This window comes from Vibrio sp. 03-59-1 (assembly GCF_013114135.1).
Lineage (GTDB): Bacteria > Pseudomonadota > Gammaproteobacteria > Enterobacterales > Vibrionaceae > Vibrio > Vibrio cortegadensis.
The window spans coordinates 1-57,671 of the sequence record NZ_VTYA01000003.1; the positions used below are offsets into that span (position 1 = coordinate 1).

Sequence of the window (57,671 nt, forward strand, 5' to 3'; positions counted from 1 at the left end):
CATTGTGTAACACCGATTTAGTGCGCGCGTAGCTCAGCTGGATAGAGTACCTGGCTACGAACCAGGCGGTCGGAGGTTCGAATCCTCCCGCGCGCACCATTATTTCTCTTTTAGAGATTAAAAAAGCCTCGCAATGCGAGGCTTTTTTGTATTTAACATTTCTATTACTTCTTGTTAACTTGAATAATACAACCAATTGTTTTTATTAGTTAATCTCAGAAATTTTAACCTCATCTCACTATTGACCCCATTTCTTCAGTAATCTGGCAATATTCACTAGTTTTTTAGTCTAAAAAAGGCCATAAGATCAGATTTATGTGATTTGAGTGTACAAATATTCATCTGATTTGTGCTTTATATAGAACTCTTCCTTAAACAAAATTGACAAAGTTTTACCAATCGAGATAATCCTTTTGTCGGGATTTATAATCGTGGAGTCCTGCACATGTCAGGATGACGAAGAAAGGAAGCAACATGACACATATTGGAAGCCTGCTAGTAGATGCTGCAACCCTGATGGTTACGGGGATGTCGGTCGTCTTTATTTTCCTCACCATTCTAGTTTACGTAGTTCGGTTGATGTCCAAACTGGTACCAGAAGAAGTACCAGCACCGATCACACCTACCACTCAAAATAAAAAAGTTACATCAGAATCCTCTGCTATCAGCCCAAGTGTAGTAGCCGCGATTTCGGCTGCGGTACATCAATACCGTACCTCTACAGCTAAATAGCATTTGTAAGTATTAAAAGGAGTTAATGAGCATGTCTAAACCACTAGCGATCACAGATGTGGTACTTCGTGATGCCCACCAGTCACTATTTGCTACGCGTATGCGTATTGAAGATATGCTGCCTATTGCGGCAGAGCTGGATAAAGTTGGTTATTGGTCTCTTGAAACATGGGGTGGAGCGACGTTTGATTCGTGTATTCGATTTTTAGGGGAAGATCCTTGGGAACGTTTACGTGAATTAAAGAAAGCAATGCCAAATACACCAATGCAAATGCTATTGCGAGGACAGAATTTACTCGGATATCGCCATTACGCAGATGATGTTGTTGAGAAATTTGTTGAGCGTGCGCATACCAATGGTATGGACGTATTTCGTATCTTCGATGCGATGAATGATGTGCGTAACTTTGAAACGGCTGTTAAGGCCACAATTAAAGTGGGTGGCCATGCGCAAGGTACACTCTCTTACACAACCAGCCCGGTTCATAATTCAGATACTTGGGTTGATCTGGCTAAGCGTTTAGAAGATCTTGGTTGCCACTCTCTATGCATTAAAGATATGTCAGGCTTACTGAAACCTTATGAAGCCGAAGAGTTGATAACACGTATTAAAGCGTCATGTGATGTTCCTTTGGCTCTTCATAGCCATGCTACGACAGGTTTATCAACGGCGACGGCTGTTAAAGCGGTAGAAGCGGGCATTGATATTTTAGATACGGCTATTTCATCAATGAGCTGTACTTATGGGCATACACCAACTGAAACCGTTGTTGCGATGCTTGAAGGTACAGAGCGTGATACAAATCTTAAACTTGAACAAATAGAGCCAATTGCGACATATTTTCGTGATGTTCGTAAAAAGTATGCGAAGTGGGAAGGGCAGATGAAAGGGGTGGACTCTCGCATCCTGATCGCTCAAGTACCTGGTGGCATGCTAACCAATATGGAAGGGCAGCTAAAAGAGCAAGGTGCAGCGGATCGTCTTGATGAAGTTCTGGAAGAGATCCCACGTGTACGTAAAGATTTAGGCTACATTCCTTTGGTGACACCGACGTCGCAAATTGTAGGGACTCAATCAGTAATTAACGTACTGACAGGTGAAAGATATAAGAGTATTACCAAAGAGACAGCTGGTGTTCTTAAAGGTGAATATGGAACGGCTCCAGCGCCCGTGAATGCCGAGTTACAAGCGAAAGTTCTCAATGGCGCAGAAGCGATCACTTGCCGACCTGCTGACTTGTTGGTTGACGAACTCGATACTTTAACAACAGACCTACTCAGCAAAGCTAAATCAGAAGGCATATCTTTAGCCGAAGATACCGTTGATGATGTCCTGACTTATGCGTTATTCCCTCAAGTTGGACTTAAATTCCTTAAAAACCGCCGTAACCCTGAAGCGTTTGAACCTGCTCCAACATTAGAATCAGCACAGGCTGCGACGGCTCCTGTTGCCGCGCCTGCATCTGTTGGTTCAGTGGAAACTTATAGCGTTAAAGTTGATGGTCAAGTTTACGATGTCGAAGTGGGTCCTCAAGGGCAATTGTCATCAGTCACTCCAGCAAAATCAGCAGCCCCTGCGGCTCCTGCTCCAGCAAGTGATAGTGAAGTTGTTCCAGCGCCTTTAGCGGGAAATATCTTCAAAGTGAATGTGCAAGCGGGTGCAGAAGTTGCTGAAGGCGACGTACTGCTATTGCTTGAAGCGATGAAGATGGAGACTGAAGTTAGAGCAGCTCGTGGTGGCATTGTTCAAGACTTACACGTTAAAGAGGGCGATGCTGTAGCTGTCGGTTCTCCACTACTAAGCTTGGCATAAGGGAGTACCATGGACGGATTAAAGATCTTATGGTCGGAAACAGGGATCGCAAACTTCGAATTTGGCCAGATTTGCATGATGCTTGTTGGCTGTATTCTGCTCTTTTTAGCTATCAAGAAAGGATTTGAGCCTTTACTACTATTGCCTATTGGTTTTGGTGCAGTATTAGCCAATATACCTAATGCCGGTTTTACTGATCCGGGTGGGTTACTTTACTACGTTTACCATGTTGGAATTGAAACGGGTGTCTTCCCGCTACTGATCTTCATGGGCGTAGGAGCTATGACGGATTTTGGTGCGTTGATCGCCAACCCTAAAACCCTATGGCTTGGAGCCGCAGCACAGTTTGGTATCTTCTCGACCTTATTTGGTGCGATATTACTTAACTATGTACCAGGCATGGAATTTTCGATGGCAGATGCATCATCGATTGCCATCATTGGTGGCGCAGATGGCCCAACCGCAATCTTTTTAGCAAGTAAGCTATCACCTGATTTGCTCGGAGCTATTGCGGTGGCAGCATACAGCTACATGGCGTTAGTACCGATTATTCAGCCTCCAATTATGAAAGCGTTAACCACGCCTGAAGAGCGTAAGATTAAAATGGCTCAACTGCGTCATGTTGGGAAAATGGAGAAAACTATATTCCCACTCGCCGTTTTGATTATGACGATCTTATTCTTACCTTCAGCAACGCCATTAGTTGGTATGTTCTGTTTGGGTAACTTAATGCGAGAAGCCGGTGTGGTGGATCGTCTATCCAAGACCGCCCAAAATGAGCTAATCAATATTGTGACAATATTTTTAGGCCTAGGTGTTGGTTCTAAACTGCAAGCTGATAAGTTCTTAAACTTTGAAACTTTAGGTATTTTAGCATTAGGGGCGGTTGCCTTTAGTATTGGTACGGCTGCAGGTGTACTGATGGCTAAATTACTCAATAAATACTCGAAAGAGGACATTAATCCATTGATTGGTGCGGCGGGTGTTTCTGCGGTACCAATGGCGGCAAGGGTAGTAAATAAGGTTGGTTTAGAAGCTAACCCACAAAACTTCCTATTAATGCATGCTATGGGGCCAAATGTCGCAGGTGTGTTAGGCTCTGCGGTAGCGGCTGGTATTTTGCTTGCACTAGCGGGTTAAAATAGACGCTAATGCTTAACCTATAAGTATGAAATGGTTTATAGTCAAAGGGATGCAATTGCATCCCTTTTTATTACCTATTTTTTTCGGTGTGTGCACAACTTGCTGTTAAGTGCGATAAACACCCATCAAAGTACAATAGCAGTATGTACTCAATCCAAGATTAGGGACTTTCTATGGAAAATAAGCAAATCGTAATCACTGAATTTGGCTCCGCGGAGACCTTAGCAGTGGCAACCTCACCGGTCCCAGTACCAAAAGCTGATGAAGTGTTAATTAAGGTTGCTTTTTCTGGTGTGAACCCTATCGATGTCAAAACTCGAGCCGGTCTTGGTTGGGCTGCTGCACAAAATAAAGATAACCTTCCGTGGGTTCCTGGGTATGACATTTCAGGGAAAGTCGTCGCCTGTGGAGCAACGTCTACTCGATTTTCTATCAATGATAATGTTGCCGGCTTTATTGGCTTTCCTCTTCAAGGGGGAGGCTATAGCCAATATATCTGTGTGGCCGAAACGGATTTGTGTGCAGTGCCGGATGCGATCACCTTAGAAGCTGCCGCAGCACTGCCTTTAGCGGGACAAACTGCTGCGCAGGCCATCAATAATGCGGAAGTTAAAGAGGGCGATAGAGTACTTATTTTAGCTGGTGCTGGCGGGGTCGGGCATCTTGCGGTGCAAATTGCGGTTGCAGCCAAAGCTGAGGTATACACCACTTGCAGTGAAGCGAATTTAGATTACCTTGCGAATCTAGGGGCCCACGCGGTTAATTACCAATTTGCACCAGCTTCAGAGCGTGTATCTGATGTCGATGTTCTGATTGACTTAGTCGGAGGCGATATCGCTTTAGATGCACTTAAATGTTTAAAAGATGGCGCGCGAGTTGTGACGGTTCCAACCCTGTCAGCAGAGCTTATTTGTGAGAAAGCAAAGCTTCTAGGTTTTACGGCCAATGGCATGTTGGTTAAACCTGATATTGAACAACTTGATGCGTTGATGTACATGGTCAGCGTCGGGTTATTAAAAACTGAAATCCATAAAATTTATCCATTGGAACAAGCCCAAGACGCTCACCTCCAAATTGAAACTGGTCATACTCGCGGTAAGGTGCTGTTGGGTATGCAGTGCTAGAACTTTTTAACGCGCTGTTTGAAGGTATTGCATTATGGTTTTCAGATTCAGCATTATGGGTGCTTTTTTTTAGTGGCTTTTTGAGTGCAACCTTGTTGCCTGGTGGTTCAGAAGCAAGCGTGATTGCCACACTTAGCCTGAATCAATTTCCAGTTTTAAGCATCATATTGATAGCGACCACAGGCAATACGCTTGGGGGGTTAACCAATTATTGGATCGGTATTTGGCTTCCTAATCGAACTGAGCAGGATAAACATGGTCATAAAGCATTAGCTTGGTTAAAAAAATATGGCTATTGGACGATGCTTTTAAGTTGGCTTCCCATTATAGGCGATCCGTTATGCCTTGCTGCTGGTTGGTTAAGGATGAAGTTTTGGCCATGCATGATTTTAGTTTTTATCGGTAAAGCATTGCGTTACGGTGTTTTATCGGCTGTTTTTTTAGAGCTTTTTTAATGTATTTATCATCGTATATCGTTATTTGATTTATAGATTTTTTCTGTTGCTCTCAGTATTTCACCGATGATATTTTTGCTATCAATTTTTAAGGAGAACTAATGAAAAAAGTTTGTCTTGGTGCTTTATCCCTCATCGCCCTCTATGGCTGCTCATCTCAAGTACCAGTATCGGTTCCTTTCTTCTCATCATTGCCTAAAGGCGTCACTCTTGTTGAAGAGGTCGACTCTAGCGCTGATAAGGTCATGATCCCATATTCAAAATATCTATTAGATAATGGGTTAACCGTTATCTTATCGCCTGATGATTCTGATCCTCTTGTTCATGTCGATGTGACTTATCATGTTGGTTCCGCTCGTGAAGAGATTGGTAAATCTGGCTTTGCGCATTTTTTTGAGCATATGATGTTTCAAGGATCTGAGCATGTGGGTGATCAGCAACACTTTAAGATCATTACTGAAGCTGGTGGAACACTTAATGGCACCACCAATCGTGATCGAACAAACTACTTCGAAACCGTGCCTTCGAACCAGCTAGAAAAAATGTTGTGGCTTGAATCGGATCGGATGGGTTTTCTATTAAATGCGGTTTCTCAGAAGAAGTTTGAGATACAAAGAGATACCGTAAAAAATGAACGTGCGCAGAGTTACGATAACCGTCCATATGGTTTGATGTGGGAGAAAATGGGAGAAGCGCTTTATCCCGAAGGTCACCCATATTCCTGGCAGACTATCGGCTATATTGAAGACTTAGATCGAGTTGATGTTAATGATCTTAAAGCATTCTTCTTGCGTTGGTATGGTCCCAATAATGCGGTAATTACCATTGGTGGTGATATCGATGTTGATCAAACGTTAGAGTGGGTGAATCAATATTTTGGGTCGATTCCATCAGGACCTGATGTTGAAAATGCACCGAAAGCGCCCGCAGTATTGAACGAAGATCGATACATCACATTAGAAGACCGAATTCGTCAGCCGATGGTTCTTATCGGTTGGCCTACCACTTATCGCGGAGACTCCAGCGAATCTTCAGTGAATGCACTGGCAAACGTGTTAGGTAGCGGCACCAATAGCTACTTATATCAAAACCTAATAAAGACGCAAAAAGCGGTAGATGCAGGTGCATTTCAAGATTGTGCAGAATTAGCCTGTACCCTTTACGTCTATGCCATGGGTGACTCTGGAGATAAAGGCGATCTTACCCATTTATATTCAGAAGTGATGGCTACACTTGAGCAGTTTGAAGCGCAAGGTGTCGAGCAAGAAAGACTTGATCAAATAACAGGTAGTGCAGAAGCGAATGCCGTTTTTGCATTGCAGAGTGTACGTGGGAAAGTGTCACAATTAGCGTCAAACCAAACATTTTATGGTCAGCCAGATCGATTAGAGTCTAAACTAAATCAGATTCGATCTGTCTCTCCTGAGTCGGTAGAAAAAGCCTACGATGATTTCATCAAAGGTAAAGCGAAAGTAACGTTAAGCGTTATTCCTAAGGGAGAACAAAAGCTAGCTGTCAGAAAAGCAACCTTTACCACTCCTGATCGAACACTTCCTGAATATAAGAAAGTGACCGATGATCAACTTGTTTACCGTCGTGCAGTCGATGAGTTTGATCGCTCACAAATCCCCGAAGTAGCTCAAGCGGTAAAAGCTGAAATGCCGAGCCTATATAAGCTCCATTACACCAATGGTACTGAGTTACTTGGAACCGTGAGCAATGAAACGCCAACCGTACAATTGCAAATCCAACTTCCAGCAGGAGAGCGATATGTTCCACGAGGAAAAGAGGGGTTAGCAAATTTCACTGCCGCTATGATGGAAGAGGGGACTCAAGCTCACTCCATTGAAGCCCTTCAAGCACAATTGGATAGATTAGGTAGTACGATTAATATTAGTGCTGGCGCTTATACAACCAAGATCACCGTTTCATCTCTGAAGCAAAATTTATCGGAAACATTAGCGATTGTGGAAGAGCAACTCTTTACGCCTGCCTTTGAGCTAGACGATTTTGAGCGGCTAAAAATGCAGATGTTAGAAGGTGTGGTTTATCAACACCAACAACCGAGCTGGATGGCTTCACAAGCGACGAGACAAGTGCTCTTCGGTGACTCTATCTTTGCACGCTCAAGTGATGGTACTGAGCAATCGATCAAATCAATCACGCTACAAGATATTAAAAACTTCTACCGAGATAACTACACGCCACAAGGTGCTCATATTATTGTTGTGGGAGATGTATCCAAACGTGAGATCAAAAAAGAGCTCTCTTTTATCGAAAGTTGGGAAGCTGAGGCAGCTCCGTTGCTGAGGCCACAAATTGTCAAGCCACTAACAGAGCAGAAACTTTATCTTGTTGATAAGCCGGGCGCTCCTCAAAGCATCGTTCGTATGGTGAGAAAAGGGCTGCCATTTGATGCCACTGGTGAGTTGTACTTAAGTCAATTGGCAAACTTTAACTTAGGCGGTAATTTCAATAGTCGCATAAATCAAAATTTACGTGAAGATAAAGGTTATACCTATGGTGCTGGTAGCTACTTTGCAAGTAATAGGGAGACCGGGGCCATCGTCTTTAATGCTCAAGTTCGTGCGGATGTGACGGTAGCATCTATTATTGAACTGCAAAATGAGTTACAAGAAATCAGTATTAGTGGACTGACCCAAGATGAAGTTGATTTTATGCGCTTGGCGGTAGGACAGCAGGACGCTTTGAAGTACGAAACGCCAGCTCAAAAAGCAATGTTGTTGAGTAACATCTTAGCATTTAGCTTAGACGAAGATTACTTACAGCAGCGCAACGACATTGTAGAAATGGTGGATAAAGAGACGTTGAACAATTTAGCCCGCAAATGGTTTGATCCAAACGACTACCAATTTATAGTGGTAGGAGATGCCAAAACCCTCAAACCTGAGCTAGAAAAATTGGATATTCCTGTCGTAGAGCTTGAAATTATCCATTAGAGCACACATTAAATAGGGAGAGGCCATATGTCTCTCTCGAAGCCTCTTTTACATGGGCCAACGAATTATAATGGTTCGAATAAGAACGATATAAGATAAGTGAACTGAATTTTGACTGATTTTGCTGCGCGACTTAAAAAAGTTGCAGATAATCCCGTTGTGTTTTCACAATTTGGCCGTGGTGTAGAGCGTGAAACATTACGTTATGGAAAAGATGGTCGTTTAGCATTAACGCCTCATCCGAAAAGCTTAGGTTCAGCGTTAACAAACGAATGGATTACCACTGACTTTTCTGAATCTTTACTGGAATTTATAACGCCAGTATCGAATGACGTGAACACACTATTGGCACAGCTTAAAGATGTGCATCACTTTACCCAAACCAAATTAGATAATGAGAAGTTGTGGCCTCTTTCCATGCCTTGCTATGTAGGCGACGAAGAGGATATTCAATTAGCTCAATATGGCTCATCAAATACAGGCAAAATGAAAACCTTATATCGTGAAGGTTTGAAACGCCGTTATGGCAGCCTGATGCAAATCATATCTGGTGTGCATTTTAACTTCTCATTCCCTGAATCATTTTGGGATGCATTATATGGTGAGCAGGTACAAAGCGATCGCGAAGCATCGAAGTCAGACGCTTACTTTGGATTAATTCGTAATTATTACCGCTTTGGTTGGTTGATCCCTTACTTCTTTGGCGCTTCACCTGCTTTGTGCTCTTCGTTTATTCAAGGGCGAGAAAGTAACTTGCCGTTTGAAAACATAGGCAAAACACTTTACTTACCGCAAGCAACATCATTGCGTTTAAGTGATTTGGGCTACACCAATAATGCACAAAGCTCATTGAAAATTGGCTTTAATGGTTTAGACCAATACTTGGAAGGGTTGAATCAAGCGATTCATACTCCTTCTGATGAATTTGCAGAAATCGGCATCAAAGTCGAAGGCGAACATCGCCAGTTGAACAGTAATGTTCTGCAAATTGAGAATGAATTGTATGCACCTATTCGTCCTAAGCGTGTTGCTAAGAGCGGTGAAAAACCGTCAGAAGCACTAGCCAGAGCTGGCGTTGAATACATTGAGGTTCGGTCTTTAGATGTGAACCCATTCAGCTCCATCGGCATCACAGACGATCAAGTGAGGTTTTTGGACCTGTTTTTAACTTGGAGCGTACTGTCAGACTCCGAAGAGATGAACAACTGCGAGTTAGAGTGCTGGCGTGACAATTGGAATAAAGTCATTTTAGAAGGTCGTAAGCCTGGTTTAGAGCTTCAAATTGGCTGTCATGGCGAAAAACTCACGCTACAGCAGTGGGCTAAGCGCGTGTTTGTTGATTTAATGGATATCGCAAAGCTGATGGATTCTGAGTTAGGTGGAACAGATTATCAAGATGTTTGCCATAAGCTATCAGGCTGGATTGATGAACCAGAACTTACCATTTCAGGTCAACTTTTAGAGAAGACGAAAGAGATGGGGGGGCTAGGTAATCTTGGTTGCGAGCTAGGAAAAGCGTTCCGTGACGAGCACCTTCAGCATCAGTTTAAACATTATTCTGCGGAGTTAATGGAGCAAGAAGTGCAGCGTTCGATTGTTGCTCAAAAAGAGATTGAACAGTCGGATACCGCGAGTTTTGATGCATTTTTAAGTGATTATTTCTCATACCTGAATAGTGATGACAAATAATCGATAATAGCCAAGGATGTCATGTGTTTCGTTCAATTTTGATCGCAGTATTTGTTTTTACATTAGCGGGTTGTGCAACACCACCACCGAAAAAACAAAGTAACCTTTGTGAAATTTTTCGTGAAAACCCAAGCTGGTATGATGATGCTTTAGAGATGGAAGATGAGTGGGGTACTCCGATTAACGTCGCCATGGCATTCGTTAAACAAGAGAGTAGTTTTCGCCATGATGCGAGGCCTCCGAAAGACTACATTTTAGGTTTCATCCCGTGGGGTCGAGTGAGCAGTGCTTATGGCTATGCGCAAGCTCAGGACCCGGCGTGGGAAGACTTTCAGAAGGCAACGAATCATGGTGGTTCGAGAACGAATTTTGATGACTCATTAATGTTTGTTGGTTGGTATACAAGCGAGACTCAGCGTCAGCTAGGGATATCAAAGTGGGACCCTTATAATCAATATTTGGCTTACCATGAAGGCCGTGGTGGCTTCAAACGTAAAAGTTATCAAGGTAAACCTACACTGAAAAAAATCGCTCGAAAAGTCGAGCAGCAAGCAAAGAATTATGGTGGGCAGCTAAAACAGTGCCGACAAGAGCTAGAAGACAATCGCAGCTGGTTTTTTTAACTGGCTTGTTAGAGTAAATTGCAAGGAGATGAGCAATGCCGTTACTGGATAGTTTTACTGTCGATCATACCCGTATGAATGCGCCAGCGGTACGAGTAGCCAAGAAGATGCAAACCCCAAAAGGCGATACTATTACGGTGTTTGATTTGCGTTTTACGGCTCCAAATAAGGATATTTTGTCTGAACGAGGTATTCATACCTTAGAGCATTTATATGCTGGGTTCATGCGTGCACATTTAAACGATGAGTCGATCGAGATTATTGATATTTCACCGATGGGCTGTCGTACCGGTTTTTACATGAGCTTAATTGGTACACCTTCTGAAGAGCAAGTCGCAACTGCTTGGCTTGCCGCAATGAAAGATGTACTCAAAGTCGAGAGCCAAAATAAAATCCCAGAGCTAAATGAGTACCAGTGTGGAACGGCAAGCATGCACTCGCTGGAACAGGCTCAAGATATCGCTCAAGCCATCATTGATGCTGGAATTGAGGTGAATAAAAATGATGAATTGGCTCTACCTGAGTCTATGTTACAAGAGCTTAAAATAGATTGATTTTTTATCTCGAATAGACAGAGCATTAAAAAAGGGGTGATACATTCGTATCACCCCTTTTTTGTGGACTCATATAAATATGGCTCTGCTAAGCAGATTCTTCAAGTGAAGGAAAAACACGGACCAATTTAATGCGATTCTCTTCGAGTTCAACGATTTCCATTGGGTGGTTAGAGACCTGCACACTTAAGTGGCTTTCAGGAATATCTTCTAAATGTTCCAATATCAACCCGTTTAATGTTCTTGGTCCATCGGTAGGTAATGTCCATTTTAACCCTTTGTTGATATCTCGAATATTGGCACTGCCTTCAATTAAGAAACTGCCATCATTCTGTGGCGTGATCTCTTCCGATAAACTAGGCGCAATGGATGTTGTAAACTCACCGACAATCTCTTCTAAAATATCTTCTAAAGTGATTAAGCCATTAATGTCACCATACTCGTCGACAATCAGACCAATTCGCTCTTTATTGCGTTGGAATTTTAGAATTTGGACATTCAGTGGTGTCGCTTCCGGAATGTAATACACCTCATCGGCTGCTCGTAATAACGTTTCTTTGTTGAATTCATTTTTTTCAAGCATCAGACGGTACGCTTCACGTAGGCGAAGCATACCCACCACTTCATCTATTTGGTCTCGGTATAGCACTATGCGACCATGAGGTGAGTGAGTGAGTTGCCTAACGATCGATTTCCAGTCATCGTTAATATCGATACCAGTAATCTCATTACGCGGCACCATAATGTCATTCACCGTGACATGCTCTAAATCTAAGATAGACACCAACATATCTTGGTGACGGCGTGGAATAAGATTCCCCGCTTCATTCACGACGGTTCTTAATTCTTCAGAGCTTAGGTGATCTTTCGCGCCATGTTTAACTTTTATCCCAAGCACTCGGATAAAGCCGTTAGTAATAAAGTTGACTAAAATGACGAGGGGCGACAGAAGTTTCATTAAGATGCCAAGCAGGATACTACTCGCATATGACACTTTTTCTGGATAAAGTGCTGCTAACGTTTTTGGTGTCACCTCAGCAAAAACGAGTACGACCATAGTCAACGCACCAGTCGCAATGGCAACCCCAAGATCCCCATACAGCCTCATGCCAATGATCGTGGCAATCGCTGAGGCTAAAATATTGACAAGGTTGTTACCGATTAAGATTAGGCCAATAAGACGATCAGGTCGGCTCAATAGCTTTTCTACACGTTTCGCCCCTTTATGACCAGTACTGGCTAAATGCTTTAGGCGGTAACGATTCAGAGACATCATCCCAGTTTCTGAACCTGAAAAATAACCTGAAATAACAATGAGACACGCGAGTAGCGCAAATAAGATACCCGTAGATATGTCGTCCAAAACTATTTTATTCCTTTTTATATAGCGGCTTAATTAATGACCGAAGATGGTCGTGATGTCAATTTTTTATGAATGTCGATTTTTTGATAAAACAAAGGTGCAATCAATGCACCTTCATTCAATGATATTAGGCACCGTAATGCACTAGTTTAAAATGATTTCTCGCACGAATCGGCTACCAAAATAGGCAAGAGTTAGCAAAGTGGCACCAGCAACGGCAAACCAAGTGACTTTCCTTCCGCGCCATCCTTTATGGTAGTGACCCCATAAAAGTACAGAGTAAATAATCCAAGCAATAAAAGAGAGAATACCTTTATGCGCTTTCCCTTGAGCAAACATATCTTGTACGAACACAAAACCAGTGATTAAGGTTCCGGTTAATAATGCTGTTCCAATTAAAATGATCTTGAAAAGTTGTCTTTCAACCATCATTAAAGGCGGAAGGTTTGGATTAATAGACAGTGCTTTCTTATTTTTCAGTTTGTAATCTAACCAGGCTAATTGAAGTGCATATAAAGCACCAATGGTTAGAGTTGAATAAGAAAATAGAGCAAAAGAGATATGAATCAGTAGTTTTGGATCATTTTCAAGGTGGGTAACAAAGGTGCTTGGTAAAAATGTGGCGGCACTTAAATTGATAGCAGCAAAACTATAAACCACAGGTAATAAGAACCACAGGCGGGTTTTTAGCATGGCAGCACTCATGACCACTGAGATAATAAAGCTTATCAAAGAGGCAACGTTGAGAATACTTAAGTTCTGCCCTGAGCCATTCAGAATCAGATCGCTGAGTAACCAAGCATGAAAAAGCAACGCCAAAGAAGCGCTAACTAATACTGTTTTTGCTCGGATCCCGGTTTGATGTGCAAGGCCCGGTACGATCATCGCGATTGCCATCACGTAGAGAATCGCTGCAACTATAGCAATTAAGCTGTCCATGTTTCCTACAAAAATGATTGTCTAATGAAGGAATTATACCCTGCATCCGTCTATGGGGCTATGGGCTAAACCAATAGAATTGATTCTGAGCAAGTTCTCAGTTCCTAACACTACTTAAAAAGAAGCCTTCAGCAACGGGTATGACTCTTTTCATGGCTAAGGTATACTAAACGTAATACATCGCATTAATGAGCGAAGAGATAGATATGTTTGAGAATTTAACTGATCGATTATCCAAGACGCTGAAGAACATCAGCGGTAAAGGTCGACTGACCGAAGATAATATTAAAGAAACACTACGTGAAGTCCGCATGGCGCTTCTTGAGGCAGACGTTGCCCTTCCTGTTATTCGTGATTTCGTAAAGCGCGTAAAAGAAGGCGCGGTTGGAGTAGAGGTTTCTAAATCGCTCACTCCGGGTCAAGAGTTCATAAAAATAGTTCAGTCAGAGCTTGAAGCTGTGATGGGCGAATCTAATGAAGCGTTAGATTTAGCCGCTCAGCCACCAGCCGTCATTTTAATGGCAGGCTTACAAGGTGCAGGTAAAACCACCAGTGTGGCTAAGCTGTCGAAGTTACTGACAGAAAGAGATAAGAAGAAAGTGCTTGTGGTTTCTGCCGATGTATATCGTCCGGCAGCGATCAAACAACTTGAAACACTTGCGGGTGAAGTAGGTGTTGATTTCTTCCCATCATCGGCAGATCAAAAACCATTGGTTATTGCTAATGCTGCTATTGATCATGCGAAGAAGAAATTCTATGACGTACTAATTGTCGATACCGCAGGTCGCCTTGCTATCGATGAAGATATGATGTCAGAGATTCAAGATCTGCATACAGCCATCACTCCGGTAGAAACTCTATTTGTTGTTGATGCAATGACCGGTCAAGATGCGGCAAACACCGCGAAAGCCTTTGGTGATGCACTTCCTCTTACTGGTGTGATTCTGACTAAAGTCGATGGTGATGCGCGTGGTGGTGCTGCTTTATCGGTGCGTCATATCACAGGTAAACCGATTAAATTCTTAGGTGTAGGTGAAAAAACTGATGCTTTAGAACCATTCCACCCTGAGCGTGTTGCATCACGTATCCTTGGAATGGGTGACGTATTGTCACTGATCGAAGACTTACAGCGTAATGTCGATACAGAAAAAGCTGAAAAGTTAGCGAAGAAGTTTAAAGAAAAGAAAGGCTTTGATTTAGAAGATTTCCGTGAACAGCTTGGTCAGATGCAAAATATGGGCGGCATGATGGGGATGATGGATAAGCTCCCTGGAATGAGTAACCTGCCAGATAACATCAAAGATAAAGTTGATGACAAAATGTTTAAGCAGATGGAAGCGATCATTAGCTCTATGACAATGAAAGAGCGCCTGCACCCTGAATTGATCAAAGGATCGCGTAAAAAACGTATTGCGGCAGGTTCTGGTACTCAAGTGCAAGATGTTAACCGTCTACTTAAACAGTTCACCCAAATGCAGAAAATGATGAAAAAAATGCAGAAGGGTGGAATGAAAGGAATGATGCGCAACATGCAAGGCATGATGGGCGGCATGGGAGGAATGGGTGGCTTCGGAAGATAATTCTGTCGCCTAATTTATCAATCTGTTAGCTCTGTCACAGAAAGTTTACGAACTCGATAGTGGCGAAAAAATAACTAAAGCCCTTGCATTGACTCTGAATAAGAGTAAAATTCCGGGGCTTTAATTTGGCACGAGACCCCAAGCTATTTCGTTAAGAAAATGGTTATTGGGGTTAATTTTATTTTTAAGAAAGCAAAGAGGACGATATGGTTACCATTCGTTTGGCACGTCACGGCGCGAAGAAGCGTCCATTTTATCAAATCGTAGTAGCGGACAGCCGTAATTCTGTAACTGGCCGTTTCATCGAGAAAGTAGGTTTCTTTAACCCTACTGCAACTGGCCAAGAAGAAGGCCTACGTTTAGATCTAGATCGCGTTAACCACTGGGTTGGTCAAGGTGCATCTCTATCTGACCGTGTTGCTAAGCTAGTTAAAGACGCTCAAAAAGCGGCTTAATTCTTTATTTATAGAGAAATAGCTTATGTCGATGAAGGATAAAGAATCAATGAGTGAGCAAAACGAAAGAATTGTGGTGGGTAAACTTGGGTCTACTTACGGCATTCGTGGCTGGCTTAAAGTATTCTCCTACACAGACAATGCTGAAAGTATTTTTGATTATGCTCCTTGGTATTTAAACCAAAAGGGCAAATGGGTTGAGTACAAAGTAGAAAGCTGGAAACGTCATGGTCAAGGCTATGTATGTAAACTAGCAGGGTTAGAAGTTCGTGAAGAAGCGCAACTGATGACTAATTTCGAAATTGCTATTGACCCAGCCTCATTACCAGAGTTGTCAGAAGAAGAATTCTACTGGCGTGAATTGTTTGGTATGCAAGTCGTAACCACTAAGGGATATTCTCTTGGTGAGGTCACTGACCTATTAGAGACGGGCTCCAACGATGTTCTTGTAGTGAAAGCTAATCTTAAAGATGCTTTTGGCCAAAAGGAACGGTTAATCCCGTACCTTGAAGAGCAAGTGATCAAAAATGTTGATCGCGAAGCTCGCCGGATCGAAGTTGACTGGGATCCTGGTTTCTAACTCCTTATAACGTATAGAGCGAGAGAACACATGTGGGTTGGCATTATTAGCCTATTTCCTGAAATGTTCCGTTCAGTTACCGACTTCGGAGTAACAGGTCAAGCGGTAAAAAAAGGTCTTTTGTCTATTGAGACTTGGAATCCTCGTGATTTCACTCATGACAAACATCGCACTGTTGATGACAGACCTTACGGTGGTGGTCCTGGCATGTTAATGATGGTTCAGCCTTTGCGCGATGCTATCCAAACAGCTAAGAAATCATCTCCGGGAAAGACGAAAGTGATTTACCTTTCTCCTCAAGGTCGAAAACTCGACCAACAGGGAGTTGAAGAATTGGCAACAAGTGAGAACTTGCTTCTTATTTGTGGTCGATACGAAGGGGTAGATGAGCGCATTATTCAATCCGAAGTTGACGAAGAATGGTCAATTGGTGATTTTGTAATGACAGGGGGCGAACTGCCTGCCATGACGTTAATTGACTCTGTATCTCGGTTTATTCCAGGGGTATTAGGGGATTTTGCTTCAGCAGAAGAGGATTCTTTTGCAAATGGCTTGTTAGATTGTCCACATTACACGCGTCCTGAAGTGTTGGATGGAGCAGAAGTACCAGTGGTACTGAAATCCGGAAATCACCAAGACATTCGTCGCTGGCGATTGAAACAATCGTTAGGCCGTACTTGGCTTAGAAGACCAGAGCTTCTGGAAAACCTAGCTCTGACTGACGAACAGGAACAATTACTGGCTGAATTCGTAAAAGAGCAACGTCTCTCAACGAAAAGCAAGCAGTAACCTATTAAATTTAGTATCAGTTTATTCTAGGGTATTTACAAATGAGTAATATCATCAACGCTCTTGAGCAAGAGCAAATGAAATCAGACCTTCCTAAATTCGCACCAGGTGATACTGTTGTAGTTAAGGTTAAGGTAAAAGAAGGTGACCGTGAGCGTCTACAAGCGTTCGAAGGTGTTGTGATCGCTATTCGTAACCGTGGTCTACACTCTGCATTTACAGTTCGTAAAATCTCGAACGGTGAAGGCGTAGAGCGTACATTCCAAACTCACTCACCAATTGTTGACGGCATCGAAGTTAAACGCCGTGGTGCAGTACGTCGTGCCAAGTTGTACTACCTACGTGAGCGTTCTGGTAAGTCTGCTCGTATTAGAGAGAAACTTGCTAAGAAGTAATTCTTTTTGCATTCTCATAATAAAAGCGGAGCCTCATGGCTCCGCTTTTTTGTTTCTGAATCATGGCATTTATTGGGTGATGCTAGCTAAATCGATAAGTTGCCATCCAGTGGATTAATAAGGATCTTCAGACCAGCCATCAGAATCGGACATATCTGGTGCGCCTGGAATTGAATTTTCTTCGTCCGCCCACTCTCCAAAATCAATCATTTGACACTGCTTGCTACAGAAAGGACGATGAGGGCTTTGCTCTCCCCATTCTACGTCAGCTTCACATTGGGGGCATTTTACGATGGTTGGTTTGTTCGACATCTTTCTTCCTGATCTGAGAGTTTAGTATTTAACTCTAACTACAAATTGCTAACTCAAATTCTACGTCTTGAGTGCCTGCTTGACCAGTTTCAAATGACATAAACTTAATCGCGAAACGGTTCTTGTGGCCAGAAATCATTGGATAGACACCATAATCGAGCGGAATAGACAGGCGCAGGATATTGGCTTCTTCAGCATCACTTTGGAAAAAACCACTACGAGCAATTTGCGGTTTAAAATGACCAGTCTCACGGGTTAGCTTTAACCACAAGCTGAGTGCGTCGGAAAGAGGTCGCAATGTACTCGTCCAAAGCTTTGCGTCTCTGGTTTTTTTATCTAAAGGAAGGTGAAGCCAGTAATGCAGTGCCGGAAGATCAAAACAGCACGAACCACCCGGAAGGTTAAAGCGTTGGCGAATTGCACTTAGGAAGCGTTCTTCTTTTAGAGATTGTCCAAAGCGTTCAGCGGCCATCAAGTTGCGATGGATACTATCCACCTCTTTTAAAACGCTGAGTAACATTTCTTGATCAACACCATCGACGTTTAACCAGCTTTTGTAAGTTTGACGCTGCTTCTCAATATCTTTTGCAAGCTCACTTTTCAGTTGGATTTGCTCAAATATTTCAAGCAGATCGAAAAGAGAACGGAAAAACAATTGGTACTGTTGACCATCCTCAAATGTAGAAGACAGGTGCAGTTGCCTGAGGAGAGATTCTACTCTCAGGTAAATACGAGTCTTTTCATTTAATGGGTGTTCAAATCTGTGGGTGGTCATCTAACTAAGCCTTAGGTCTGTTCCGTTCTATTTTGACTGATTTTCTCTACAAATAGCCAGATACTTTTGGTGTAATTCTGTGACTTGAGACAAAATTCCCCCGTTTTTCGTATCATTTTTAACCACGTCATCAGCAAACTGCAATCGTTGCTGCCTGGTCGCTTGTGATTTCAAGATAGATTCAGCTTGCTGGAGTGACACATTGTCTCTTGAAATGGTTCGCTCTAGCTGGGTCTGTTCACTTACATCGACCACTAGGATACGATCTACCATTGACTGAAGCTTGTTTTCGATGAGCAGTGGAGCAACAAGTAATGCATAAGGGGAGGTGACTTGATTTAAATCCGCTAGCATCTTTTCGCGAATCATGGGATGCAGCAATTCATTCAACCAAGCTTTATCATTGGGATCGGAAAAAATCCGTTCTCTTAATCTCGCTCGGTTTAATTCGCCATTATCGAAGAGAACGTCGTAACCAAAATGTTGAGCGATCTTTTCAATACCAACAGTCCCGGGCTCAACAACTTGACGAGCGACGATATCCGCATCGACAACATCAATATTAAATTGAGAATGAAAAAGATTGGATACCGTTGTTTTACCGCTGGCGATCCCACCGGTTAAACCAATAATTAGAGCCAAATTAACCCCCTAAGATGGATGTGAGATACCAATCCATGATGTTACTGCCCCATAGCAAGCTGATCCAACCTGCGATGGCTAAATAAGGGCCAAACGGAAAAGCTTTGTCGATACCTTGCTTCTGCAGTCGAAGTTGGATTAGACCGAAAAATAGCCCGACTAGGGATGAGAGTAAAATAATGAGAGGAAGGTGCTGCCAGCCTAACCAAGCGCCAAGGGCTGCGAGAAGCTTAAAGTCACCATAACCCATCCCTTCCTTGCCTGTGAGCAGCTTAAACCCCCAGTAAACTGACCATAAGCAGAGGTAACCTGCCATCGCGCCTATGATAGCGTCTTGCAGCGATACAGGGCTGATTTGAAAAACGGATAGAGCGATACCCGCCCACATGAGTGGCAGGGTTAGTTGGTCTGGAAGCAGCATAGTATCAAGATCAATAAACGTGGCTGCAATTAATACAAAAGTGAAAAACAGTAAAGCGACCGTAAAATAACTGAAACCAAAGTGACTAGCCACAGCAAAACTCATTAACGCAGTAAGAGTTTCAACCACAGGGTAACGAGCGCTAATTGGATTTTCACAGTGGTGGCATTTCCCTTTTAGGAATAACCAACTTATGACAGGTATGTTGTCGATCAAACGTAATTGAGTTTTGCATTTAGGGCATGTCGAACGTGGAACACTTAAGTTAAATACGCCTTCAGGTTTCGGAAGATTATATTCAGGGAAAGATTCGGCACACTCTTGTTTCCATTCGCGCTCCATCATGAGAGGCAAGCGATGAATGACAACATTTAGAAAGCTACCAATGATTAAGCCAAAAATAGTTGCGAGAATAGGAAAAACCCACGGGTAGTACTCAAAAATTTCCATTTAGGATCTCAAATAGGGTGTTGTATAGGGTAAGCGTGTGGATGGGGCTAACGTATATTCTTTTGTTCACGATTATTCATCCAAGTTGGTATATCTTATCCTATAACACTCATTAAGTTAAAGATTGGTAGGTACATTGCGACCACGAGACCTCCAATTAATGTCCCTAAGAAAACGATGATCAATGGTTCTAATATTTTTCCGAGATTATCAACCGTATTGTCGACTTCAAATTCATAAATGGTCGCCACTTTGTTTAGCATATCGTCGAGTTTTCCAGATTCCTCTCCAATCATCACCATTTGCAGTACCATTTCAGGAAATGCATTGGTATTACGCATCGCAATGTACATTGGAACCCCTGACGACGTTTCTTGATGGACTTGATGAATAGCGGTTTCAAAATGAACATTACCTGCGGTTTTCGCGGTAGTTTGCAAACTTGATAGGATAGGGATTCCGGCACTGAAACTAGTCGATAGCGTTCGACTGAATTTGGCGAGAGAGGCTTTCATTACCACGCTGCCTATGATCGGAAATTTGAGCCCCCAGCGAGAGGTCATTAAGCGAAACGAAAATAGACGTTTACGCATACTTTTTATGATAATAACAGCGCCGAAAGTGAATACTACGATATATAGGCTATAAGCTTGCATCCAATGGGAAAGTCGCATCACTTGTTGGGTAAACCATGGAAGATCGGCCCCAAAACCAGAGAACATGGTTTCAAATTCAGGGATCACCATTGTTAACATCAAATACGATACGCTTAACGCGACGAACATGACCATTGTCGGGTAGATAAGCGCTTTAATCACTTTGGAACGCAGTTGTTCGCTTTTTTCTCTATAAGTGGCTAAACGTTCAAAGACTTCCGCCAAGTTTCCCGCTTGCTCACCCGTTGCAACAAGGTCTGTATAGAGTCTATCGAAGTGGTGACTGCTGGTTCTCATTACTTTTGATATTGGCGTTCCAGCTTCAACGCCTTTACTTATCTGTAGGAGAATCGATTTCATCTCTGCTTTTCGGTGATTGTCTGCTACGAGTTTGAGCGCTTGGACAATCGGCACTCCTGTGGTGAGCATGGTGGCAAGTTGGCGAGTAAGAAGAGTAATATCTCTTGGCTTGACTCGATGAGTTAATCGCGTGAGTAGAGAAACACTGCCGCGCTTTAGCTTTTTTACCTGAATATGTTGCTCTTTGAGTTTATCTCTTACTTCAAGCTCACTGAGGGCTAGCATCTGTCCTGATGTTTTTTTGCCTAAGCTATTGATGCCTTTCCAACGAAAATTTTTGAGTGGTATTGGTTTATTGTGTTTCATGGCTATTCCAATTTTCAGTGGTCTCGTATTTAGCGATTGATGGGGCGCTGGTCTCTATACCATGACCGCTCAATACAGAAGTTATGGTCGTGATAGAAAACCGGTTGAGCCTTCTTTTTCAGCGGTGCTCGTTTAATCAAAAGTAGAGCACTCGTTGTAATTCACGATAGCTAGTGATGCCTTGTTTTAATTTTTCTATCCCTGAGTTGTGTAAATTCTGCATTCCGTTCTTCTGCGCTAATTGCTCAATTTGATTAATGCTGGCTCCTTTAATCAGAGCTTCAGAAAGATCTGAGTTAAACTCCATCACTTCATAAATACCCACTCGACCAGAGTAACCGCCAGTGCATTCGCTACAACCTTTAGGATTTGCTCGATAGATACGATCTTCAGCACTTATTTCAAGGTGTAGCGGCGTATTGGTATCCGGTTGACGGCAATGCTCGCACAGCCTTCGGGCTAGACGCTGAGCAATGATCAAACTTAAAGATGAGGCGAGATTGAATGCTTCAATGCCCATATTAGTAAGCCGTATTACGGTCTCGGCTGCTGAATTGGTGTGAAGTGTGGAAAGTACCAAGTGGCCAGTTTGCGCTGCTTTCACCGCTATTTCGGCGGTTTCTAAATCACGGATCTCCCCAACCATCACCACATCAGGATCTTGACGGAGAAAAGATCGCAGAGCTTCTGCAAAGCCAAAACCAATTTTAGGTTTAACTTGAACTTGGTTGATTCCCGATAAATTGATCTCTACAGGATCTTCCGCCGTCGAAATGTTCACTTCACTGGTATTTAGAATTCTGAGTCCAGTATAGAGCGATACTGTTTTTCCACTTCCTGTTGGGCCGGTCATTAAAATCATGCCTTGCGGCTTTTTTAGGGCGTTAAGGTAGAGTTGTTTTTGTTCTGAATTATAGCCAAGCGTGTCGATATCGAGATTGGCCGCACTGCTATCGAGCAGCCGTAATACGATCTTTTCACCCCATAAGGTTGGCAAGCTAGAGACGCGGAGATCGAGGGCGTTATCTTGATTCAACCTGAGCTTGATCCGCCCATCTTGAGGCAAGCGTCGTTCTGAAATATCGAGTTTGGCGAGAATTTTTAATCGTGCTGAAAGCCTCCGGCTTAAATGACTGGCGGGTTGTTGAGTTTCAACCAAAATGCCATCGCAACGCAGACGAATGCGATAGTTGTCTTCGTAAGGTTCAAAGTGAATATCGGAGGCTTTCTTACGGACGGCATCTAATAACACTTGATTGATAAAACGGCTAACAGGGGAGTCATCTTGACTAAGGTCTTCAATATTTTCGATCTCATCTTCACTGACCTCAATTAAGTTAGCTAACTCCTCTTGGCTGATCTCTTTCTGTGTTTGTTGAGCGCCCTGGATGGAATGCCCATACAAGCGTCGAATCGCCCCTTGCAGTGTTTTAAAGTTCGCGAGCACTAACTCAACTTGGTGACCAGTCGCAAAACGAAAATCATCTTCGATTAATAAGTGAGTAGGGTCAGAAACGGCAATGGTGAGCACATGGTCATGACTAGAAATAGGCAGCGCTTGATGGCGGGTAATCAGTTCACGCAACCCCAGTTTTTGGCACAGGTCATGGTAGTCATAATGGTCAAGGTTGGTTTCAGGTAAACCAAAGATAGCGCTTAGGTGATCGGTTAGGGTATTGGCCGAAAAAAGACCGAGATCGAATAATGCCTCCGGCACCGAAAGGCCAGAAGCATTCATATGTTCAACCAGTGCTTGTTCTTGCGTCAGGCTAAGCAGGTTAGCCTGACGTAGAATAGCGGGGAGGTTGGTGAACATTTACTGTTATGCACCTGTACAAGTTTTAGGCAGCAAACGTTCAGTGGCTGCAATGCTTGATGTACAGGCCCAAGCCCCAGTGGCAGTTGTTCTCGTTAATGTTACAGTTTTTCCTGCAACTAAAGCACTAGCATCATTACCTGCAGTATCAAATGTAAATGTAATAGTGCCAGCATCGGTTTTTCCGGTAGCTTTTAAAGCTACCGTACCTAAAGGCATTGCGGGAATTCCCAAAGCTGACTCTTGTCCCGCCGCTGGAAATTGCCCTGTTTCAACGGTTGCAGCTTCTACATTAGTTTTTGCCCCAGTTAGAGTTGCAAGAACAGAAGCCACTTCACTCTTTGCTACATATTTTTGATATTGAGGTAAAGCAATTGCTGATAGAACCCCAATGACAGCTACTACAATCATCAATTCAATTAGGGTAAAACCTTTCTGTATTTTTTTCTTACTGTGTTTCATCTTGTTCTCCAAATCTCAGTCCATATTGTGGAAATCACGAATATTTGATGAGCCAGAGAATAGAATCTTGCTGGAGAGTTGAATATGCGGTGAGAGAGGGGGCGCGAGTGAGATAATGAAATTCACTCAATGATTTCATTAAAGATACAAAATTGTGAGAGTGAGTTAATAGAAAGGCATATTGTTTACTATGTTATCAATACAAAAAAGGCCGAATTAACGACCTTTTTTGTTTTATATCATCATGTTAACTTATTTATGATTGGAAGCGCATGGATAGATCCATCGCTTTTAAATGCTTGGTTAATGCCCCTACAGAAATATAATCCACACCGGTTTTTGCAAACTCACGGATGGTTTCAAGTGTTACATTGCCTGAGTTTTCTAAAGCAGCACGGCCAGCGTTGAGTTTTACCGCTTCGCGCATCATATCGGTAGTGAAATTATCCAACATGATAATATCAGCGCCCGCTTCAATGGCGTGTTTCAATTCTTCAAGGCTTTCTGTTTCGATCTCAACAGGTTTGCCAGGGTTTAGTTGTTTCGCTGTCGCTACCGCTTTTTCAATGCCACCACAGGCGATAATGTGATTCTCTTTGATCAGGTAAGCGTCAAACACCCCAATACGGTGATTAAAACCGCCACCACAAGCCACCGCATATTTTAGTGCACTACGAAGGCCAGGAATCGTCTTGCGTGTATCGAGTAGGCGGCAACCCGTCCCTTCAATCTGTTTCGCATATTCAGCCACCGTTGTTGCACAGCCAGATAACGTTTGAATAAAGTTCATTGCATTACGTTCGCCAGTTAATAACGCACGTGACGGGCCTGATAATGTGCAGAGTGTTTGGTTTGGTTCAACTTTATCGCCATCTTGAACGTGCCACTCAATCGTGACTTGACCACCAAGTTGCTTAAACACTTCATCAGCCCAAGCTTTACCACAGAATACACCGTGCTCACGAGTAATAATGGTCGCTACGTTTTGTGCATTTTCAGGGATTAAACTTGCGGTAATATCAGCGGCTGGATCTAAGGTTCCACCAAGGTCCTCTCTGATGGTATCGACGACAGAGCGAGTGATTTCTAGAGGAAGTTGCTGCTTTAAGTAGTCAAGTCGTTCTTGGCTGTTATGTGTGTTTTTCATCGCAAATCTAATATGGGAGTCGAATAGGAATGAGAATGATACTCTTGCTGAGGATGAAATTCAGCCATTAATCTCGCTTTTCATTGTCTGAAATGTAAAATCTAAGCGATCCCAGAAAAGTAGCCAAGGAATAACAGTGATGATTGATGAAAATGGTTGGTATCAATCGGCTCGTCATGTGCCATCTCCTTTTTATAATGAACGCCCTGATCCGTCAGATATTTCTCTGCTGGTGGTTCACAATATCAGTTTACCACCAGGGGAGTTTGGTGGGCCTTATATCGAACAGTTTTTTATGGGTAAACTTGATGCAAACGAACATCCTTTCTTCGCTGTGATTCATAACATGCAGGTGTCTGCTCATTGTCTCATTCGCAGAGACGGTGAAATCGTGCAATTTGTGCCCTTTACTGCTCGAGCATGGCACGCTGGACAATCCAGCTTTTCAGGACGGACAGGATGCAATGATTATTCGATTGGCATTGAGCTTGAAGGTACTGATTACGATGCTTATACCGATGAGCAATACCAATCGCTGCAACTATTGTCTGAGGCGTTGATGAATGCCTACCCAAGGATTACTCTTCCCCGAATTACCGGACATCAATACATTGCGCCCTTAAGGAAAACGGATCCCGGTTTATGTTTTGATTGGCGACGGTTTCGAAAAAGCCTACCAGCAGTTTAAAAATATGTAAGATAAATGTTGGAATTTATCTTTTCTCTTTAGATTGTGAACTTGCGCTAATTTCGCTGTTTTTTGAGAAGCCGCGCACTTTTTCTAGATTTTCATTTTATTTAAAACTTTCGAGGTGTTTTTACCTCTTTGTGAGTATTTGTTAATTGATAAAAAACTCATAATTGTACCAATGAGGAAAATCCCCCCTCCTTTTTATTCATATTTCATCACAAATGAATCTAATAAGACGAATACCACCTAGCACGTCACCTCCCCACTCGTATCTTTTCTGTAAATGGTAAGACCAATTCCTTTATTGTTTTAAAGTTAATTTGTTAAATTGCGGTTAATCCGTGCTGTGTTCTATGATTTAGGTCAATTTTCAACTGGACAGTGTCGTTTTAATTATGTTAATTTCTTGCCCAACTTGAAATTGGTATTACCAATTGACTGCATAGAGTAGAAGAACAATAAATATGGCTTATCAAAGGATTCGTCAGCCTAAACTTTCTGATGTTATTGAGCAGGAACTAGAAAGGCTGATAGTGGAAGGAACACTGGCTCCAGGGCAGCAACTGCCACCAGAGCGCGAGCTGGCTAAACAGTTCGACGTGTCTCGTCCTTCGATCCGTGAAGCGATACAGCGCTTAGAAGCCAAACGACTGTTAACACGCCGTCAAGGTGGTGGAACATTTGTTAGTGAAGGTATCTGGAAAAGCTTTTCTGATCCTTTACTTGATTTATTGTCGAATCATTCTGAAACTCAACTTGATGTGTTGGAATCACGTCATGCGATGGAAGGAATATCCGCTTATTTTGCAGCCTTACGTGGTACTGATGAAGATTTTGCTCGCATTCAAGCGTGCCAGGAACAAATACATGCAGCGCAAGATAAAGCTGATGTAGAACAAGAATCTGCTGCGGTAATGGCATTTTTAGTAGCGCTTACAGAAGCGGCCCATAATGTGGTTTTGCTGCATATTGTTCGAAGCCTTGCACCTTTGCTTGAGCAAAACGTTTTACAAAATTTAAAGCTATTACATCGCCGCAAAGACGTGGTGGATAGAGTGAGTATACACAGGGCTAATATTGTTGATGCGATCGTTTCTGGACAGCCTGAGAAGGCGCGAGAAATGTCACACTCCCATTTAGCTTACATTGAAGAAACATTGTTGGATTTGACAAAAGAGGAGTCGCGACGCGAACGATCTTTACGTCGAATTCAACAGGGTGGTGATTCGTAATTAAGCGAGTTACTGCGTGTTTAGTAGAATCCAACTAACAAAAAGGATAGACCGCCATGTCTGACATGAAGCATGACGTTGATGCACTGGAAACTCAAGATTGGCTAGAAGCGCTTGAGTCAGTAGTACGCGAAGAAGGCGTAGAACGTGCACAATATTTACTAGAGCAAGTTCTAGATAAAGCACGTTTAGATGGTGTTGATATGCCAACAGGTATTAACACTAACTACATCAACACCATTCCAGCAACACAAGAGCCAGCTTACCCAGGTGATGTGACTCTTGAGCGTCGTATTCGTTCGATCATTCGTTGGAATGCCATCATGATCGTATTGCGTGCTTCGAAAAAAGATTTGGACTTGGGCGGCCACATGGCGTCTTACCAATCTGCTGCGGCGTTCTATGAAGTTTGTTTTAACCACTTCTTCCGCGCTCCAAACGAGACAGATGGCGGCGATCTAGTTTATTACCAAGGTCACATCTCTCCAGGTATCTACTCTCGTGCATTCGTTGAAGGTCGTCTGACTGAAGAGCAGTTAGATAACTTCCGTCAAGAAGTGGATGGTAAAGGTATCCCTTCTTACCCGCACCCTAAACTAATGCCTGAATTCTGGCAGTTCCCAACGGTATCTATGGGTCTTGGCCCTATTTCTGCTATCTATCAAGCTCGCTTCCTTAAGTATCTTGAAGGTCGTGGCATGAAAGAGACTGGCGCTCAACGTGTTTACGCTTTCCTAGGTGATGGCGAAATGGATGAGCCAGAATCACGTGGTGCGATCTCTTTCGCTGCTCGTGAAAAACTGGATAACCTATGTTTCCTAATCAACTGTAACCTACAGCGTTTAGATGGCCCTGTAATGGGTAACGGTAGCATCATCCAAGAACTTGAAGGCCTATTTAAAGGCGCAGGTTGGAACGTTGTTAAAGTAATCTGGGGCAGCAACTGGGATTCTCTACTAGCTAAAGACACATCTGGTAAGCTTCTTCAGTTAATGAATGAAACTATCGACGGTGACTACCAAACATTTAAATCTAAAGATGGCGCTTATGTACGTGAGCACTTCTTTGGTAAGTACCCAGAAACAGCTGCACTCGTTGCAGACATGACTGATGATGAAATCTTCGCGCTTAAGCGTGGTGGTCATGATTCTTCTAAACTGTTCGCTGCATTCAACAATGCAAAAGAAACAGGTGGTAAGCCAACTGTAATCCTAGCTAAGACAGTTAAAGGTTACGGCATGGGTGATGCAGCTGAAGGCAAAAACATTGCACACGGTGTTAAGAAAATGGACATGACTCATGTTCAACACCTACGTGATCGTTTAGGTCTAGAAGACATTCTTTCTGATGAGAAAATCAAAGAGCTTCCTTACCTGAAACTGGAAGAAGGTTCTGCTGAATATGAGTACATGCATGCGCGTCGTAATGCACTGCACGGTTACACGCCTAAGCGTCTACCTAAGTTTACTCAAGAATTTAAAGTGCCTGAGCTTGATGCATTTGCCCCTCTACTTGGTGAGCAAAAGCGTGATATCTCAACCACAATGGCTTATGTACGTACGCTAAACATCCTTCTTAAAGATAAGAACATTGGTAAGAACATCGTTCCTATCATCTGTGATGAAGCTCGTACCTTTGGTATGGAAGGTCTATTCCGTCAGGTTGGTATCTACAACCCGCACGGTCAAGACTACACGCCTGAAGATAAAGGCATCGTTTCTTACTACAAAGAAGCAACGTCTGGTCAAGTTCTTCAAGAAGGTATCAATGAGCTAGGTTCTATGGCTTCATGGGTTGCTGCGGCAACGTCATACAGCACGAACGATCTACCAATGATCCCGTTCTACATCTACTACTCAATGTTCGGTTTCCAACGTATTGGTGACATGGCATGGCTAGCTGGTGACCAACAAGCTCGTGGCTTCCTACTAGGTGCTACAGCGGGTCGTACAACGCTAAACGGTGAAGGTCTACAGCACGAAGATGGTCACTCGCACATCATGGCGAACACAGTACCGAACTGTATCTCTTACGACCCAACGTTCGCTTACGAGCTAGCAGTAATCATGCAAGATGGTATTCGTCGCATGTACGGCCCTGAGCAAGAGAACGTTTACTACTACCTAACCGTAATGAACGAGAACTACGCAATGCCAGCAATGCCAGAAGGCGCTGAAGAAGGCATTCGTAAAGGTATTTACAAGCTTGAATCTCACGCTGGTGCTAAAGGTAAAGTTCAATTAATGAGCTCTGGCACCATCATGAATGAAGTACGTAAAGCAGCACAAATCCTAAGTGAAGACTATGGCGTAGCGTCTGATATCTTCTCTGTAACATCGTTCAACGAACTTACTCGTGACGGTCAAGATGCAGAGCGTTACAACATGCTACACCCAGAAGCGGAAGCGAAAGTACCATACATCACAACGGTTCTTGGCAATGAGCCAGCAATCGCTGCGACGGATTACATGAAGAACTACGCTGAGCAAGTACGTGCATTTATGCCTACAGAGTCTTACAAAGTTCTTGGTACTGATGGCTTTGGTCGTTCAGACAGCCGTGAGAACCTACGTCGTCACTTTGAAGTTAATGCTGGCTACGTAGTCGTTGCTGCTCTAACTGAACTTGTGAAACGTGGTGATGTTGAAAAATCAGTAGTGGTAGACGCTATTGCTAAGTTCGGCATCGACGCAGACAAAATTAACCCACAATACGCTTAATACAGCGCTTAATAGAAGGTAAATAAGCAATGGCAATCGAAATTAATGTACCTGACATTGGTGCGGATGAGGTTGAAGTTACTGAGATTCTTGTAAGCGTTGGCGACAAGGTTGAAGAAGAGCAGTCTCTGATCACGGTTGAAGGCGATAAAGCTTCTATGGAAGTTCCAGCGTCTCAAGCAGGTATTGTTAAAGAGATCAAAGTTGCAGAAGGCGATTCTGTTTCTACTGGTTCTCTAATTATGCTGTTCGTTGAAGAAAGTGGCGAAGCGGAAGGTGCAGCAGTACCGGCTGCTCCTGCAGTTGAAGCGGCTCCTGTAGCTGCGCCTGCATCAGTTGCTGAGCTTAAAGAAGTTCACGTTCCTGACATTGGCGGTGATGAAGTTGAAGTCACTGAAATCATGGTTGCAGTTGGCGACGCAGTTGAAGAAGAGCAATCTCTCCTTACTGTTGAAGGTGATAAGGCTTCAATGGAAGTTCCTGCACCATTCGCTGGTATCGTTAAAGAAATCAAAACCGCTTCTGGTGATTCAGTGTCTACTGGTTCTCTAGTCATGATCTTTGAAGTTACAGGCTCTGCGCCAGCAACTCCAGCAGTTGAAGCGGCGGCACCAGTGGCAGCGGCTCCTGCGGCATCTGCTGAGAAAGAAGTGAACGTTCCTGATATCGGTGGTGACGAAGTAGAAGTTACTGAGGTTATGGTTAAAGTTGGCGATACAGTAGAAGAAGAGCAATCTCTAATCACTGTAGAAGGCGACAAAGCTTCTATGGAAGTGCCTGCACCATTCGCTGGTACAGTTAAAGAGATCAAGATTGCTGAAGGCGATTCAGTAACCACTGGTTCTCTAATCATGACGTTTGTTGTTGAAGGGGCAGCGCCTGTTGCTTCTCAAGCGGCGGCTCCAGTAGCTCAAGCGCCATCAGCACCTGCGGCTCCTGCTGCTAAAGTTGAAGCACCAGCTGCTGGTGATTTCCAAGAGAATAATGACTACGCACATGCTTCACCAGTTGTTCGTCGTTTAGCGCGTGAATTTGGTGTTAACCTGACTAAAGTTAAAGGTACAGGCCGTAAGAGCCGTATCTTGAAAGAAGATGTACAGAGCTTCGTTAAGGAAGCGCTTAAGCGTCTTGAGTCTGGTGCTGCGGCTTCTGCGAAAGGCGGTGACGGCTCTGCACTTGGTCTTCTGCCTTGGCCAAAAGTGGATTTCAGCAAGTTCGGTGAAACTGAAGTTCAGAAGCTTTCTAAGATTAAGAAGATCTCAGGTGCTAACCTACATCGTAACTGGGTAATGATCCCTCACGTTACACAGTGGGATAACGCTGATATCACTGAGCTTGAAGCGTTCCGTAAAGAACAGAATGCAATCGAAGCGAAGAAAGACACAGGCATGAAGATCACGCCACTTGTGTTCATCATGAAAGCGGTAGCTAAAGCATTAGAAGCGTTCCCAGCGTTTAACTCTTCTATTTCTGAAGATGGTGAAAGCATCATCCTTAAGAAATACGTAAACGTAGGTATTGCGGTTGATACGCCTAATGGCCTAGTTGTTCCAGTCTTTAAAGATGTGAACAAAAAAGGTATTTACGAGCTATCTGAAGAGCTAATGGCTATTTCGAAGAAAGCACGTGCAGGTAAGCTTACTGCTGCTGATATGCAAGGCGGTTGTTTCACAATCTCAAGCCTTGGCGGTATTGGTGGCACAGCATTTACACCAATCGTAAATGCGCCAGAAGTGGGTATCCTTGGTGTATCTAAATCTGAAATCAAACCAGTATGGAATGGTAAAGATTTTGAACCTCGCTTACAGCTTCCTCTTTCTCTGTCGTACGATCACCGAGTGATCGATGGCGCAGAAGGTGCGCGATTCATTACTTTCTTAAATAGTGCATTGTCAGACATTCGTCGCCTAGTACTTTAGAAAGCAATTATTAAGGTGACTTTCGGGTCACCTTAATTTTTAACACACAGAATTAGTAGACAATATTCATCATCGTTTTTCTATAAATCAGAATTTCATGAGATGAATTGTTGTCTAGCTCACAGGCTAACCTAATCTTGCTTTCACACTGTTAACATCTCTGTAAAATATGTACCGTTTGAAAGCGACATTCTATTTTAGGTTTACCCATTCAGCCTGTTAGGGATAATGACTACAAGAGGTCACAATGAGCAAAGAAATTAAAGCCCAAGTTGTTGTACTTGGTTCAGGTCCTGCTGGTTATTCAGCGGCATTCCGTTGTGCAGATTTAGGTCTAGAAACGGTATTAGTTGAACGCTACAACACGCTTGGTGGTGTATGTTTGAATGTGGGTTGTATCCCATCAAAAGCATTGCTTCATGTATCTAAAGTTATCGAAGAAGCAAAAGCGATGGCTGATCACGGTGTTGTATTTGGTGAGCCTCAAACTGATATTAACAAGATCCGTATTTGGAAAGATAAAGTTGTCACTCAACTGACTGGCGGTCTTGGCGGTATGGCTAAGATGCGTGATGTTACAGTTGTTAATGGTTTCGGTAAATTCACAGGTCCTAACAGCATTCTTGTTGAAGGCGAAGGCGAGCCAACAACGGTTAACTTTGACAACGCTATCATTGCAGCGGGTTCTCGCCCAATCAAGCTACCGTTTATTCCTCATGAAGACCCACGCATTTGGGACTCTACGGATGCACTTGAACTGAAAGAAGTACCTGAAAAGCTACTTATCATGGGCGGTGGTATCATCGGTCTTGAAATGGGTACGGTATATCACTCTCTAGGTTCTAAAGTTGAAGTTGTAGAGATGTTCGATCAAGTTATCCCTGCTGCGGATAAAGACATCGTTAAAGTTTACACTAAGCGTATTAAGAACAAATTTAAGCTGATGTTACAAACTAAAGTAACAGCAGTTGAAGCGAAAGAAGATGGTATTTACGTTTCGATGGAAGGCAAAAAAGCACCAGCAGAAGCTGAGCGTTACGATGCCGTTCTTGTTGCTATCGGCCGTGTACCAAATGGCAAACTTATCGATGCTGAAAAAGCGGGTATCGAAGTTGATGAACGTGGTTTCATTAACGTAGATAAGCAAATGCGTACAAACGTAGATCACATCCATGCTATCGGTGATGTGGTTGGCCAACCAATGCTTGCTCATAAAGGTGTGCATGAAGGCCACGTTGCCGCTGAAGTTATTTCTGGTAAGAAGCACTACTTCGACCCTAAAGTTATCCCATCAATTGCGTATACTGAGCCAGAAGTCGCTTGGGTAGGTAAGACAGAGAAAGAAGCGAAAGAAGAAGGTCTTAACTATGAAGTTGCCTCTTTCCCTTGGGCTGCGTCAGGCCGTGCGATTGCATCTGACTGTGCTGATGGTATGACTAAGCTTATCTTTGATAAAGAGACTCACCGTGTCATCGGTGGTGCTATCGTTGGTACTAACGGTGGTGAACTTCTTGGTGAAATCGGTCTTGCTATCGAGATGGGTTGTGATGCAGAAGACATCGCACTTACTATCCACGCTCACCCAACTCTACATGAGTCGGTGGGTCTAGCTGCGGAAGTATTTGAAGGTTCAATCACTGACCTACCAAACAAAAAAGCAGTTAAGAAGAAGTAAGTTGTACATTAGCATTATTCGCTAAATCACTTCGAGATAAGAGCTTTTAAAAGAATAAAAACCGCTGATAAGTCAGCGGTTTTTTTATGTTTAGTATTTATCAGCGTGATATTTGTCGTAATGAAGCTATGAAGCTATGAAGCTATGAAGCTATGAAGCTATGAAGCTATGAAGTACAAAGTACAAAGTACAAAAGACCACGGATTAAAAAAGGCCGATATAAATATCAGCCTTTATACTTGTTTATTCTGCTGGATCACATAGCGGTTTTATCCGCTGGTAACGCGAATAAATTAGTGATTTTCACGCTTGTAAATACATAGCATGTCTAGATAGCTCGTAAGCAAGGCTTGCATGCTCTCTAGGTCTGGGTTTCGATTCGCTTGCACAAAAAGTGAGTAGCATACGCCGTGGAACAAATTAGCCAAATGCTCTGGCTCATGTTGGTCACAGACTTCGCCACGCTCTATCGCCTTAGCAAACATATTTTGAACGAGCAGTTGGCTGGTTCTATTCGTTGTAACAAACAGAGGCCATACTTCGTCGCGTGTTGATGCGCTCCATTCAAACCACACTTTCAGCCAGTAGCAATCATTGATCACTAAACTCACCATTTCAGAGGTGATGTTATGCAAGTTTTCTTTTGCGTGCAGATCGAGATCGATGGTGTCAGATAGGAAGTTCGAGAATTGACGAACCACATGGTTTAACACTTCATCGACTAAATCTTCTCTAGTCGGGAAGTAGTTAAATACAGTGGCAACAGAGACTTGGGCGATTTCTGCAATATCTGCATGACCACCACGTCCGATGCCACGACGAGCGAATACTTCTAACGCAATTTCCATCAGCTGATGTTTGCGTCGTTGAGGAGAAAGCCTTGTTCTTGGTCTCTTAGCTATTGAGTCCATTTTATTTTCCTTGCCGTGAGTTGTTTCTAATTGATTATTATATTTATTGCTTTAAGCGATATGAGTGTAATGGTGCATATGAAATAGGTCAATAACTAATGGCGAAATAGTAGACAATTATATCAGTAATGAGAAAAGCAATGGATTGCGTATGAAATTTATTCTAATCATCGCAGCAAGGTTAAACATTTAACTATGGGGCGCAGCAGTGTTAAGATAAGCCCGAGTTTATGGAGCTACATGATTTTTGCTATAAAACCGATGTAGTTAACACCCCACAAATCGAGATTGGTATGAAACATACAGTTGAAGTTATGATTCCAGAACAAGAAGTTCAGGAGCGAGTACGTGTATTAGGTCAGCAAATTACGGAACACTATCAAGGCAGCGAAGATTTAGTCATGGTAGGTCTGCTACGTGGTTCATTTGTCTTCATGGCTGATTTAGCTCGTGCCATTGACATAACACACCAAGTGGATTTCATGACCGCATCTAGCTACGGCAATACAATGTCGAGTTCGCGTGATGTGCGTATCTTGAAAGATCTAGATGATGATATTAAAGGCAAAGATGTTTTGCTGGTGGAAGACATCATCGATACGGGTAACACTTTAAACAAAGTGTGTGAAATTTTATCACTACGTGAACCTAAGTCGATTCAGATCTGTACTTTGTTAGATAAACCATCGCGCCGTGAAATTGATGTGGATGTTAAGTGGATTGGCTTTGAAATCCCAGATGAATTTGTTGTTGGTGTAGGGATAGATTACGCACAGAAATATCGTCACCTACCTTACATTGGTAAAGTTGTACCTCAAGAGTAAGTATCGATTAAATTGATGCAATAAAATGCCCGCTTAAGTTAGCGGGCATTTTTAATTTTATGGGTTTAACTCATCAATACTGGTTAATAGCTCTTTTGAGCTGAGTATTTTCTTAATCGCAGCATGGTACGAGGTTTCTAGGCTTTCCCTACTGGAGCAGCGCATACCAATATCTTCTAACTTGCCATCTCCGATACCATAGACTACGCCATGGACTTGAATATCTTGACCCTGCTCCCATGCATTTTGAAGTACAGTCGAGTTACCCAAGTTATACACTTGCTCTGCAACATTAATTTCGCATAGCTTATCTGCCCAACGTTCTCGAGGCATTTCAGCAAGAAAACTACGGTGCTTTAAATACAGGTCTCGGATATGAAGCAACCAGTTGTTGATTAAACCAAGCTGAGGATTATCAATGGCCGCATTTACCCCGCCACAACCATAGTGACCGCACACAATGATGTGATTCACTTTAAGAACATCAACCGCATACTGCACGACAGAAAGACAATTCAAATCGGTATGAATTACTTGGTTCGCTACGTTTCGGTGGACAAAAAGTTCCCCAGAATGAAGCCCTGTTAAACGTTCTGCTGGAACTCGACTATCTGAGCAACCTATCCAAAGAAATCCTGGATTTTGGCCGTCCTCTAGTTTTGCAAAATACTCTGGCTGGTTGGATCTGATCGACTCTGACCATTTTGAGTTATTTTCAAAAAGTTGTTTAATTTCTGGCATCTTACTTCCCTTAATGATCTTTCATCACTATACACAATGTTACAAATTCGGTCGTGTAAAAAATCAGTTAAAACGTACTCATCTGACGTGTTCTAGAGGCAAAAATCATTAACTTAGCGCTGATCCTAACTTTCAGTTATAACTCATGATGACGGAGATAATGAGAGTGCTCAATTATCGATGTGAGATTTGTTAAGCTTATATTCATCCCCGTTTTCAATTGGCAGGAGCCATATTTTGTTTGGAAGTCGTTTTAAAGATATGAACTTTAAGGGAGACATGTTCGGTGGTGTCACGACTGCCATCATTTCACTTCCTTTGGCATTAGCGTTTGGTGTTGCTTCTGGGGCAGGAGCCGAGGCCGGGTTGTGGGGCGCGATTATGGTGGGCTTATTCGCTGCGCTTTTTGGTGGCTCATCAAGCTTAATCTCTGAACCAACAGGCCCAATGACGGTGATCATGACGGCGGTAATGACCAGTATGATGGCTCGCTATCCTGAAACCGGTATGGCGATGACATTTACCGTGGTGATGATGGCTGGCGCTTTTCAGATATTAATCGGTACTTTAAAGTTAGGAAAATATATAACTTTGATGCCATATAGTGTCATTTCCGGCTTTATGTCGGGAATTGGTGTAATACTGATCATCCTCCAACTCTCCCCACTGTTAGGGCACCCAGCCCCATCCGGTGGCGTAATGGGAACATTGAATGCCTTGCCTGAAACACTCTCCAACATTCAGTTTGGAGAGTTATTCTTGGGCATTTTGACTCTGCTTATTCTGTTCTTATTGCCGGATAAATATCGTAAATATATGCCCGCTCAGCTTGTGGCGCTGATTGTGGTTACTTTACTGTCGGTCATCATTTTTGATACTGACAGTATTCGTCGAATCGGTGAAATTCCAGCGGGTTTACCATCTCTTGTTATTCCAACGGTAAACGCTGAAATGTTCACTGCGATGGTTATTGATGCGTTGGTATTGGGGACTCTAGGTTGTATTGATACGCTGCTAACGGCTGTTATTGGAGACTCTCTAACTCGTAAGGATCATGATTCAGATAAGGAACTGAGAGGCCAAGGTTTAGCCAATATGTTGTCTGGTTTGTTTGGTGCATTACCGGGCGCAGGGGCTACGATGGGAACGGTGACCAATATCCAAGTGGGTGCGCGTTCGCCTCTTTCTGGGGTGATCCGAGCTTTAGTCTTAGCCTTAGTTGTATTAGTGGCAGGCTCACTCACTGAACCGATTCCAATGGCAGTTTTGGCGGGAATTGCAGTATACGTTGGCTTCAATATATTGGATTGGAGTTTCATCCAGCGCGCTCATAAAGTCAGCCTACAAGGCATGGCGATTATGTATGGGGTAATGCTTCTGACGGTATTTGTCGATTTAATCGCGGCGGTTGGTTTGGGCGTTTTCATTTCTAACATCATCATTATTGAGCGATTAAGCCGTGAACAGGCGAGAAAAGTAAAGGCCATCAGTGATGCTGATGACAATGATGTCCCGTTAACTGACAGCGAAAGATCCTTGCTTGATCAAGCGAATGGAAAGGTGTTGTTCTTTTACCTCTCTGGCCCAATGATTTTCAGCGTTTCGAAAGCGATTTCACGCCAACACAATAGTATTGATGACTATGACGCGATGATTTTAGATTTAAGCGATGTGCCAATGATCGACGTAACGGTGGGTCTTGCGTTAGAAAATGCCATAAAAGATGCGTTGGATACGAACTGTGAGGTCTATTTACTTTGCCCTAATGAAAGCACGTTAGAGCAATTAGAGAAGTTTCATGTTTTGGATTTAGTGCCAGAACATAATAGTTTCAAGTTCAGGTATGAAGCGTTGAATGCAGCACTCGAATATGTCGGTGTTGATGAGAACTGATTATTAGAGATTCGACAGAGTGTAGTAGGGGTTGTAAGCCGTTGAAGAGGTAAAATTCAACGGCTTTTTTGTGGTGAATTGATCATGGCATCAATTGATAAGTTTCATTAATTAATAAGAGTCGGTGAGGTTTTATTGCTTTAATCGTCATTCGACGATAGACTGTCAGCCATAATCAATTACCTGCTTAGCTTGAAGGGTAAAAGCAATGTACGCATTAGAAATAGAACAGTTACGCAAGACTTACGCTGGCGGCTTCGAAGCTTTAAAAGGCGTCAGCTTAAGTGTTAAAAAAGGTGATTTTTACGCCTTGTTAGGCCCCAATGGTGCGGGTAAATCGACGACTATTGGCATTATCTCGTCTCTTGTTAACAAGACATCAGGTAAGGTTAAGGTATTCGGATACAACATTGATACTGATCTTGAGTTGGCAAAACAGAACTTAGGGTTGGTGCCACAAGAGTTCAACTTTAATCCATTTGAAACGGTAGAACAGATCGTTCTACAGCAAGCGGGTTATTACGGTGTACCAAAAGCATTGGCGAAAGAACGAGCTAAAAAGTACCTATCTCAGTTAGATTTGTGGGAAAAGCGCGGCGAACGTGCTCGTAACCTATCGGGTGGTATGAAGCGTCGTCTGATGATCGCTCGCGCTCTAATGCATGAGCCACAGTTGCTGATTCTTGATGAACCAACCGCGGGTGTTGATATTGAACTGCGCCGCTCTATGTGGGAGTTCCTTCAAGGTATTAATGAGAAGTTGGGCATTACGATTATCCTTACTACTCACTACTTGGAAGAAGCGGAGATGCTATGTCGCAATATTGGCATCATTAATCGTGGTGAGCTGATTGAGAATACCAGCATGAAATCACTGCTTGGCAAACTGAGTGTTGAGACCTTCATTTTGGATTTAGAAGAAGGAACTCCAGAACCTAAGCTCGATGGAGTAAATAGCCAGGTGATGGTTAATGGCTCTTTAGAAATCGAAATTGATAAGAATTTAGGCTTAAACGCTATTTTTGCTCAACTAAGTGAACAGGGCGTAAAAGTGCTCTCGATGCGTAATAAAGCGAACCGTTTAGAGGAGTTATTTGTGAGTATTGTTCGTGAGGGGGGGCAATAATATGTACAGCTTATATTGGACAGCTTTTTGTAGCTTATTAACGAAAGAGGTGAACCGATTCACTCGTATTTGGGTGCAAACTTTGGTTCCGCCAGCAATCACTATGACACTCTACTTCATCATTTTCGGTAACCTGATTGGTGCTCGAATCGGTGAAATGAATGGCTTTAGCTATATGGAATACATCGTCCCTGGTTTGATCATGATGTCGGTGATCACCAACTCGTATTCGAATGTCGCCTCCTCATTTTTTAGTGCTAAGTTCCAAAAAAACATCGAAGAACTACTGGTGGCCCCGGTTCCAAACTATGTCATTATCGCAGGTTTCGTGATGGGTGGAGTTGTACGTGGCTTGCTTGTCGGTACGATCGTAACATTCGTATCACTGTTTTTTGTCGATCTACAAGTTGATCACTGGGGTGTGATCATTGCGACGGTCTTCTTAACGTCGATTGTGTTTGCGCTTGGTGGATTAATTAATGCGGTATTTGCACGAACGTTTGATGATATCTCGATTATTCCAACTTTTATCCTGACACCGTTAACGTATCTTGGTGGGGTTTTCTACTCAATCAGTCTGCTGCCTGAATTCTGGCAAGGCGTGTCTAAATTGAACCCGATAGTCTACATGGTTAATGCATTCAGATATGGCTTCTTGGGTGTTTCAGATGTAGGTATTGTGACGTCTTTTACGGTTCTGGGTGTGTTTATTGTGGCTCTTTATGCAGTGGCTCACTACTTAGTGACAAAAGGCATTGGTTTACGCAGTTAAGCTTACGTAATTAAGAAAAGTAATATCTTAGCCAGTAGCTTTAAATTAAAAAGGCGCAATCATTCGTGATTGCGCCTTTTTATTAGGTGAACAGTTAATAATAAACGACTACTCTGCTTTTTCTTCTGTGGTTTCCGGCTCTTTTACTTCCGCAGCTAGATCCAAAACTTGGTTATCAATTAAACGAGCTTGACCTAAGAATGCGGACATTAAAATTACCGCTTGGCTGCTTTCCGCTGATACCGCTTGTAGAGTGCTCGCATCACGAATGAAGATTTCATCTGGTTGTAAGCCTGCGGCACGTAGTTGATCGCTCGCATCTTCAATCACAGAAGCGTAATCATCACGGCCACCACGGATAGCACTGCTTATCCAGCGCATGGTTCTCGCTAACACAGGAGCTCGCTGGCGCTGATCAATGGTCAGTAAGCCATTACGTGAGCTAAGCGCTAAGCCGTCCATTTCACGGACTGTTGGTACACCAATAATTTTGATATCTAACGCAAGGTCAATCGTCATTTGGCGTATCACAGCAAGCTGTTGGTAATCTTTTTCGCCAAAGCAAGCGACATCGGGTTGAACGATGTTGAATAGCTTCGTCACTATGGTGGAAACACCACGGAAATGACCCGGACGAGAAACACCTTCCAGCATTTGTGATAAGCCAGGCACTTCAACAGAGGTCTGTTTATCCAAACCGCCTGGGTACATGATCTCTGGCGTCGGAGTAAAGACGAGATCGACCGCTTCGCCGTTCAGTTTGCTTAAATCGTCCTCTAACGTGCGTGGGTAGTTTGTTAAATCGTCTGCACGTTCGAACTGCATAGGATTCACAAAAATACTCACGATGACGATATCGGCATGTTCACGAGCTTTGCGCACTAAGGTAAGATGCCCTTCATGCAAGTTGCCCATAGTGGGAACAAAAGCAATGGTTCGTCCATCACGCTTCAACTGTTTGATCTGTTCGCGTAAAGCGGTTATTTCAGCAAAAGTTTGCATAGTCTTTCCTAAGCGATGGTGTGTGCGTCATCAGGGAAAGTCCCTTGTTGCACATCAGCAATGTACTTCGCGACAGCTTTACGCATGTCTCCAGTTTCAGCCAAGAAATCTTTAGAGAATTTTGGCATATAGTTCGCTGAAATCCCGAACATATCGTGCATTACCAAAATCTGACCATCGGTGACGTTGCCAGCACCAATGCCGATAACAGGTACATTACACGCTTTGGTAATGCGTTCAGCAAGGGATGCAGGAACGCATTCTAGTAATACGATTTGGGCTCCTGCATTCTGCAATGCTAAGGCATCAGATACCATTTTATCTGCTTGTTCTTGGTCACGACCTTGGATCTTGTAGCCACCAAAAATATTGACTGATTGAGGCGTTAAACCGAGGTGAGCACAAACAGGGACAGCGCGTTCTGTTAGTTTCTCTACGGTTTCAACTAACCATCGACCACCTTCAATCTTAACCATGTTAGCGCCAGCTCTCATCAAGGTTGCTGCGTTCTCGCAAGCTTGTTCAGGTGTCGCGTAGCTCATGAATGGCATGTCTGACATTAATAGACAGTTAGGGCTACCAGCTCGAACCATTTTAGTATGGTAAGCAATATCTTCAACCGTCACTGGCAAAGTATCATTCTTACCTTGCAGTACCATTCCTAAAGAGTCGCCAACCAATAATACTGGCATCTCTTGGCTTTCAAACAGCTGAGCAAAGCTTGCATCATAGGCTGTTGATGTCGCAAACTTGCGGCCTTCTTGCTTGCATTTGATTAGATCATTAATGGTGATTTTTTTCATTGATTATCCTTATCAGTGTTTGGCTGTAAACGGAGTGCTATAACCTTCCGTTATGAATGCCAAATACTGAGTCCATTTTGGTCAACGACTGTTAATAGATCGGCAAGTCGCTCGCCATCAGGGAGTTGTAAACTTGGTGCGATTTCAGCAAGCGGGTAGAGCACGAATTCACGCTCTTTCATTCCATAATGCGGAACGACTAGACGCTCGGAATCGATCACCTCATTGCCGTATAAGATAATATCGAGATCTAAGGTTCTTGGACCCCAGCGCTCATCTTTACGGACACGCCCTTGTTCTAGCTCAATCGCTTGTGTGCAGTCGAGCAGTTCAAGTGGCGTTAATTCGGTTTGAATTTCAACAACAGCATTGATGTAATCTGGTTGGTCTTGCGGCCCCATGGGTGTGCTACTGTATAGCATAGAGGCTTTCACTAACTCAGATTTAGGCAGTAACCTTAGCGCATCAATCGCACGGTTTGCTTGAGATACCGGATCGGTAAGGTTGCTGCCTACAGCAATGTACGTTGTGATCATTCTGCTGATTTCGCTTTTTTATTGCGGTAATTCTTACGACGACGAGTTTGGCCTGAGCGATTCGGTGCTCCATCGACTTCGTTTGCCATCGCTTGACGCATATTACGGCCCGCTTTTTGGTAGGTGTCCCACCATTTTGCTAGCTTCTCAGTTTCGCCTTGTTCAACTTCACCACGCATTTCTAAGAAATCATAGCCAGCACGGAACTTATTCAGCTCCATAAGGCGAGAAGCGCGTTTGCCATTGCGACGAGGAAGACGCAATTGAAGCTGCCAAATCTCGCGAATGGTAGCGGTATGACGACGAGGAATGGCTATTGAGCGCACTTGCTTATCAAGTATCAGGTTGCTTGCTTCCATTACGGCATCGTAATGGGCCATACCTTGCTCTGCGACTAGCTTGTCTGCCAGTTTGTTCATTGGGTACCACAAAATAGCGGCAAACATGAATGCAGGGTTAATACGCTTACCATCTTCAATTCTAAGATCGGTCGAATCAAGCACCAGATCAAGCATCATCTCTGTCGGTGATGAGTAATCTTCAGTGAACTCTTCGGCAATCGATGGGAACATCTGTTGGAATAGGTTGTACTCACGCATTAAGTGGTACGTCTCTAAACCGTATCCTGATTGAAGTAGCTTTAATGACTCTTCAAATAGGCGAGCTGAAGGAATATCTTGCAGAAGATGAGCGAGTTCCTCGATAGGAGCGCCAGTATCTTCTTCGATATCAAAATCGAGTTTTGCCGCAAAGCGAATAGCGCGCAGCATGCGTACTGGATCTTCACGGTAACGAGTTTCTGGATGACCAATCAGGCGAATCAGCTTGTCTTCAAGGTCTTCAATACCGTCAGCATAATCATGGATGCTGTAATCAGCAATATTGTAGTACATCGCGTTGATGGTGAAATCACGGCGCTCGGCATCTTCATCGACGCTGCCGTACACGTTATCACGTAATAACATGCCTTCAGTCGACTGAGCTGAAACATTTTTACTTGGTTCTTGATGATGCCCACGGAAGGTTGCAACTTCAATGATATCGCGACCAAACATGATGTGAGCAAGTCTAAAGCGACGTCCAATAAGACGGCAGTTTCTAAAGAGGTGCTTGATCTGTTCTGGGGTCGCATTGGTCGCGATGTCGAAATCTTTAGGCTGTTCTGCCAGTAAAAGATCGCGTACACCTCCGCCAACTAAAAATGCATCAAAACCGGCACCGTTTAGTCGATAGAGAACTTTTAGAGCATTATCGCTGATCTGCTTACGTGAAATATTGTGCTCTTGGCGAGTGATAATATTCAGGGCTAAATCTCCGTTTTCGCGTTCGTTGCGAATAGTAATGTCGTTTTTATTCATTAACTTATCGAAAAAGTTGGTATCGCCAACTTTGCCTTTATTCTGTTCTAAATGGCGTTATGCTCATTATTTGCGGCTAATCATAGCCTAGCTGACGCCATTTGAGAATCTTGGTGTGATCTCGATCTGCGAAGGTAGTTGCTTTAAGTGCCAATTTTGGCAGCCCCAACGAATAATTTCATCGATGCTTGCGCTGTGCATTTCTTGGTTTATTTCAAACCCTAAAAATGACATGGCATTCAGTAATGTTGCTTTCGGATTTCGCACATCTATTGCGGTGGCATGATTTTGTTTCGATAGCTTATTCCCATTTCCATCCATCGCAAGAGGTAAATGAAGATAGCTTACCGGTTCATGACCTAAGGTTCGGTACAGACTAATTTGACGACCAGTCGGCTCTATCAGATCGGCGCCACGAACGACTTGCGTGATACCTTGGTCAATGTCATCGAGTACAACCGCTAGATTATACGCGTAGAGGCCATCACGACGTTTAATGATGAAGTCTTCTTCCGCTAGCGCTTTAGGGATGGTTATCTCTGCATGACGCTGGTCTAAGAAGCGCTCAACAGGGTGTGCCATTTTTAAGCGTATCGAACAATTGTCTGTAGAGGTAAGCTGTTTATCTCGGCAAGTACCGTTATAGAATCCGCCGCTCTGTTTAATCTGCTTACGTGAGCATTGGCAATAATAGGCTTGTTTGCTGCTTAGCCATTTATCGATTTGATCTTGGTAAAGATCATGCCTTTTACTTTGGTAAACCACATCACCATCCCAATAGAGGTGATAAGCTTCCAGTGCAGATAAGATTAATTTAGATGCGCCCACCATTTCTCGTGGTGGATCTAAATCTTCCATTCTGACTAACCATTGCCCACCCATAGACTTTGCTTGGAAATAGCTTCCCAGCGCCGCAATTAAGGATCCAAAATGCAGAGGTCCTGAAGGCGAAGGGGCAAATCTTCCAATGTAAGGCGAGGTGTTGATAGGTGATGATGTATTGTTGGTCATAGCGATCAAGTTGGCATTGGTTAATCAAAAAAGGGAGCCTAAGCTCCCTTTTAAAACAAAGTAAGGCGTTTAGCCCTGCATCTGTTTTTCTTTAATTTCTGCAAGCGTTTTACAGTCGATACATAGATCAGCTGTTGGGCGAGCTTCAAGACGGCGTACACCAATCTCGATACCACATGAATCACAGAAACCGAAGTCTTCATCTTCGATCTTAACCAGCGTCTTTTCAATCTTCTTGATTAGACGACGTTCACGATCGCGGTTACGTAATTCTAAGCTGAACTCTTCTTCTTGAGAAGCACGGTCAACGGGATCGGGGAAGTTTGCTGCTTCATCCTGCATATGGTGAACAGTACGATCAACTTCTTCCCTGAGCTGGTTGCGCCACGCTTCTAAAATTTTAGTAAAATGAAGCGTTTGTTCAGGTGACATGTACTCTTCACCTGGTATTTCTTTATACGGTTCAACACCTGCAATGGCTAGGATGCCTAGCGCTTTTTTCTTTGATTCTGGCATGCAGCATCTCCTACTTACACCTAGTCAACTGCTTAGCAGTTAATTTGAGGCGGGTATCTATAGCAGAAAGCAGTTGTGGTGGCAAATCCTGAGTTATAAATTTATCTTCATTGTGAAGATAACATCACTTTTACTGCTTATTGATAAATTCAATAGCAGAAACTAGCTTTATCTCAGAATCGTTCAGTTCCGCTTTGTAACAGAGAACTTCCACTCCGGCATTTCTTGCTTCAATGAGTAATTGTGAATATTTGGCGTCTATATGGTGTGCCGCAGAGACTTTTTCAATCCCTGAATGTAAAACAGTGAATAAAAGTACGGCTTTACTTCCAGTATTGACCATTTCTGTGAGTTCACGTAAATGTTTCTGCCCACGAGTCGTTACTGTGTCGGGAAAATAGCCTTGCCCAATCGTGTCACCGTTATGAGTATCATCGAGCAGAGTGACGCTTTTCACTTCTATATAGCACTTTGGTTTATTTTCTGCTGTTAGCAATATATCAATTCTGCTGTTTTCATTGCCATATTTCACCTCTGTTTTCAGTTCGTTGTACCCTAATAATTCCGAAATGACATTGTTATTGATGGCTTCAACCGCGAGTTGATTGGCTCTTGCCGTATTGATACAGATGAAATGCCCCTGAGAGGTTTCAGAAAGTTCCCAGCTATTGGGGTATTTTCGTTTTGGGTTATCAGAGGTGGAATACCAAACCTTATCTCCAGGCGTCGCGCAACCGGTCATTGCTCCAGTATTGGCACAATGGATGGTTCGTTCGCTTCCATCGTCGAGTTTTATATCCGCAAGGAAACGTTTGTATCTTTTTATTAGCGTGGCGCTTTCTAATCGTGGGTTAAAGTGCATTCTTATACTGTTTTTATGTACAATGATGGTCTCATTAAATCATAAGGGTTGACCATTGTCACAACTGCCTATTGAAGCTGTGATGCCCGAGTTACTTGCCGGCGTCCAAAGTCATCATCAACTGATCTTAAAAGCGGCTCCCGGTGCAGGAAAGTCGACACATTTCCCTCTCCAATTGCTTAACACTGGCGGGCTTGCCGGTAAGATTATCATGCTGGAACCAAGGCGTTTAGCGGCTCGTAATATTGCTCAGTATTTATCAAAGCAGTTAGGTGAAACGGTTGGGCAGTCGGTGGGCTATCGAGTTCGTGGTGAAAGCAAAGTGAGCTCACAGACAAAGCTAGAGATTGTAACCGAAGGCATTATGACCCGAATGATCCAGAGCGATCCGGAATTGTCGGGTGTGAGTTTGCTGATTTTTGATGAGTTCCATGAACGCAGCATACATGCAGATACCGCACTGGCATTAAGTTTAGAGATCCAAGAGGCTTTGCGAGATGATCTGAAAATTGTGGTGATGTCTGCAACGTTAGATCAGCAGGCTTTGCAATCTTTGCTGCCCGAAGCTTGTTATGTGGAATCTCAGGGGCGCTCTTTTCCTGTGGAGTATCGCTACTCTGCGCTTGGGGTGAATGAGTATCTTGTGCCTGCAATGGCGAAAAGAATTGAGCATTTGATGACGACAGAGGAGGGCTCCTTACTCGCTTTTCTTCCCGGAGTCGGTGCGATCAAACAGCTAGAAGTGTCGCTAACCAGTTTGCTTCCAGATGTTGATATTTGTCCTCTGTATGGCCAATTGAATTTCAGCCAACAGCAACGTGCGATTGCAGCAAGTGAAAATGGCCGCCGTAAAGTGGTGCTTGCGACCAATATTGCGGAAACTTCTCTTACCATTGAAGGTATCCGTCTTGTCGTCGATTCTGGTTTAGAGCGAGTGGCCAAGTTTGATCTCAAAACGGGGATCACCAAATTAGAGCAAGTTAAAATCGCTCAATCTTCCGCAGAGCAACGAGCAGGGCGTGCGGGGCGGTTAGAAGAGGGGATTTGCTTGCGCCTGTACAGTGAAACCCAATTGGCTCAGCAACCTTATGTTCCAGAGCCTGAAATATTACACGCGGATCTCTCTTCACTCGTTCTAGAGCTCGCGCAGTGGGGAACTGTGAATGTAGATGAGTTATCGTGGTTAGATAAGCCACCCGCAACCGCTCTAAAACAGGCGACCACACTGCTCTCTTCGTTAAACATATTAGGGGAGAATGGTCAGTTAACCACATTTGGTAAGCGCGCTCATGAGCTAGGGTTAGATCCTCGAATTGCCAGTATGTTGGTGCATGTGAGCCAGCATCAAAGTGATATGTTGCACTGCGCGATTTTAGTGGCTGCGTTATTAGAGGAACCTGAACGTAATGTGGCAAACTTGCAGCATTCCCTTCATCGTTTTAAGCAATCCAACCACTCAAAAATGAAGGTTATCACTCAGCGTGTGAGTGTTTTAGCTAGAAAGCTTAATGTGAGTTTTGATGTGAAAAAAGTCGATGAACGGCAAGTTGGCATCATTTTAAGCTTAGCCTTTCCTGATCGTATAGGTCAGCGACGCTCCGCACAATCAGGCCGTTTTATATTATCCAATGGGCATGGTGGTGCGATGGATGAGTCTCAGTCGCTAGCGGATGTGGATTATCTTATCGCGATTGATCTGATGCGCTCAGCTCAAGAGGCGAGTCAGATTTTTCTTGCGGCAGAAGTCGACATCATTGCCCTTGAAGCGCATTTCCCATTTTTGTTTGTGTCTCACGAAGTTGTAGATTGGGATGAAAAACGTGGTCGCTTAATGGCTGAACAACGAACGACTTTAGGAAAGTTAGTCGTTCGACGCAAAGAGATGAGTCAGCCCGATCAAAGTAAAATGAGCGAAGCTCTGCTCAATTATGTCCGCAGAAAAGGGTTGGAGTGTTTGAACTGGGATGAAAACAGCATCGCGTTATTAAAACGTATTCGTTGTGCTATTGAGTGGCTACCAGAACAGGATTGGCCCGCGATGGATGATGAGAGTTTATTATCCGATCTTGAATTATGGCTAGCGCCTTACATGAGCGCTATTACGTCGATCAAACAGCTGAATAAGATGTCGTTAGTGCCCGCATTATTAGCACGCTTAGGCTGGCCTTTGAATCAATCGATAGATGAGTGGCTGCCGACTCATTATCAAATGCCAACGGGAAATCGAAAAGTAATTCGTTACCAAACGGGAAATGAACCCATCATTTCAGTGCGAATTCAGGAAGTTTTTGGTGAGCATGATTCACCAATGATTGCTCAAGGCAGAAAAAAAATCGTACTAGAGTTACTATCGCCTGCACAAAGGCCATTGCAAGTGACACAAGATCTCGCAGGGTTTTGGAGTGGAAGCTACAAAGAGGTTCAAAAAGAGATGAAGGGGCGCTACCCGAAGCATCCTTGGCCTGATGATCCGGCAAACCATGTGGCAACGACTAAAACCAAACGACAGTTGAATAAATAATGTTAATGAACTCTCTAAAAAAGTCAGCAGTAGATAAGCCGTTGGTCAATAAGCGCTCAGCAGAAAAAAAAGAGACCACGAAAAAGAAACCAGCTGGTGGAAAAAAAGCCACGACGACAAAAAAAGCGGCTGTAAAACCGAAAAAACGAACCACAACCAAGCGTAAAAAGGCAGCGAAAGAGAAACGTAGCTGGTTACGAATTTTGTGGGGCGTGAGTTGGAAAAGCGGTATTGCGGTCATCGCGTTATTGATTTTTATTGGCGTGTATCTTGATTCCGTTGTGAAGCAGAGATTTGAAGGTCAGCTATTTGATTTGCCTACGGTGGTTTATGCGAGAGTGTTGAACTTGGCTCCGGGTCAAGAGGTGGCGCTTAAGCAAGTTCAAAATGAGTTGGATGTGCTCAATTATCGTAAGGTTCGTCAACCTCGTCATCCAGGTGATTACTCCTCTTCGTCCACCAAAATAGAGGTGATTCGTAGGCCATTCGAATTTACAGATGGGCCGGAGCCGGATCGTCACGTCATGTTACATTTTGATAAGACGAGCCTTACGCGCATTCAATCGTTAGAACAAGATCAGGACATGGGCTACTTGCGCATTGAGCCGAAGATGCTTGGGATGCTAGAAAAAGGCAAAGACGAACAACGACTATTCTTACACCGTGAGCAGTTCCCCGAAGTAATGGTAGACGCATTGCTCGTGACAGAAGATCGCTATTTTTATCAGCATGAAGGGGTTTCGCCTGTTGCGATTGCCCGTGCTCTGGTGGCGAATATCAAAGCGGGTCGTACGGTTCAAGGGGGAAGTACATTAACTCAACAACTTGCCAAAAACTTATTTCTATCAAGAGAAAAAACATTATGGCGAAAAGTAAGAGAAGCGTATATCGCATTGATTTTGGACTACCGTTATAGCAAAGACCGAATCTTAGAAGCGTACTTGAATGAAGTCTATTTAGGACAAAGTGGTGGCGAAGCGATTCATGGTTTTGGGCTTGCTTCGAGGCTCTATTTCGGACAACCGATTCAAGAGTTGCGTATCGATCAATTAGCTTTACTGGTTGGGATGGTGAAAGGTCCTTCCTATTACAACCCTGTCCGCTACCCAGAACGGGCGAAGAAACGTCGCGACTTAGTGCTTCGCCTTATGATGGAGCAAGATACTCTCACGGCCAGTCAGTATGAAGAAGCCGCTCGCAGGCCGCTTGATATTCAAGACAATCCACGTATTGCTAGCCGCCAGCCCGCCTATTTCCAACAATTGAAAATAGAGTTAAATGAATCTTTGGGAACACGGTTCCATTCGGATTCAGGGTTGCGTGTGTTCACGTCACTTGATCCTGTCTCTCAAGTGAAATTAGAGCAGGCAATTGGTCGAAAAGTACCTGAACTCGCTAAAAGAGCGGGCAAAGAGTTAGAGGCCGCTGCAATTGCAGTAGATCGTCATTCCGGCGAGATCCGCGCCATGGTCGGCGGAAAACGTACGGGATATGATGGCTTTAACCGAGCTTTAAATGCCAGCCGTCCAATCGGTTCACTTGTAAAACCAGCCATATACTTAACCGCGCTTGAACAGCCTGATAAGTATTCACTGGCTTCGACGTTAATGGATTCTCCTCTTAGCTTGAAAGGCAGTAAAGGGAGCGTTTGGTCCCCGCGTAACTTCGATCGTAAGTTCCGTGGGGAAGTGCCACTCTATCAAGCATTAGCAAAATCTCTGAATGTACCAACGGTAAGGTTAGGCATGCAGTTGGGGATAAAAGAGGTATCAAAAACATTAGTCAAATTGGGGGTGGATAACAGCGAAATTCGCCCCGTTCCATCGATGTTTTTAGGTTCATTTTCATTGACGCCTTACCAAGTGGCGCAGATGTACCAAACGCTGACCAATTCAGGTAAGAAAGCGCCACTTTCTGCATTGCGTTCTGTGGTTAATTTAGATGGCGATGTGTTGTATCAAACACTTCCAAGAGTATCGCAAGCGGTTGATCAGCAAGCCGCTTGGCTGACTACTTACGCGATGAAAAAAGGTGTGTCACAGGGGACGGGGCGCTTCCTTCAGAATCAATTCGCTTGGGCGGCGCTGGCTGGAAAAACAGGAACGAGTAACGACAGCCGAGACAGTTGGTTTGTTGGCGTTGATGGACGTGAAGTCACGACCATCTGGTTAGGGCGTGATGACAATAAACCAACCACACTAACGGGCTCTAGCGGTGCATTGCGTGTATACGCTGATTACCTGCAACACCGCATTCCTGAAAAACTACGGTTGCCTTGGCCGAAGGGTATCGCTACTTTAGGCTTCTCTCCGACGTCATCTGGCGGTTTAGAGCTTGATTGTGGTAGTGATTTTAAGCTGCCTGTTTGGGACAGTGAAGGTCAATTAAAACAAGGGTGTGAAAATCGACCACAACAATGGCTTAAAAAATTATTCCAGTGGTAGGTTAAGGTTTATTTGGGGAAGTTCTTCGTATTAGTGCCCTTTGGTATAAGGGCTATTTTTCATAAGAGCTATTTTTAATAAGAACTGTCTCTCATAAGAACTATTTTGCATTAAAGCTTTTTCGCATAGGTAAGTAAAAACGTACTTTTATATAAGGATTTTGGAATGGCGCGTCAGTACAATTTAGGATTCCTATTAATATTGAGCAGTTTACTGCCAGCCTCTAGTGCATGGGCATTAGACGTTTCTGAAAAGGAAGCATCGCGCCCTAAGGTTGCTGTTGTATTAGCAGGCGGTGGTGCGAAGGGAGCGGCTCATATTGGTGTATTGAAAGCACTTGAAGAGATGCAAATCCCTGTTGATTACATTGCAGGAACCAGTATGGGAGCCTATGTAGGCGGCTTGTACGCGATGGGAATGAGTGCAGATGAAATTGAAAGCTTTGTCTATACCATCAATTGGAATTCTGGATATCGAGACCGTGTGGACCGTAGCCAACGTCGTGTACGAGATAAAGAGTATGAAGATAGATATCAACTCACAACCGACATAGGATTACGTTGGGGAGAAGTTCGAGCACCAAAAGGGGTAGTGCAAGGGCAAAATATGTTACGCATTTTGAGGGAAACGACAGGTAACTTGCCGCCGTTTGACTCATTTGATGATCTTGTGATCCCTTATCGTTCTGTCTCTACCGATATCATAGAACTACAACAAGTGATCATGAAAGACGGCTATTTGGTCGATGCCATGATGTCGAGTATGTCGGTTCCTGGTGCGCTGCCTCCGTATGAAGTCAATGGACAGATGCTTGTCGATGGTGGCGTCACCAATAATATGCCTGTCGACGTTGCTCGTGCAATGGGGGCTGATATTGTTATCGCGGTTGATATTAGTACGGATTATAAAGGGGAGGATGATTTTACGACGTTTTTAACGGCTGCGGATCAGCTTTCCAATTATCTAGTTCGTCGTAGCACTCACAAGCAAGCTGAAACGCTGACTGATGATGATTTTTATATCCAACCAGATGTTGGGGATATGGAGACCACTGAATTTGATAAAATGCCGGACGCTTACCAAAAGGGTTATTTAGAAACTCTCAAAGTGAAAGATAAATTAGCGGCGTTATCGCTTTCAAATCGAAACTATCAAATCTATATCGATCAGATACAAGATCGCAGAAAGACGTTGCAATTTGGTGATGAAACCGTTGTCGATGAGATAGTGGTGAACAATGAGACTCACTACAGTGACAAGCTTCTCGCTAACCGTTTAGATTTAAAGCCAGGACGGATTCTGAAAACGGGTGAAATAGAGAAAAGTGTTCAAGATCTTTATGCATTAGACCGATTTGAATTGATCACTTACCGTTACGATCAAGTCGATGGTGTAAATCAAGTTATCTTTGATGTTGATGAGAAATCTTGGGGGCCAAATTACGTCAATTTCAGATTTTTCCTTGAGGATGATTTCGCAACTAAAAGCCAGTATTCCATCGGACTTTCCAGTAACTTTACCGATATTAACTCTCATGGTGCAGAGCTGCGAACCAACCTAGAGATGGGGACAGACAAACGAATTGAAGCCGAATTTTTTTCACCGATTCTTTCTGGGCAAAAGCTTTTTACGTCTACCAAACTGATATATAGCAATCAAAACCGAAATATCCCTTTGGACGGTTTTGATGACATGAGTTTAGAAGGTTCTCGTGATTATTTGCCTGTCACCTTTCAAGAGGTGGTTGGAGAATTTGAGCTAGGATATCAAGCCGCATTGTGGCAAGAGTTTACCATCGGTGCTCGCTATACCGATGGCTCGGCGGAATATTCGACATTACCCTCTCTTGGTGATTTCACGTTTACCCGAATTGGTGGGTTTGTCAGTTACCGATTGGACACATTAGATCACTATAGTTTACCAACAAAAGGGCTATATATTGATCTTGAATACTTGATTTCACATGATGATACCAATGGTTACGTTGACGACTCTTCAGAAGATATCACCGATACGGTTTATGAAATATCGGCTGAATTGCAAGCCGCAAGAAGCTATGAACGACATACTTTGGTCGCAAAAGCGGAATATGGTGTCGTAGAAAGTAAAAACTCACTAGTCCCGATCGATCCTCGGGAGTTAGGCGGTTTCTTAAATTTATCGGGTATCTCAAGAAATAGCCTCATCGGACAGAACAAAGCTTTTGCAAGCCTAGTGTATCGTTACCGCTGGTTTGACAATGACTTCGGTCTGTTTGAATCCCCTGTCTACTTAGGGGCGTCTATCGAAAGAGGAGGCGTTTGGACGGATAATTCACTGAAGCTAAATGAAGCTCCTATGTATAACGCCGCGTCTATTTTTGCTGGCATCGATTCACCTATTGGGCCTGTGATGTTTGCTTATGGACGCACAGAAGAGGATTTCGACTCGGTGTATCTGATCATCGGAACGCCGTCTAAATAACCATTACCAGAAGTGCAAATTTGACGACTTAATAGGCCGAAATTATAAAACTTTAGTCTTAAGTTGCTATGTTGGTCAAAATGATAAGATTTTAATTTATCGTTAAATTTGCTATTCTCCCCACCACCGTTTGGTCTCTCTGGTGTTGTACATCAATGTGATTAGAGTGATGGACAATGGCAAAGGAGAGCCAAGTTTCCAAGGATGTTCACTCCCTTTTTCTTTAATAAAAAGAGTAAATAATGAGGGAGGAACCGCAATGAGAGGAAAAAGTCGTGCTTGAAGCCTATCGTAAACACGTCGCAGAGCGTGCTGCTGAAGGAGTCGTTCCGAGACCACTAGATGCTGAGCAAGTAGCCGCATTAATTGAACTGGTTAAGAATCCGCCACAAGGTGAAGAAGCGTTCCTTCTTGACCTACTAGAAAACCGTATTCCACCGGGTGTAGATGAAGCTGCTTATGTTAAAGCTGGTTTCCTTACGGCCATCACTAAAGGTGAAGTCGTTTCTCCACTAGTAAGTAAAGCAAAAGCGGCAGAACTGCTTGGCACTATGCAAGGCGGTTACAACATCGAATCTCTAGTCTCTCTACTAGACGATGCCGAACTTGCTCCAATCGCTGTTAAAGCACTGTCCCACACTCTACTGATGTTTGACGCGTTCTACGACGTAGAAGAGAAAGCGAAAGCAGGCAATGCTTCAGCGCAGCAAGTACTCCAATCTTGGGCTGATGCTGAATGGTTTACGTCAAAAGAGAAAGTCGCAGAAAAAATCACGGTTAAAGTATTTAAAGTCACTGGTGAAACCAACACCGATGACCTATCACCTGCGCCTGATGCATGGTCACGCCCTGATATTCCAGTGCACGCAAAAGCGATGCTGAAGATGGAACGTGAAGGCATTAATCCTGACGAACAGGGTAGCGTTGGTCCTATTACTCAAATTGAAGAAATGCAAAAAGATGGCATTCCACTGGCTTATGTTGGTGATGTTGTTGGTACAGGTTCTTCACGTAAATCGGCAACGAACTCAGTACTTTGGTTTATGGGTGAAGATATCCCATTCGTACCAAACAAGCGTACTGGCGGTGTTTGTCTTGGTGGTAAAATTGCCCCAATCTTCTACAACACAATGGAAGACTCAGGCGCACTACCAATTGAACTGAACGTACAAGACATGAACATGGGTGATGTGATCGATATCTACCCGTACGAAGGTGTTGTTCACAAAAACGGTTCTGTGATTTCAAACTTCGAACTAAGCAAGGTACTTCTTGATGAAGTGCGAGCTGGTGGTCGTATTCCGCTTATCATTGGTCGTGGCTTAACGGGCCGCGCACGTGACGCTCTAGGTCTCGCTGAAACGGATTTATTTGCTAAACCAATCGACCCTTCAGCTTCTGACAAAGGCTATACGCTAGCTCAGAAAATGGTAGGTAAAGCATGTGGCGTTGAAGGTGTACGTGCTGGCCAGTACTGTGAACCTAAAATGACAACCGTAGGCTCGCAAGATACAACAGGCCCTATGACTCGTGATGAGCTTAAAGACCTTGCTTGTCTTGGCTTCTCAGCAGACCTTGTTATGCAGTCTTTCTGTCACACATCTGCATACCCGAAACCAGTCGATGTAAACACTCACCATACGCTGCCTGATTTCATCATGAACCGTGCGGGTGTTTCACTTCGTCCGGGTGATGGCGTTATTCACTCGTGGCTAAACCGCATGCTTCTTCCTGATACTGTTGGTACTGGTGGTGACTCGCATACTCGTTTCCCATTAGGTATTTCATTCCCTGCGGGCTCTGGCTTGGTCGCATTTGCTGCGGCAACAGGTGTTATGCCTCTTGATATGCCTGAATCTATCTTGGTTCGTTTTAAAGGCGAAATGCAACCGGGTATCACGCTACGTGATCTCGTACATGCGATCCCTCTTTACGGTATCAAGCAAGGTCTACTGACAGTAGAGAAAGCGGGTAAGATCAACGAATTCTCTGGTCGTGTACTCGAAATTGAAGGTGTTGAGCACTTATCTGTTGAGCAAGCATTTGAGCTTTCTGATGCATCTGCTGAGCGTTCTGCTGCAGGTTGTACGGTGAAGCTGTCTCAAGAGTCTATCGATGAGTACCTGAACTCCAACATCGTTATGCTTAAGTGGATGATTGCTGAAGGTTACGGTGATGTTCGTACGATTGAGCGTCGTATTACGGCAATGGAAGAGTGGTTAGCGAACCCTGAGTTGCTCTCTGCTGATTCAGATGCGGAATACGCTCATGTTATTGAGATTGACCTTGCTGACATCGATCAGCCAATTCTATGTGCACCAAACGATCCAGATGATGCTCGTCTTCTTTCTGACGTTCAAGGTACTGAGATTCAAGAAGTGTTCATCGGCTCTTGTATGACGAATATCGGTCACTTCCGTGCGGCAGGTAAGATGCTTGAAGAGTTCAATGGTTCTCTAAACACTCGCCTATGGGTGGCTCCGCCAACTAAGATGGATAAAGACCAACTGACAGAAGAGGGCTATTACGGCATCTTCGGTCGTGCTGGGGTGCGTATTGAAACTCCGGGTTGTTCTTTATGTATGGGTAACCAAGCACGTGTTGCTGATGCTTCTACGGTTATGTCGACGTCTACTCGTAACTTCCCGAACCGTTTGGGTACGGGGGCGAACGTTTATCTCGCTTCTGCTGAGCTTTCTGCTGTTGGTGCGATTCTAGGTCGAATTCCAACTAAAGAAGAGTACCTGGAGTACGCTGAGAAGATTAATGCGACCGCTGCGGATACATACCGTTATCTGAATTTCCATAAAATGGGTCAGTACACGGAAAAAGCAGACACTGTTATTTTCCAAGAACCAGCCTAGCTCCTCGTTATATTTGTAGCTGCAGCGTTGTTGACTGCGTACGTTCACCCTAATCACATAGAGCTTCTATGCTCATAGGGATGAACGTACTTGTCGCCTAGCTGCAACTCCAACTATTTAGAGGAACCCAAATGATAGGGCGTCTACTTCGGTAGGCGTTTTTTTATGTCTGTATGTTAGGTGATGAGTGACTCGATCTCTTGGTGACTTCACTATATACTCTCGCCTCATTTTTTACCCTGTCTGTGATTAGCGCGTGGAGCCTTTATGGAATTCGAATTTACAAGAAACACTTTAATGGGTGAGTACTACGTAAAGTGCAGCATGGGGCATGAGATTATTGGTCGTTGGTTGCAAGAAGAGATTGGAACCAATAGACAGAAGATTGATCAAGTCTGTGCGTTACTTGATGAGGCTCAACTGCGAACGTCGAAAGAACAAAAATTATTAGGGACAGAAATTAGCCTCGTCATTTGTGAAGATGAAGTAACCGTTCAAGAAAATAGTTTAGATCATGATGCTGAGTTGGAAGAGCAGCATAGCGAATATGATTATTATAACTGTGAAAGTACCGCAAGTTGTGGCCTAGAAGATTTTGAGTTATTGATTGAACGTTGGAAAGATTTTATTGGTTATGTCTAAGATAAATTAAGTTTTGCACTGCTTTGGAGCTATAGCGGATTGCGCATTATATTTGGGAAAGAGCTGCACCGAACTGGTGCGGCTCTTTTTTTATATATCGATGAAAATGCACCTAATTGTTATTTATCAATGAGTTATTGATTTGGCATGCAACTTGATTATTAGAAAGTGTCAAAAGAATAATTTTCGAGGGAACGATATGAAATTGATTAATGCGATAGTGAAACCATTCAAGTTAGATGATGTGCGTGAAGCGTTGGCGGAGGCTGGAATCGAAGGAATGACGGTTTCTGAAGTAAAAGGCTTTGGTCGTCAAAAGGGTCATACAGAGCTTTATCGTGGCGCTGAATATCAAGTGGACTTTTTGCCAAAGGTTAAATTAGAAATCGCCACTCAAGCTGAGAATGTGGATCGAGTGGTTGAAGCGATTACCAAGGCTGCTCATACAGGAAAAATCGGTGATGGTAAGATTTTTGTGTATGACCTAAGCCAAGCCGTGCGAATTCGTACTGGTGAAATGGATGCTGAAGCACTTTAAAGAAAGACAAGGATTGGAGACTTAATATGGAACTTACAACAACAGTAACGGAACTACGTTACGCACTAGACACTTTTTTCTTCCTCATTTCAGGTGCGTTAGTCATGTGGATGGCAGCAGGCTTCGCGATGTTAGAAGCTGGCCTAGTTCGTTCAAAGAACACCACAGAAATTTTAACTAAGAACATTTGTTTGTACGCGATTGCTTGTACCACTTTCTTAGTCGTTGGTTACAACATTATGTATGTAGATAACGGTGAAGGCGGCTGGTTACCCTCCTTTGGTACTCTAATTGGCACGCAAGGCGAAGGCGCAGACCACTCTCTAGAGTCTGATTTCTTCTTCCAGGTTGTATTCGTGGCAACCGCTATGTCTGTGGTATCGGGTGCCGTTGCTGAACGTATGAAGCTTTGGTCATTCCTCATCTTCTCTGTGGTACTGACAGCGTTTATCTACCCAATGGAAGGTTACTGGACTTGGGGTGGTGGTTTCTTATCTGAGGCTGGTTTCAGTGACTTCGCAGGTTCAGGTATCGTACACATGGCTGGTGCTGCTGCGGCGTTAGCGGGCGTTTTACTACTGGGTGCTCGTAAAGGTAAATATGGTAAGAACGGTGAAATTTACCCGATTCCTGGTTCAAACATGCCACTTGCAACGTTAGGTACCTTTATTCTTTGGTTCGGTTGGTTCGGTTTTAATGGCGGCTCTCAATTGATGGTTTCAGATTTCGAGAACGCGACAGCTGTGGGGCAAATCTTCTTAAACACGAACGCAGCAGCGGCTGCTGGCGCGATTGCAGCACTACTAGTATGTAAAACCACTTGGGGTAAAGCAGACTTAACAATGGTATTGAATGGTGCGTTAGCAGGTCTAGTGGCAATCACAGCAGATCCTCTTTCACCGTCGCCACTCTATGCGGTTGCGATTGGTGTTGGCGCGGGTGCATTAGTAGTATTTAGTATTATCGCTCTTGATAAAGTGAAAGTTGATGATCCGGTTGGCGCGATTTCAGTGCATGGCGTATGTGGTTTCTTTGGCTTGATGGTAGTTCCGTTTAGCAATGCTGA

General features: G+C 43.5%; 49 protein-coding genes and 1 tRNA gene (1 of these 50 running past the window's edge). 31 read left to right on the forward strand and 19 right to left on the reverse strand.

Going from position 1 to position 57,671, the window contains the following annotated elements:
- Positions 1 to 22 precede the first annotated feature (22 nt).
- The 10 genes from F0249_RS03520 (at position 23) to luxS (ending at position 11,093) form a co-directional block, all read left to right on the forward strand.
- A tRNA-Arg gene (locus F0249_RS03520) sits at positions 23 to 99 on the forward strand.
- Between the two features lie 375 nt (positions 100 to 474).
- Positions 475 to 732, forward strand: coding sequence for an oxaloacetate decarboxylase subunit gamma (locus F0249_RS03525; RefSeq protein WP_017054189.1), 258 nt, complete (start codon positions 475 to 477; stop codon positions 730 to 732).
- 31 nt (positions 733 to 763) lie between these two features.
- Complete coding sequence (oadA, locus tag F0249_RS03530) at positions 764 to 2,545, forward strand: sodium-extruding oxaloacetate decarboxylase subunit alpha (RefSeq protein WP_113799285.1); 1,782 nt, start codon at positions 764 to 766, stop codon at positions 2,543 to 2,545.
- 9 nt (positions 2,546 to 2,554) lie between these two features.
- Positions 2,555 to 3,685: a sodium ion-translocating decarboxylase subunit beta gene (locus tag F0249_RS03535; protein ID WP_017054187.1), complete on the forward strand. Its 1,131-nt coding sequence runs from the start codon at positions 2,555 to 2,557 to the stop codon at positions 3,683 to 3,685.
- 176 nt (positions 3,686 to 3,861) lie between these two features.
- The gene (locus F0249_RS03540) at positions 3,862 to 4,812 is read left to right on the forward strand and encodes an NADP-dependent oxidoreductase (protein WP_171755910.1); all 951 of its coding nucleotides are present in this window, start codon (positions 3,862 to 3,864) and stop codon (positions 4,810 to 4,812) included.
- Entirely contained in the window at positions 4,806 to 5,267 is a 462-nt protein-coding gene (locus F0249_RS03545; RefSeq protein ID WP_171755911.1) for a VTT domain-containing protein, read from the forward strand. Before F0249_RS03540 ends, F0249_RS03545 begins: the two co-directional genes overlap by 7 nt.
- Positions 5,268 to 5,368: 101 nt before the next feature.
- Positions 5,369 to 8,227 carry a pitrilysin family protein gene (locus tag F0249_RS03550; RefSeq protein WP_171755912.1) on the forward strand — a complete coding sequence of 953 codons (2,859 nt, stop codon included), beginning with the start codon at positions 5,369 to 5,371 and terminating at the stop codon, positions 8,225 to 8,227.
- A gap of 111 nt (positions 8,228 to 8,338) precedes the next feature.
- Positions 8,339 to 9,916: a glutamate--cysteine ligase gene (gene gshA, locus F0249_RS03555; RefSeq protein WP_113799278.1), complete on the forward strand. Its 1,578-nt coding sequence runs from the start codon at positions 8,339 to 8,341 to the stop codon at positions 9,914 to 9,916.
- Positions 9,917 to 9,939: 23 nt separating this feature from the next.
- Positions 9,940 to 10,539: a hypothetical protein gene (locus tag F0249_RS03560; RefSeq protein WP_017054182.1), complete on the forward strand. Its 600-nt coding sequence runs from the start codon at positions 9,940 to 9,942 to the stop codon at positions 10,537 to 10,539.
- 35 nt (positions 10,540 to 10,574) lie between these two features.
- Positions 10,575 to 11,093 carry an S-ribosylhomocysteine lyase gene (gene luxS / locus F0249_RS03565; protein WP_113799274.1) on the forward strand — a complete coding sequence of 173 codons (519 nt, stop codon included), beginning with the start codon at positions 10,575 to 10,577 and terminating at the stop codon, positions 11,091 to 11,093.
- Between the two features lie 88 nt (positions 11,094 to 11,181).
- Here the strand turns inward: luxS and F0249_RS03570 are convergent, their stop codons facing one another.
- Together F0249_RS03570 and F0249_RS03575 are read right to left on the reverse strand one after the other, a co-directional pair.
- Positions 11,182 to 12,456, reverse strand: coding sequence for an HlyC/CorC family transporter (locus F0249_RS03570; protein WP_017054180.1), 1,275 nt, complete (start codon positions 12,454 to 12,456; stop codon positions 11,182 to 11,184).
- 144 nt (positions 12,457 to 12,600) lie between these two features.
- Complete coding sequence (locus tag F0249_RS03575; RefSeq protein ID WP_171755913.1) at positions 12,601 to 13,395, reverse strand: inner membrane protein YpjD; 795 nt, start codon at positions 13,393 to 13,395, stop codon at positions 12,601 to 12,603.
- A gap of 206 nt (positions 13,396 to 13,601) precedes the next feature.
- On the opposite strand from F0249_RS03575, the gene ffh reads away from it, so the two are divergent.
- The 5 genes from ffh to rplS all read left to right on the forward strand — a co-directional run bounded on the left by ffh (position 13,602) and on the right by rplS (position 17,194).
- Positions 13,602 to 14,975, forward strand: a complete 1,374-nt coding sequence (gene ffh, locus F0249_RS03580; RefSeq protein WP_171755914.1) for a signal recognition particle protein — start codon at positions 13,602 to 13,604, stop codon at positions 14,973 to 14,975.
- A 206-nt stretch (positions 14,976 to 15,181) separates the two neighbouring features.
- Positions 15,182 to 15,430 (forward strand): 30S ribosomal protein S16, encoded by a 249-nt coding sequence (gene rpsP, locus F0249_RS03585; protein WP_113799271.1) that lies wholly within the window; start codon positions 15,182 to 15,184, stop codon positions 15,428 to 15,430.
- Positions 15,431 to 15,455: 25 nt separating this feature from the next.
- Positions 15,456 to 16,010, forward strand: coding sequence for a ribosome maturation factor RimM (rimM, locus tag F0249_RS03590; protein WP_113799269.1), 555 nt, complete (start codon positions 15,456 to 15,458; stop codon positions 16,008 to 16,010).
- A gap of 30 nt (positions 16,011 to 16,040) precedes the next feature.
- Positions 16,041 to 16,799: a tRNA (guanosine(37)-N1)-methyltransferase TrmD gene (gene trmD, locus F0249_RS03595; protein ID WP_113799267.1), complete on the forward strand. Its 759-nt coding sequence runs from the start codon at positions 16,041 to 16,043 to the stop codon at positions 16,797 to 16,799.
- A gap of 41 nt (positions 16,800 to 16,840) precedes the next feature.
- A complete protein-coding gene (rplS, locus tag F0249_RS03600; protein WP_113799265.1) occupies positions 16,841 to 17,194 on the forward strand; it encodes a 50S ribosomal protein L19 in 354 nt (117 codons plus the stop codon).
- A 114-nt stretch (positions 17,195 to 17,308) separates the two neighbouring features.
- On the opposite strand, the gene yacG is transcribed toward rplS, so the two are convergent.
- The 8 genes from yacG to nadC all read right to left on the reverse strand — a co-directional run bounded on the left by yacG (position 17,309) and on the right by nadC (position 24,541).
- Positions 17,309 to 17,506, reverse strand: coding sequence for a DNA gyrase inhibitor YacG (yacG, locus tag F0249_RS03605; protein ID WP_017054173.1), 198 nt, complete (start codon positions 17,504 to 17,506; stop codon positions 17,309 to 17,311).
- Between the two features lie 34 nt (positions 17,507 to 17,540).
- Positions 17,541 to 18,281, reverse strand: coding sequence for a cell division protein ZapD (gene zapD, locus F0249_RS03610; protein ID WP_017054172.1), 741 nt, complete (start codon positions 18,279 to 18,281; stop codon positions 17,541 to 17,543).
- 27 nt (positions 18,282 to 18,308) lie between these two features.
- Positions 18,309 to 18,923, reverse strand: a complete 615-nt coding sequence (coaE, locus tag F0249_RS03615) for a dephospho-CoA kinase (protein WP_017054171.1) — start codon at positions 18,921 to 18,923, stop codon at positions 18,309 to 18,311.
- A 1-nt stretch (position 18,924) separates the two neighbouring features.
- A complete protein-coding gene (locus F0249_RS03620) occupies positions 18,925 to 19,794 on the reverse strand; it encodes an A24 family peptidase (protein WP_171755915.1) in 870 nt (289 codons plus the stop codon).
- A 95-nt stretch (positions 19,795 to 19,889) separates the two neighbouring features.
- Positions 19,890 to 21,116, reverse strand: coding sequence for a type II secretion system F family protein (locus tag F0249_RS03625; protein ID WP_171755916.1), 1,227 nt, complete (start codon positions 21,114 to 21,116; stop codon positions 19,890 to 19,892).
- Between the two features lie 136 nt (positions 21,117 to 21,252).
- On the reverse strand, positions 21,253 to 22,932 hold the full coding sequence (pilB, locus tag F0249_RS03630) for a type IV-A pilus assembly ATPase PilB (RefSeq protein WP_171755917.1): 1,680 nt from the start codon (positions 22,930 to 22,932) through the stop codon (positions 21,253 to 21,255).
- A gap of 6 nt (positions 22,933 to 22,938) precedes the next feature.
- Positions 22,939 to 23,394: a pilin gene (locus tag F0249_RS03635; protein WP_136995576.1), complete on the reverse strand. Its 456-nt coding sequence runs from the start codon at positions 23,392 to 23,394 to the stop codon at positions 22,939 to 22,941.
- A 256-nt stretch (positions 23,395 to 23,650) separates the two neighbouring features.
- Positions 23,651 to 24,541 (reverse strand): carboxylating nicotinate-nucleotide diphosphorylase, encoded by an 891-nt coding sequence (gene nadC, locus F0249_RS03640; protein ID WP_136995575.1) that lies wholly within the window; start codon positions 24,539 to 24,541, stop codon positions 23,651 to 23,653.
- Between the two features lie 139 nt (positions 24,542 to 24,680).
- Between nadC and ampD the strand changes: the two genes are divergently transcribed.
- The 5 genes from ampD (at position 24,681) to lpdA (ending at position 32,778) form a co-directional block, all read left to right on the forward strand.
- The gene (gene ampD / locus F0249_RS03645; protein ID WP_136995600.1) at positions 24,681 to 25,229 is read left to right on the forward strand and encodes a 1,6-anhydro-N-acetylmuramyl-L-alanine amidase AmpD; all 549 of its coding nucleotides are present in this window, start codon (positions 24,681 to 24,683) and stop codon (positions 25,227 to 25,229) included.
- A 467-nt stretch (positions 25,230 to 25,696) separates the two neighbouring features.
- On the forward strand, positions 25,697 to 26,464 hold the full coding sequence (gene pdhR, locus F0249_RS03650) for a pyruvate dehydrogenase complex transcriptional repressor PdhR (RefSeq protein ID WP_017054164.1): 768 nt from the start codon (positions 25,697 to 25,699) through the stop codon (positions 26,462 to 26,464).
- 56 nt (positions 26,465 to 26,520) lie between these two features.
- Positions 26,521 to 29,184 carry a pyruvate dehydrogenase (acetyl-transferring), homodimeric type gene (gene aceE / locus F0249_RS03655; RefSeq protein WP_017054163.1) on the forward strand — a complete coding sequence of 888 codons (2,664 nt, stop codon included), beginning with the start codon at positions 26,521 to 26,523 and terminating at the stop codon, positions 29,182 to 29,184.
- A gap of 29 nt (positions 29,185 to 29,213) precedes the next feature.
- Positions 29,214 to 31,103, forward strand: a complete 1,890-nt coding sequence (aceF, locus tag F0249_RS03660) for a pyruvate dehydrogenase complex dihydrolipoyllysine-residue acetyltransferase (RefSeq protein ID WP_171755918.1) — start codon at positions 29,214 to 29,216, stop codon at positions 31,101 to 31,103.
- 247 nt (positions 31,104 to 31,350) lie between these two features.
- Entirely contained in the window at positions 31,351 to 32,778 is a 1,428-nt protein-coding gene (gene lpdA, locus F0249_RS03665; protein WP_017054161.1) for a dihydrolipoyl dehydrogenase, read from the forward strand.
- A gap of 293 nt (positions 32,779 to 33,071) precedes the next feature.
- Here the strand turns inward: lpdA and F0249_RS03670 are convergent, their stop codons facing one another.
- Complete coding sequence (locus F0249_RS03670; protein WP_171755919.1) at positions 33,072 to 33,689, reverse strand: LuxR/HapR/OpaR family quorum-sensing transcriptional regulator; 618 nt, start codon at positions 33,687 to 33,689, stop codon at positions 33,072 to 33,074.
- 293 nt (positions 33,690 to 33,982) lie between these two features.
- Here F0249_RS03670 and hpt point away from each other — a divergent pair, with 293 nt between their 5' ends.
- Positions 33,983 to 34,513, forward strand: coding sequence for a hypoxanthine phosphoribosyltransferase (gene hpt / locus F0249_RS03675; RefSeq protein ID WP_171755920.1), 531 nt, complete (start codon positions 33,983 to 33,985; stop codon positions 34,511 to 34,513).
- Between the two features lie 57 nt (positions 34,514 to 34,570).
- Here hpt and can read toward each other — a convergent pair whose 3' ends face one another.
- Positions 34,571 to 35,254: a carbonate dehydratase gene (can, locus tag F0249_RS03680; protein WP_136995571.1), complete on the reverse strand. Its 684-nt coding sequence runs from the start codon at positions 35,252 to 35,254 to the stop codon at positions 34,571 to 34,573.
- A gap of 261 nt (positions 35,255 to 35,515) precedes the next feature.
- Here can and F0249_RS03685 point away from each other — a divergent pair, with 261 nt between their 5' ends.
- The 3 genes from F0249_RS03685 (at position 35,516) to F0249_RS03695 (ending at position 39,045) form a co-directional block, all read left to right on the forward strand.
- A complete protein-coding gene (locus F0249_RS03685) occupies positions 35,516 to 37,147 on the forward strand; it encodes a SulP family inorganic anion transporter (RefSeq protein ID WP_253825279.1) in 1,632 nt (543 codons plus the stop codon).
- A 208-nt stretch (positions 37,148 to 37,355) separates the two neighbouring features.
- Positions 37,356 to 38,273, forward strand: coding sequence for an ABC transporter ATP-binding protein (locus F0249_RS03690; RefSeq protein ID WP_113799249.1), 918 nt, complete (start codon positions 37,356 to 37,358; stop codon positions 38,271 to 38,273).
- A 1-nt stretch (position 38,274) separates the two neighbouring features.
- Positions 38,275 to 39,045, forward strand: a complete 771-nt coding sequence (locus F0249_RS03695; protein ID WP_113799247.1) for an ABC transporter permease — start codon at positions 38,275 to 38,277, stop codon at positions 39,043 to 39,045.
- Positions 39,046 to 39,153: 108 nt separating this feature from the next.
- Here F0249_RS03695 and panC read toward each other — a convergent pair whose 3' ends face one another.
- The 7 genes from panC to sfsA form a co-directional block, all read right to left on the reverse strand.
- Complete coding sequence (panC, locus tag F0249_RS03700) at positions 39,154 to 40,047, reverse strand: pantoate--beta-alanine ligase (protein WP_017054154.1); 894 nt, start codon at positions 40,045 to 40,047, stop codon at positions 39,154 to 39,156.
- Between the two features lie 8 nt (positions 40,048 to 40,055).
- Positions 40,056 to 40,850, reverse strand: coding sequence for a 3-methyl-2-oxobutanoate hydroxymethyltransferase (panB, locus tag F0249_RS03705; protein ID WP_017054153.1), 795 nt, complete (start codon positions 40,848 to 40,850; stop codon positions 40,056 to 40,058).
- A gap of 50 nt (positions 40,851 to 40,900) precedes the next feature.
- A complete protein-coding gene (gene folK / locus F0249_RS03710) occupies positions 40,901 to 41,386 on the reverse strand; it encodes a 2-amino-4-hydroxy-6-hydroxymethyldihydropteridine diphosphokinase (RefSeq protein ID WP_113799245.1) in 486 nt (161 codons plus the stop codon).
- On the reverse strand, positions 41,383 to 42,744 hold the full coding sequence (gene pcnB / locus F0249_RS03715; protein ID WP_017054151.1) for a polynucleotide adenylyltransferase PcnB: 1,362 nt from the start codon (positions 42,742 to 42,744) through the stop codon (positions 41,383 to 41,385). The genes folK and pcnB overlap by 4 nt, the downstream gene beginning before the upstream one ends.
- Before the next feature lie 87 nt (positions 42,745 to 42,831).
- Positions 42,832 to 43,755 carry a tRNA glutamyl-Q(34) synthetase GluQRS gene (gluQRS, locus tag F0249_RS03720; RefSeq protein ID WP_050988754.1) on the reverse strand — a complete coding sequence of 308 codons (924 nt, stop codon included), beginning with the start codon at positions 43,753 to 43,755 and terminating at the stop codon, positions 42,832 to 42,834.
- A 69-nt stretch (positions 43,756 to 43,824) separates the two neighbouring features.
- Complete coding sequence (dksA, locus tag F0249_RS03725) at positions 43,825 to 44,271, reverse strand: RNA polymerase-binding protein DksA (RefSeq protein ID WP_017054149.1); 447 nt, start codon at positions 44,269 to 44,271, stop codon at positions 43,825 to 43,827.
- A gap of 130 nt (positions 44,272 to 44,401) precedes the next feature.
- The gene (gene sfsA / locus F0249_RS03730; RefSeq protein WP_171755922.1) at positions 44,402 to 45,133 is read right to left on the reverse strand and encodes a DNA/RNA nuclease SfsA; all 732 of its coding nucleotides are present in this window, start codon (positions 45,131 to 45,133) and stop codon (positions 44,402 to 44,404) included.
- Positions 45,134 to 45,188: 55 nt separating this feature from the next.
- On the opposite strand from sfsA, the gene hrpB reads away from it, so the two are divergent.
- From hrpB to F0249_RS03765, 7 genes are all read left to right on the forward strand, one after another.
- Entirely contained in the window at positions 45,189 to 47,654 is a 2,466-nt protein-coding gene (gene hrpB, locus F0249_RS03735) for an ATP-dependent helicase HrpB (protein ID WP_171755923.1), read from the forward strand.
- A gap of 5 nt (positions 47,655 to 47,659) precedes the next feature.
- On the forward strand, positions 47,660 to 50,098 hold the full coding sequence (mrcB, locus tag F0249_RS03740) for a penicillin-binding protein 1B (RefSeq protein ID WP_253825275.1): 2,439 nt from the start codon (positions 47,660 to 47,662) through the stop codon (positions 50,096 to 50,098).
- A 165-nt stretch (positions 50,099 to 50,263) separates the two neighbouring features.
- Entirely contained in the window at positions 50,264 to 52,561 is a 2,298-nt protein-coding gene (locus F0249_RS03745; RefSeq protein ID WP_171755924.1) for a patatin-like phospholipase family protein, read from the forward strand.
- A 275-nt stretch (positions 52,562 to 52,836) separates the two neighbouring features.
- Complete coding sequence (gene acnB / locus F0249_RS03750; RefSeq protein WP_171755925.1) at positions 52,837 to 55,425, forward strand: bifunctional aconitate hydratase 2/2-methylisocitrate dehydratase; 2,589 nt, start codon at positions 52,837 to 52,839, stop codon at positions 55,423 to 55,425.
- 267 nt (positions 55,426 to 55,692) lie between these two features.
- Positions 55,693 to 56,067, forward strand: coding sequence for a YacL family protein (locus tag F0249_RS03755; RefSeq protein ID WP_113799235.1), 375 nt, complete (start codon positions 55,693 to 55,695; stop codon positions 56,065 to 56,067).
- 199 nt (positions 56,068 to 56,266) lie between these two features.
- Entirely contained in the window at positions 56,267 to 56,605 is a 339-nt protein-coding gene (locus tag F0249_RS03760; RefSeq protein WP_017054142.1) for a P-II family nitrogen regulator, read from the forward strand.
- Between the two features lie 26 nt (positions 56,606 to 56,631).
- Positions 56,632 to 57,671: the 5' portion of an ammonium transporter gene (locus tag F0249_RS03765; protein ID WP_171755926.1), read on the forward strand. It continues 190 nt past the right edge of the window; the window shows 1,040 of its 1,230 coding nt (coding positions 1-1,040); it begins with the start codon at positions 56,632 to 56,634; its stop codon lies off the right edge, out of view.

Excerpts from the sequence above, each read along its gene's own strand:
- F0249_RS03525 (WP_017054189.1), top strand. The coding sequence starts at position 475 with ATGACACATATTGGAAGCCTGCTAGTAGATGCTGCAACCCTGATGGTT.
- oadA (WP_113799285.1), top strand. The coding sequence starts at position 764 with ATGTCTAAACCACTAGCGATCACAGATGTGGTACTTCGTGATGCCCAC.
- F0249_RS03535 (WP_017054187.1), top strand. The coding sequence starts at position 2,555 with ATGGACGGATTAAAGATCTTATGGTCGGAAACAGGGATCGCAAACTTC.
- F0249_RS03540 (WP_171755910.1), top strand. The coding sequence starts at position 3,862 with ATGGAAAATAAGCAAATCGTAATCACTGAATTTGGCTCCGCGGAGACC.
- F0249_RS03550 (WP_171755912.1), top strand. The coding sequence starts at position 5,369 with ATGAAAAAAGTTTGTCTTGGTGCTTTATCCCTCATCGCCCTCTATGGC.
- luxS (WP_113799274.1), top strand. The coding sequence starts at position 10,575 with ATGCCGTTACTGGATAGTTTTACTGTCGATCATACCCGTATGAATGCG.
- F0249_RS03575 (WP_171755913.1), bottom strand. The coding sequence starts at position 13,395 with ATGGACAGCTTAATTGCTATAGTTGCAGCGATTCTCTACGTGATGGCA.
- ffh (WP_171755914.1), top strand. The coding sequence starts at position 13,602 with ATGTTTGAGAATTTAACTGATCGATTATCCAAGACGCTGAAGAACATC.
- rpsP (WP_113799271.1), top strand. The coding sequence starts at position 15,182 with ATGGTTACCATTCGTTTGGCACGTCACGGCGCGAAGAAGCGTCCATTT.
- rimM (WP_113799269.1), top strand. The coding sequence starts at position 15,456 with ATGTCGATGAAGGATAAAGAATCAATGAGTGAGCAAAACGAAAGAATT.
- trmD (WP_113799267.1), top strand. The coding sequence starts at position 16,041 with ATGTGGGTTGGCATTATTAGCCTATTTCCTGAAATGTTCCGTTCAGTT.
- rplS (WP_113799265.1), top strand. The coding sequence starts at position 16,841 with ATGAGTAATATCATCAACGCTCTTGAGCAAGAGCAAATGAAATCAGAC.
- yacG (WP_017054173.1), bottom strand. The coding sequence starts at position 17,506 with ATGTCGAACAAACCAACCATCGTAAAATGCCCCCAATGTGAAGCTGAC.
- zapD (WP_017054172.1), bottom strand. The coding sequence starts at position 18,281 with ATGACCACCCACAGATTTGAACACCCATTAAATGAAAAGACTCGTATT.
- F0249_RS03620 (WP_171755915.1), bottom strand. The coding sequence starts at position 19,794 with ATGGAAATTTTTGAGTACTACCCGTGGGTTTTTCCTATTCTCGCAACT.
- F0249_RS03625 (WP_171755916.1), bottom strand. The coding sequence starts at position 21,116 with ATGAAACACAATAAACCAATACCACTCAAAAATTTTCGTTGGAAAGGC.
- pilB (WP_171755917.1), bottom strand. The coding sequence starts at position 22,932 with ATGTTCACCAACCTCCCCGCTATTCTACGTCAGGCTAACCTGCTTAGC.
- F0249_RS03635 (WP_136995576.1), bottom strand. The coding sequence starts at position 23,394 with ATGAAACACAGTAAGAAAAAAATACAGAAAGGTTTTACCCTAATTGAA.
- nadC (WP_136995575.1), bottom strand. The coding sequence starts at position 24,541 with ATGAAAAACACACATAACAGCCAAGAACGACTTGACTACTTAAAGCAG.
- ampD (WP_136995600.1), top strand. The coding sequence starts at position 24,681 with ATGATTGATGAAAATGGTTGGTATCAATCGGCTCGTCATGTGCCATCT.
- pdhR (WP_017054164.1), top strand. The coding sequence starts at position 25,697 with ATGGCTTATCAAAGGATTCGTCAGCCTAAACTTTCTGATGTTATTGAG.
- aceE (WP_017054163.1), top strand. The coding sequence starts at position 26,521 with ATGTCTGACATGAAGCATGACGTTGATGCACTGGAAACTCAAGATTGG.
- aceF (WP_171755918.1), top strand. The coding sequence starts at position 29,214 with ATGGCAATCGAAATTAATGTACCTGACATTGGTGCGGATGAGGTTGAA.
- lpdA (WP_017054161.1), top strand. The coding sequence starts at position 31,351 with ATGAGCAAAGAAATTAAAGCCCAAGTTGTTGTACTTGGTTCAGGTCCT.
- F0249_RS03670 (WP_171755919.1), bottom strand. The coding sequence starts at position 33,689 with ATGGACTCAATAGCTAAGAGACCAAGAACAAGGCTTTCTCCTCAACGA.
- hpt (WP_171755920.1), top strand. The coding sequence starts at position 33,983 with ATGAAACATACAGTTGAAGTTATGATTCCAGAACAAGAAGTTCAGGAG.
- can (WP_136995571.1), bottom strand. The coding sequence starts at position 35,254 with ATGCCAGAAATTAAACAACTTTTTGAAAATAACTCAAAATGGTCAGAG.
- F0249_RS03685 (WP_253825279.1), top strand. The coding sequence starts at position 35,516 with ATGAACTTTAAGGGAGACATGTTCGGTGGTGTCACGACTGCCATCATT.
- F0249_RS03690 (WP_113799249.1), top strand. The coding sequence starts at position 37,356 with ATGTACGCATTAGAAATAGAACAGTTACGCAAGACTTACGCTGGCGGC.
- F0249_RS03695 (WP_113799247.1), top strand. The coding sequence starts at position 38,275 with ATGTACAGCTTATATTGGACAGCTTTTTGTAGCTTATTAACGAAAGAG.
- panC (WP_017054154.1), bottom strand. The coding sequence starts at position 40,047 with ATGCAAACTTTTGCTGAAATAACCGCTTTACGCGAACAGATCAAACAG.
- panB (WP_017054153.1), bottom strand. The coding sequence starts at position 40,850 with ATGAAAAAAATCACCATTAATGATCTAATCAAATGCAAGCAAGAAGGC.
- folK (WP_113799245.1), bottom strand. The coding sequence starts at position 41,386 with ATGATCACAACGTACATTGCTGTAGGCAGCAACCTTACCGATCCGGTA.
- pcnB (WP_017054151.1), bottom strand. The coding sequence starts at position 42,744 with ATGAATAAAAACGACATTACTATTCGCAACGAACGCGAAAACGGAGAT.
- gluQRS (WP_050988754.1), bottom strand. The coding sequence starts at position 43,755 with ATGACCAACAATACATCATCACCTATCAACACCTCGCCTTACATTGGA.
- dksA (WP_017054149.1), bottom strand. The coding sequence starts at position 44,271 with ATGCCAGAATCAAAGAAAAAAGCGCTAGGCATCCTAGCCATTGCAGGT.
- sfsA (WP_171755922.1), bottom strand. The coding sequence starts at position 45,133 with ATGCACTTTAACCCACGATTAGAAAGCGCCACGCTAATAAAAAGATAC.
- mrcB (WP_253825275.1), top strand. The coding sequence starts at position 47,660 with ATGAACTCTCTAAAAAAGTCAGCAGTAGATAAGCCGTTGGTCAATAAG.
- F0249_RS03745 (WP_171755924.1), top strand. The coding sequence starts at position 50,264 with ATGGCGCGTCAGTACAATTTAGGATTCCTATTAATATTGAGCAGTTTA.
- F0249_RS03755 (WP_113799235.1), top strand. The coding sequence starts at position 55,693 with ATGGAATTCGAATTTACAAGAAACACTTTAATGGGTGAGTACTACGTA.
- F0249_RS03760 (WP_017054142.1), top strand. The coding sequence starts at position 56,267 with ATGAAATTGATTAATGCGATAGTGAAACCATTCAAGTTAGATGATGTG.